Here is a 42,220-nt window from a genome sequence, read left to right on the forward strand (position 1 = left end):
CACCTCTTCCCATCCCGAACAGAGAAGTTAAGCCCTGCAGCGCCGATGGTACTGGGGTTACACCCGGGAGAGTAGGTCGCCGCCTCATTTATACATACCCTTTGGAGCAATCCAAAGGGTTTTTTGCGTTTGGGGGGAAATGTGAGACAAAAGCAAGAACCGAGATGCGAGAGACGAGATGCGAACAAGGAAGGGGTGAATTTACTAAATGTGATTTACGGCCTGCCTGTCCGTCAGGCAGGTTTACTAGGCCTTTCTTGAATTCAACTCAGCAATTCTTTATGAAGAGGAGAGGGTCAAGAAATACAGGAATGACGACATAGCTATTCTGTAGAATGATTCATGAAGAACCATTGCGGGGATTAAACATTGAAAATAAGTTTTAAAGTGCCGCAGGGTTTCCTACCGTAGGTATGGTACAGGAGATATTGAGGGAAATCATCAACCTGAGAACTATATATCTGGATTCTGTCTATTAGCCAATTGCGTAACTTATGAAACGTTGATCTGTGGTACTATGACATGAATTTTGCTTCAATTCCAATCTCCTCAAAATGGGTTGACCTCAACATGATCAACTAGCAACCTTCAACTTTTTTCAACCATTAACCTTTTAACAAATAGGGCTTTTAAATTTTATCAAACTTATCCTTTTGTAAGTCCCAAATGTGCCGCAACCATTTTTAATGTACCGTAGTCATAAGTTCCGGGAAGTTCCTGTCTTATTTTGCCCAAATCAGCATCAAATCTTTTAATTATAGCGGATACTTCTTCTATCAATTCCTGACTCATATGGGCTGAAAGTAAAACTCTTCCGTTTTGGATACCCTTTGCCAAATGGCTTTTTATAGTAGATTCTGCCAATCCTCTTTGAACGGCTATTTCTTCAATTGTTGCGCCTTGGTCACTCATCAAGTAAGTTATTTCATAGGTTTCTCCTTTTTCCAACTTCACATTCGGGCTGCCTTTTTTTCGTTTTCCTGTTTTGTTTTTGAGAAACTTAGGGTTTTCGTTTGCAAGCCTTTCTGCTTCTTTCTCAAGTTTTGACCGGAGGTATGAAACTTCCAAATCTATTTTTTCAAGTTTCCCCAATGGTTTTTTTTCGATGATGGAAATCATCACTCTTGCTGCCTTTTTTATTTGAACTAGCTTTCTTAATAGTGACAGTTGAATCTCGTCAAGTTTTTCTTTATAGGTCTGGGTTTTTGATAACCTGTCTATTTCTGATCTATGTATCAAAAGTTTAAATAGAATATTCTCTAATTTCCCCTCATAGTAGTGCTCAGCTTTCTCCAATCTTTCCTGGAGTAAACCAATTTCTTGTTGATGGATTAATCTACTCAATTGATTTTGGAATTTCCCCAAATAATCAAGTTCTGCTTGAATTAAGGTTTTAAGATTTCCAACAGCAGTTCTCATGTCTTCGTCTTCGAACTCCAAATGGCTGTCAGCGTCCTTTTCAAATACAAGTATTGAATCTAAAATATCTTTAAAATTAAAAGTTTGAAAGACTAATCTTTGAATAAAGCTGACTTGCCTTTCCTCCAGTACAACATTGAGAGGTGGGAGTGATTCAGTGCTTTTTGAAAAAGATACCACACTTGGATCATTGTTGATGGTGTTTGATTGAATTCTTGTTCTCAAGATCAATCCATCCATGGACCTTAATCTACTTAGTGCTACATAAACTTGCCCAGGAGCAAATGCCTGACCGACGTCAATTATCGCTTTGTCAAAAGTTAGCCCCTGACTTTTATGAACTGTTACTGCCCATGCGAGTTTTATAGGGAATTGTTCAAAGGTCCCTATCACTTCTTCTTCTAATTCTTTGGTCTCTTCATGGATGACATATTTCTTATTTTCCCAAACCTCTTTTTTTAATTGATAGCCATCTTCTCTCCCTTCAAAAGTTACTGTAATCTCATCTTTTGACAGGTCTTTTACTTTTGCCATTTTTCCATTAAAAAATTCCGAAAAACCGCTACTGTCATTTTTTACAAACATTATCTGAGCACCTACTTTTAACTCTAATATTTTAGGTAAAGGGAATAGACTCTCTGGGAAATCTTTTGTCACATCAGCTTCATATTGATACAGCTTACCTTCAAGTTCGTTTAGTGCTCTTCTGTTGATTTCTTCAGCTTTGTAATTGTGAGTGGTAATGGTAATGGCATCCTCAATCGTTTTTATTTCATCTTGGGATTTAAAGAAAGAGTTGAGTGTTTTGATGTCGTTCTCTGTTACTTTATTCTCTCTTAGGTTATTGAGGATAGTGATAAAAGTGTCATCCTGTTGCCTGAATATCTTGTCCAATTCTAAGTATACCATTCCTGAGTTTTTCAGGGCATGAGCCTCAAAAAAATGCATGCTTTTATAAAACTGTCCCAATACTCTCCATTCTTGGTCTTTTACTATTGGCGGTAATTGGAAAAGATCCCCGATCATTAGTAATTGTACGCCTCCAAAGGGTTCGTTGAAATTTCTTTTTACTGTTTTTAACCTGAAATCAATAGCGTCTAAGATATCAGCTCTCAACATACTGACTTCATCTATGATAAGGAGGTCGATTGATTTGAGTACGCTTTTTCTTGCAGCATTAATTGGATGCCTCCTAGTCAAGGTGTGTTGTGTGTAAAAATTTGCTCCTGTTCCAAATTTCCCATCAGGGTCCTGGGTCGGTAAGAATGAGCCCAAAGGCAATAAAAACTGAGAGTGTATTGTCACTCCCTTCGCATGTAGTGCAGCAATTCCGGTAGGCGCTACAACCACATATTTTTTATAGGTAAGGTTAGCCAAACTCCTTAAAAATGTTGTTTTTCCAGTACCAGCCTTACCTGTTAAAAAAATCGGGCTGTTTGTGCTATTTACAAATTGCGCAGCTAGTTCTAGCTTGTCAGTAACTTGATCTTCCATAGCTTAAAAATAAGGCAAAATGCTTCCTTAAAAGAGGATTAACCGTTTAAGTTCGTAAATCTTTCAAAAAAATGTAACTTTGCCCAAGTAGGATAGTTGTCATACTAACTATTAAAACAACAAGTAAATGTCCAAGCATATAGTAGTAACAGGTGGAACAAAAGGGATAGGAAGGTCTATCATTGAAAGGTTTGCAAAGGAAGGGTTTGATATATCTACCTGCGCTAGAAGTGAAGAAGATCTTGAAGAGCTTAAAAAATACTTCAGCACCAGTTTTCCAAGTCAAAAAATCTTTGTTTTCAGGGCTGACCTGTCTAAGAAAAATGAGTTAATTTCTTTTGCTGATAAACTGAAATCCGAGATTGGAACGCCTGACGTGTTAGTAAATAACACAGGAGTATTTCTTCCTGGTGCAATTCATTCTGAACCTGAGGGGAATATGGAATTGATGATTGAAACCAACTTGTATTCTGCTTACTATCTGACAAGAGCCTTTACTCAAGAAATGATTGAAAGAAAATCGGGTCACATTTTTTCTATTGGATCTATTGCAGGATTGACGGCATATGCAAATGGTGGTAGTTATGCGATTTCCAAATGGGCAATGTTGGGTTTCACGAAATGCCTGAGACAAGAACTTAAGGATTTTAATATCAAGGTGACTTCAGTTTTACCTGGAGCGACTTTTACTGCCAGTTGGGAAGGGGTTGAAATCCCCGAAGAAAGATTTATGAAAGCGGTAGATGTGGCTGAATCAGTATGGGCTGCGTATAACCTTTCTCCAAGTTCAGTTGTTGAAGAAATAGTAATCAGACCACAATTAGGAGATCTATAATTTTATGGAAACCAAATCTTTATTGGAACAGATCAAGTATTGCAATAGCTTGACTAGCTATTCTAGAAGAAAGACTATACCTGTCAGAGTAGGTGACGTGGTTATTGGCGGTGAGAACCCTATTGTAGTTCAATCGATGACTACGGTAGATACCATGGATACCGCTGGGTCTGTCGAACAGTGTATTCGAATGATAGAAAGTGGTTGTCAGTTGATTCGTATCACTGCACCAAGTATGAAGGAAGCAGAGAACCTCCAAAATATAAAAGATGAGTTGAGGAAGAAAGGATACAATACCCCTCTCGTAGCTGATATTCATTTCACACCCAATGCAGCGGAAATAGCTGCAAAAATTGTTGAGAAAGTCCGGATTAATCCTGGAAATTACGCTGATAAGAAAAAATTTGAAGTCATCGAATATACCGATGAAAGTTACCAAGAAGAGTTAGAGAGAATTCGTGAGCGGTTTCTTCCTTTGGTAAAAATCTGCAAAGAGCATGGTACAGCTATGCGTATTGGGACCAATCATGGGTCTCTTTCAGATCGTATTATGAGCCGTTATGGAGATACTCCAATAGGTATGGTGGAGTCAGCTTTGGAATTCTTGAGGATATGTGAGGATGAAAATTATTTTGACATAGTCATTTCGATGAAATCGTCCAATACACAGGTAATGGTTCAGGCCTATAGGCTATTGGTCCAAAAGCTTGATGAGGGTGGCTTCAAACCATATCCCCTGCACCTTGGAGTAACAGAAGCTGGAGATGGAGAGGATGGTCGTATCAAGTCGGCAGTAGGTATAGGAACACTTCTTGAAGATGGTTTAGGCGATACCGTTAGGGTTTCTTTGACAGAAGATCCTGAATTTGAAGCACCTGTAGCTAAAGCTCTAGTAGATAGGTACGAGGATAGACCTGGTCATGAAATGGTTCAGGAAATCACGGAGTATCCTATCAATCCATTTGAGTATAACCGAAGGGAAAGTGTAGAAGTTTATAATTTCGGAGCTGGAAATGTTCCAAGAGTAATAGCTGATATTTCGATGATTGAAAATATCAGTCCAAAGGAAATGAAACAGGTTGGGCACTTTTACCTCCCAGAACTGGATAAATGGAAAATGAATGACCAAGGGGCTGATTTTGTATATACAGGATCTAATCCAATACCATTTATGCTTCCAAATGGGATGAAGGAAATTCAAAATTATGCTATTTGGGAAAATACTGAAGATAGGGCTAATAAATTCCCAGTCTTCATCCTGTCAGAATTCAAAGAAGCAAAAGACATTCATTTATCTTTAAACTTTTTGTTGCTTACAGATACAGAAATTGAAGATGCCTTGCCCTTTATCAAAAACAGAAAGGATCTTGTTATAATTTTAAGCACTTCAAATCTTCATACCTATCCAGCATTGAGAAGAGCGTTTGTTAAGCTAATGCAAAATGATATACAGCTGCCTGTAGTCCCTAAGGTGAAGTATGGTAAACAGAGCAGTGATAAAACCATGCTTTATACTGCGACTGACGTAGGAGGTTTGTTAATTGATGGACTAGGAGATGGGATAATGATTGGTAGAGACTTTTCTGATCCTTTAGATAGGGATACAGCGTGGGATCAAATAAAACTGCACAATTCTGTCAGCTTTGGCGTTTTGCAAGCCGCTCGAACCAGAATGTCCAAGACCGAATATATTTCATGTCCATCTTGTGGCCGTACTTTATTTGATCTTCAAGAAACAACAGCCATGATCAGAAAAAGGACTGATCACCTCAAAGGCGTCAAAATTGGAATTATGGGTTGCATAGTCAATGGACCGGGAGAAATGGCGGATGCGGATTTTGGTTATGTTGGGTCAGGAAAAGGGAAAATCACACTTTACAGAGGTAAAGAAGTGGTAAAAAGGTCAGTGCCGTCTGAAAAAGCTGTAGATGAGCTTATTGAAATCATAAAAAAAGACGGAGCCTGGACTGAACCAGAGGCCTGATAATTTGTTGTATAAGCAAAACTTACATAAGACGAACGAAACAATGTCAAATAATAAACTCAAAGAATTTTTTAAGCTGGGAGAAGTAGGCAATTACTTCTTTAGAGTATTTCAAAAACCAGATCCTGATAAGCCTTCAAACTTCAATTTGAGGATGATGCACGGTATCAATAAAATTTCGATTTTAATGTTTTTGGCTGCCATTATTTTTTGGACAGTCAAGAGATGTGCTTGATTTAAATTTTATACCTTAGGCTGATATATTGATATTCAAGTGAATATGCGTTGAAATCAAGCTGCATTATGGATATTGTTTTCTTTAGAGAATATTGCCTTTCAAAAAAAGGAGTCGTAGAAGATACTCCTTTTGATGCAAACACACTTTGCTTTAAAGTGGGGGGTAAAATCTTTGCCATCATTGATATTGAACTTTTTGAAAGTGTCAACCTTAAGTGTGATCCGGAGCGGGCTGTTCAATTGAGGGAGCGCTACCAAGGGATAGTTCCTGGTTATCACATGAATAAAAAGTACTGGAATACAGTGGAATTCAATACCTCTGTTCCTGATAAATTGATCTTAGAACTAGTAGACCATTCTTTTGAATTGATTTTTGATAGTCTACCCAAAAAGATGAGGGATCTTATCTCCAAATCATGAGTTTTCTTTTGATAAAAAATGTCGATAAGTCTTATGAAAAAGGAAAACCTGTTTTAAAGGATTTCTCATTGGAACTCACCAAAGGAAAAATCACCTCTTTGATTGGCGAAAGCGGTTCTGGTAAAAGTACATTATTAAGAATAATTGCAGGCACAGAAAATAAGGATTCGGGAGTAGTCTCTTTGGCAGGTGAAAACATATTGGGTCCCAAGGAAAAGTTGGTTCCCGGTTATGACGAGATTCAATTGGTTTATCAGGATTATAAGCTTTTCCCTAACAGTACAGTTTCGGAAAACATCCAAAGACCTCTACTTCAATATGATAAAGAATATAGATTTCAACGGCTTGAAAGTATTCTGACTTTGCTTGGCTTACAGCCATTTAGAGATAAACTTCCCAAGGAATTGTCAGGAGGTCAGCAACAGAAGGTCGCCATCGGGAGAGCGCTAAGCTTAGAACCATCATTGATTTTACTAGATGAACCATTTTCAAGCCTGGATACTATTCAGAGAAGGGAGTTGATCTACGAATTGAAAACAATGTTTCAAAAGCTAAATATTACAGTGCTTTTTGTTACGCATGACTTAGATGATGCATTGCAGATGAGCGATTCACTCATCATTATTCGAAAAGGTAAAATTGTTCAATCAGGTGATGTTGAATCTATTTTTTTGAAACCAAAAAATCTATATTCAGCTAAATTGTTCAGCCATCTGAATGCTATTCCTGAGACCAAAAATTCATATATCAGACCATCTGATGTGTCACTTTACAAATCCTCTGGCCTGAAGACCAAAGTAGTCGATAAACAATACCTGATTCACTATAATCAACTTACAGTCGAATTAGCCAATGGTCATCTCTGGCAAATTGAAGACAAAAAAAGATTTTTTGAAGTAGGAGATCAGGTTTTTCTAAAATGGGAAAAAGGGAATGAAATTTCCTTTTAAAAAAAATCCTCCCAGAATTTCCAGGAGGAAAATTTTTTAATCTTCGGACTCGTCCTCATCTTGGACATGACCGTTTTCCAGTTCTTCTTCAGTAGCCTCTCTTACTTCGAAAACTTCTCCATCAAAGTGAAGGTCAAAGCCAACCAAAGGATGGTTGAAGTCCAAAAGAATATTTTCTCCCAAATCTTTTAAAACCTTTGCTTGCATGGGATAACCATTTTCATCAATAAGCGGAAGAAAATTGCCCTCTTCCAACATACCTGGTTCAAAACCCTGAGCTTCGGAAAATTGAGATTTTGGAAACTCCATGATCAATTCATCTGAGGCCTGCCCGTAAGCTTCTTCTTGAGTCAAAACAAAATTGAAACTTTCACCCTCACCTTTTCTCGCAAGTAATTCTTCAAATTTTTCAGGGAGACCACTATTGCCAAAAAGGAAATAAAACGGATCTTCTTGGTCTCTTACCTCTACACTGAAGGGGACTGATTCGATTTCATCTTCTTCTTTACTTACTTTCAATTCATAGGTAAGCCCTACGATCATTTTTTCTGCTATTTTCATAATATTTATATCCAATTACAAAATTACAATTATTTTATTGCCCCATTTACCATAACCACAAAAATGCTCAACATGCTCACAACAAAGCAAAGCATGACCATTTTCTCCTTTTTTTTGACAGTGAAATATACTGATGCCGCGAAAATAACAGTGAACAGAAGTCCGAAAATTAAAATCACATTAAGATAAAGCTCTTCAGAATTATGAAAATAGGGAGTTTCATCTTTGTTTGGTAAAAGTACTATTTCTTCTCCCAACCATTTTGCACCCAGCCATTCTCTCATATAGGAATAGGCAAAAATCCCTGATGAAACTAAAGCTGCAAATTTGATGAAAAAGCTATTCATAAAGCCAAGAGGTAAGGAAAGGGTTGTTGGTCAAGATGATAGTTTCTTGAACAAGCCCTTTCTCTAATTGATTAGTAGCATGATTGGGGATAATCATATTGATGATTATTTAAACAACGATGTTTACGATTTTACCGGGGATCACAATCACTTTTTTAGGCGCTTTGCCTTCCACCCATTTTTGAACAGTACTGTCTTCCATTGCGGCTTTTTCGATTTCCTCTTTGGTCAAAGAAAGCGGTAAGGTGAGCTTGGCACGCATTTTACCATTGATAGAAACTGGATATTCATGACTGCTTTCTACAAGATATTCTTCTTTGAAAGCCGGGAAAGTTGCCTGTATGATGGATTCTTTTTGGCCCAGGATTGTCCAAAGCTCTTCTGCAATATGCGGTGCATAGGGAGACACGATTATGGCCAATTGTTCCAAGACTTCTCTTTTATTGCACTTCAAAGCAGTCAGTTCATTCACACAAATCATAAAAGAAGCAACAGAGGTATTGAAGGAATAATTCTCCAAATCTTCCTGAGTCTTTTTGATGGTTTTATGCAAGGTTTTCAATTCCTCAGGACTGGCTTTTTCTTCAGAAATAGAAATATTGCCATTGTTGTCATGATAAAGTTTCCAGAGTTTTTTGAGAAACTTGGATACGCCGTCGATACCATTGGTGTTCCACGGTTTGAACTGTTCTAGTGGGCCTAAAAACATTTCGTACAACCTTAATGTATCTGCACCATAGCGCTCGATAATGTCATCTGGATTGACTACGTTGTACTTGGACTTGGACATTTTCTCTACTTCAGCTCCGCAGATGTATTTGCCATCTTCCAGGATAAACTCAGCGTCAGTCAAATCCGGCCTCCAAGATTTGAATTTGTCCAAATTCAATTGATCGTTGTGAACGATATTGACATCTACGTGCATGGCTGAAGTTTCATACTGATCTTTTAGCCCGAGGCTAACAAACTTATTGCTGCCTTTTACCCTATACACAAAATTAGACCTTCCTTGGATCATGCCTTGGTTGATCATTTTCTGGAAAGGTTCTTTAATGCTCACTGCTCCGATATCATACAAGAACTTGGTCCAGAACCTTGAATAAAGCAAGTGTCCTGTAGCATGTTCTGCGCCACCGATATATAAGTCTACCGCGCCCCAGTATTTGGCGATTTCTTCATCTACAAACTTCTCTGTGTTCTGTGGGTCCATATAGCGGAAGAAGTACCAGCTGGAACCTGCCCAACCTGGCATCGTGCTTCTCTCCAATGGGTATGTCCCTTCCTCGGTGGTGTAATTCCAGTCCTTGGCTCTTGCCAAAGGCGGTTCTCCGTCTTCAGTTGGCAAATATTTATCAACCTCAGGCAATACCAAAGGCAAGTCTTTTTCATCAATCAAGTATGGAAGTCCATCTTTGAAATAAACAGGAAGAGGTTCTCCCCAATAGCGCTGACGGGTGAAAATTGCATCACGCATCCTGAATTGGATTTTACCTTTTCCTATTTTCTTTTCTTCCAAAAAGACGATTGCCTTGTCCATGGCGGGTTTCATCTCCAAACCTGAAAGGAAGTCTGAATTCATGATAGTACCTCCTTTTCCCGGAAAAGAACCTTCCTCCATGCTGCCTTCAATCACCTGTCTGATCTCAAGTCCAAAATGCTTGGCAAAATTATAATCCCTTTCATCATGCGCCGGAACAGCCATCACAGCTCCCGTTCCATATCCAGCCAATACATAGTCCGCTACCCAAATCTGGATTTCCTCTCCATTGAATGGATTGATGGCATAGGAACCTGTAAATGCTCCTGAGATGGTCTTGACATCGGACATCCTTTCACGCTCTGACCTGTTTTTGGCAACTTCTACATAAGCTTCAGCAGTTGCTCTTTGGTCTTCAGTGATCAAGTCCTCAACATAGTCATGCTCAGGTGCCAAAGCCAAATATGTAACACCATAAATGGTGTCAATTCTTGTGGTGAAAACCTTGATTTTCTTATCTTGACCTTTGACTTGGAATACCATCTCTGCACCTGTGGATTTACCTATCCAGTTGCGTTGCATTTCTTTGATAGGTTCGTTCCATTCGACAGTTTCTAGGCCTTTCAATAACCTGTCAGCATAGGCAGTGATTCGCATAGACCATTGCATCATTTTTTTGCGTTCCACAGGATGGCCTCCTCTTTCGGAAAAACCGTCTTTTACTTCATCGTTGGAAAGTACAGTGCCTAGAGCAGCACACCAGTTGACGGTTGTTTCTGCCAAATAGGTCAAGCGATATTTTAAAAGGATTTCTTGCTTTTCCTTTTCGGAAAAAGCATTCCAATCATCTGCCGAAAACTCAGGTGTATCTTCATCGCATACGGCATTGATTCCAGAGTTGCCCTTGGCCTGGAATTTTTCGATTAAGCTGGCGATGCTTTTGGCTTTGTCTTCAGTCTTGTCATAATAACTGTTGAAAAGCTGCATGAATATCCATTGTGTCCACCTGTAATAAGATGGATCGGAAGTTCTCACCTCTTTTTTCCAGTCAAAAGCAAAACCAATATTCTTGAGTTGCTCCGTATATCTTTTGATATTCTCCTCAGTAGTAATGGCAGGGTGTTGGCCTGTCTGAATGGCGTATTGTTCAGCGGGAAGCCCAAATGAGTCATAACCCATGGGATGCAGGACATTGAATCCTTGCAGCCTTTTGTAACGTGTGATGATATCAGAGGCAATATAGCCCAGTGGGTGTCCTACATGTAGTCCTGCCCCTGAAGGGTAAGGAAACATGTCCAAAGAATAAAATTTAGGTTTGCTAGGATCTACTTTGGCATTGAAAATCTGGTTTTGCTCCCAGTACTGCTGCCATTTCTTTTCTATTACTTGAGGGTTGTAATCTGCCATTATTAGCGAATTCTTTAAAATATTGTCTAACAGCTTGCAAAAATAGAAAAAATAGCGGGATTAGGCTGGAAAATCGTGATTCATGTCATTGCAAAAAGTTATGTGAGGAAAAAGGTAAAAACATTTAGTTTTAAAAACCCGATAAGAATGTGACCAAGTGTATGATTTTTTTAAATTAGTGTCAAATTCTTCATTTTGGAAAAAGTCGCACCCCCGAAAATTGACCTGGAAAAAAAGCTGATCACAGATGCTCAAGCCCAATCAAAGGTAGAGCGTCAGGTTATCGTGCATGTAAGTATCAGTACAGGGCACTCTTGGTGGCAAATACGTATTTGGCCAAGTACTTTTTTAATACCTAGAGAAGGTGGAGAAAAATCAAAACTGCTCAACGCCGATAAGATTCCCTTTTTTCCACAGTGGTTACATGTCTTTGGCCCCAAACATCACTTTACTTTGATATTTGAAGGATTGCCAAAAGACTGCGAGGAGTTTGATTTGGTAGAAGAAATTCCCCAAGAAGGTGGGTTTGAAGTTTTGGGGATATGCCGAAATCAGACGGATGTGTATCATGTAGAAATTTTCGATTGAACATGCTGCTATTTTTTGATTCTTTCAAAAAAAAGCTAGTGTTTGTAAGCAGGTCCTTCCAATACCCTGAAAACATGAAGTACTGCAGGGAAAATAGCATCTATAGATTCTTCAGCGCCTTTAGTGGAGCCTGGAACAGCCAATACCAAGGTGTTTCCGATCAATCCTGCTACAGAGCGGGATAGCATTGCATAAGGCATCCGCGCTTGTCCGTAGCTTCTAATAGCTTCTTCGATACCTGGAACTTCTCTTTCAATTAGTGGTCTGATCGCTTCAGGGGTATTGTCTCTAGGCGAAAGCCCAGTACCTCCAGTAAAAATCACAATATCTGTTTTTTGAGCTACGTATTGTTTTAAGCTGTTTTGTATATCTTCTTTATTATCAGGGATTACCAAGTAATCTGCGATTTCTACAGCTAGCTTTTCAAGTTTACTGACAATGACTTTCCCTGCTTTGTCTTCTTTTTCTCCTGCGGAAATGCTGTCCGAACAGACAATCACAGAAGCTTTTAGAGGCCTGTTGAACCCTTTTGCAAAATCAGTTTTACCTCCTTTTTTCTCTACCAATTTGATCTGCTCAATGCTGATGTTTTTATCTATTGGTTTGAGCATGTCATACATAGTCAAAGCTACCACAGACGCTGCATGCATGGCTTCCACCTCAACTCCTGTTTTGTATATGGTATGGATTTCTGCGAAAACATAAACTTCCATACCCTTGATTTCATAACTGATAGAGGTGTACTCTATCGGTAGAGGATGGCAGTCTGGAATCATATCAGCTGTGCGCTTTGCCGCAAAAAGTCCAGCAACTTTGGCCATTTCAAATACATCCCCTTTTGGTACAGTCTTGTTCACGATCGCGCTGATAGTTTCTGTAGAACTAACTTTGACGATAGCTTGGGCTATTGCTTTTCTAAGTGTAGAGGATTTGTGGGTTATGTCGACCATTTTATAGACTTTTAGTTACGAGAAGCGAGAATCAAGAAGGGTAAAGGACAGGTATAAGGTTGGTATATAGTAGAAATATGGTAGAAATACTATTGAAATAATGTTGAAATAATAAAGAAAGAGTGGAAATATCATTGAAATACAATAGAAATAGGAGCAAGTCTTTCTGTTATTTTTGTTGCTCTAGCTTTTTTTAATTTCAATAATTGCTTAGTTGTGGAATTGTGTTTTTTGCGCGTTGAAAATATTTCGCCGGAGGCATATTTCAATTATATTTCTATCTATTTCACAGGATATATTTCATTTCAAGTATTCTCTTTCCAAACCGATGAATCATTATCTACCAGTTCTTTCCCCCAGATAGGAAGGTCTTTTTTGATGCGCTCTACGAGTTCTTCACAGGCATCTATGGCAGCTTTACGGTGTTTGGAGGAAGTGAAGACAAAAAGGCAAATTTCTCCTGTTTTGACTTCTCCCAAACTATGGTAAATGTGCATGCAGGTCAAAGGGTATTTGGAAAAGACATCTTCCCTGATCTCAAAAGCCTTTTGCAAGGCCATATCTTCATAAGCGGTATATTCTATGGCCTTCACCGTTCCACCTTCTTTTTCATCAGCCCTCACTTGGCCCAAAAATATACTGTGACCACCGATATCAGTCTTGGTAGCGTGATTGGCTATAGACTTTGAGATTTTTTCAGGAGCTATTGGGCCATTTACGAATATGTTTTTTGGTGTTCTTTTTTTCTCTTGATTTTCCATGTTTTTCAATTTTTGACTAATTATAATCATGAAGCTTTATCAAAGTTAAAAACTTCAGTAAAGCTAATTTCTTATAGTTAAACTTAATATCCCCCCAGCAATAGACTTTATATTCTTATCCGGGAATTTTTCCTGCAAGGCTTTTGCAGCCTGCTGACTTCTTATTCCTGACTGGCAGAAAATGAGGATATTGGTGAATTTGTACAGAGATTCGTGAGCATTATCTAATTGGCTCAGTTCAATTCTGGTATACGGATATTCTTCCAGTTTCGGCTCTTCGTATTCTTCCCGCACATCTATCAATACTGTTTCCAGATTTTGCTCTAGCAACTCTGGTATAGTATCCCAATCTAATTGTGCTGAAATGCCGCAGAAATCATGATAATCCATTTTGTGTAAATCAGCTACTGATTGAGGTCTTTGAAGGTCACTTTCAGGGTTTTTGGAGAGCTCAATTTTGTATGTTGAATGGTCTATTAGATTGTAAAAAAGCATCTTCCCTGATAATGTTTCGCCATAACCGCTGATGAGTTTGATGGTTTCAGTTGCCATCAAAGTACCTATCAGGCCAGGCAATACACCCAAAACTCCTGTTTCATTGCAGTTTGGGACTTCTTGGGCAGTTGGTGGAGTGGGGTAAATGTCTCGGTAATTGACAGACTTTTGTCCCTCTTTATTGAAAATAGCGACCTGACCTTCAGTTTGATAAATAGCACCAAAGATCAAAGGCTTGCCCAAAATCAGGCAGGCATCATTGATCAGATAGCGGGTGGGGAAATTATCGGATCCATCCAGTACAAGGTCATAATCTTTTATAATGTCAATGATATTGTCTGTTCGGAGAAAAATGGGAAATGGAATGACTTTAATGTCGTCATACTTTTGAAGAATGATCTTGGAGGCGGTCTCGGCTTTGTTTTTCCCGATATCCCGCTGGCCAAAAAGCACTTGTCTGTTAAGGTTAGATAAGGATACTTTATCTCCATCTACAATTCCTATTGTGCCGATTCCAGCAGCAGCTAGGTAGAGAAGTGAAGGGCAACCCAAGCCACCTGCGCCCACCACTAGAACTTTAGCCTCACAGAGCTTTTTTTGGGCAGCATGGCCAAACCCGGGTAAGATATATTGTCTTTCGAACCTGTCCATTCTTTTATCCTCCGGAAAAAGGTGGCAATAGCGCCACTTCTGCACCTCTTGGGATTTCGGTATTTCCCGAAACCTGTTTTTTATTCACCGCTAGGGTGAATTTCATGTTTTGGAGTTGGGGGTATTGCTGTCTAAGGTAGCCTAAAAGCACCTCTGTGTTGGGCAGGTTGTCTATTTCAATTTCCTGATTCCCTACTATTTCAGCAATTTTTCCGAAGGCTAGGACTTTCATTTTTTAAGATTCGTCTGTTTTATCTACAATTCTGAATTTACTGATTTTTATGCTTTTCTTAAAGGATTTTCACCATCCATAAACTCCAACTTTTTCTCCTGCTTCTAAATGATCTAATCCTTCTGGTGCTTCTGCAAAACCGTCAGCTTCTGAAAATGAAATTAGATTGAAGGATTCTTGACCTGGAAGGATTTTAACGATGTCTTTCTCAATTTTTACTTTAAGAAATGTGGTAAGGTTTGGGTTCTTTTTCACCGGACTATCCAAGGCAAGCCATTGCCTCGGTTCCCATGAGTCTTTATCACCCATCCATTGCTTGATGGTGGGTTTCACATATTGGTTGAAACAAGTGATCACCGAAGCTGGGTTTCCTGGTAAAGCAAATATCATTTGTTCCCCTTTGATGCCAACGTAGAGAGGCTTGCCTGGTTTTTGTTTGATTTTATAAAACAATTCTCTGACACCAGCACTTTCCAAACCTTCTTTGACGTAGTCATAATCTCCTACTGAAATACCTCCAGACAAAATGATGAGCTCATAGCTAGCCAAGGCCTTGTTGATGGCTTGGCGGAGAATATCAGGATTGTCCTTCACTGTAATGATTTCAATTTTGCCTATTCCTACTTGTTGTAGATAGGCATTCAGAATTGGCCCATTGGCATTATATATTTCCCCAAATTCCAATTTTTGACCTACTTCTTTTATTTCGTTTCCTGTGAGGATTACACCTACCGTTGGCGGTACCATTACAGGTACTCGGTGAACTCCTACAGAGGCCAATAAGCCGATACCTCCAGGGCTAAGAAGTGTTCCAGCTTCCATGATTTTATCACCACTCTTAGTCTGGGCTCCTTTAAGCCTTACATTATCACCTTTTTGAAATCTATCATGATCAAAACTTATTTCTCCATCCTTTATCGTGATCCATTCTTGGGGAATGACAGTATCAGCGCCTTGGGGAACTGGCGCACCAGTAAAAATCCTAGTAGCTTTCCCCTCCTGCAAAGGTGAATCAGTTGTTGCACCGGCAGCGATTTCTCCTTCCAGTTGCCAGCTTCCTTGAGAATTATTCCATTGGATGGCATATCCATCCATGGCGGAATTATCAAATGAAGGAACATCCATCGGGGAAAAAACAGGTTCAGCTACACGGAGTCCGGCTACTTCTTCTAAAGGCAGCACCTGAATCCTGGACGATGGAGTGTTTTTCTGAAGTATGGATTTAGCTTCCTTTACTGAAATCATCGATAATAAGAATTTAGAGGGTTTTACTTTTTGGGATAGGTTGGACACCTATTGTATTTTAAATGGAGTTGAAGCCTGGAATTCTAATTTAATTTTAGGCTTTAGGACACTTAATGGAATTAACCTCCAATTTTAATCATGCTTCGATTTTCTATTTTATCAGCCTCTGCTTTGGTATAATCTGGAGAAAATTGACCTCCAAGTGCGGCATGTTTTTTTCTCACAGAAAGCCTGATATACGGTTCAATATCCTCGCCAGCACGCAATTTACCTAAAAGGTCAATCTCATCTTTTCCAAATAGACAGTTTTTCATCTTCCCGTCAGCTGTAATACGCATCCTATTGCAAGTGCCACAAAAATGTTCACTCATTGTGGTGATAAATGCAAAAGTTCCTTGATGGCCTATAGCTTGAAATGCCTTTGCAGTATCGTTGGGAGCATCCTGAAGTTTAATTACCTCAAAATCATTTTTGACCATTTCCAACATTTTTGCAGCCGTCAGCACTTTGTCTTTGTTCCAGAGATTCCCCGCAAATGGCATGAATTCTATAAAACGGACATGTAAGGGGAGGTCTTTGGTCAATCGAACAAAACCTAACAGTTCTTTCTCAATTATTCCATTGAGGGCAACGACATTGATTTTTACACGAAAATCGTGGTTCAATAGGAGTTGGATATTTTCCCAGACTTTTGTGAATTGGTCTCTTTTTGTGAGTTTGAAGAAGGTTTCTTGGTTTAGTGTATCTAGACTGATGTTGACTTTTCTGATTCCGGCAGCTTTTAGCGATTCCAGATGTTTGTCTACGAGGACGCCATTGCTTGTCATGGTGAGTTCAACAGGAAGTTTAGAAAGCGATTGGATAATTTGAGGAAACTCCTTTCTAACCAAGGGCTCTCCACCTGTCAATCGAATCTTTTTCACGCCAAGTGCAACGAATTTTCTAGCGATGATTTCAATTTCATCCGGTTGCATCAAATGGGTATTGGGCATACTTTGGATATCCTCTTCAGGCATACAGTAGCTGCAGCGAAAATTACAGCTATCCGTTAGAGAAATTCTCAAGTAGTCATGCACACGATCAAACCGGTCTATCAATTGGTTTTTCATAGATTTTAAATATCGCCAAACCCTTTGGTTTATCCCAAAGGAATTATGGAAAAGGATTTAATACCATTCAAACTGTACTGGTAGCAGTAGTTTTTTCTGGAAAAAGAGGTGATTTTATCCTTTTAGATTTTGGCAAAAGGATTTACGAACCAATTGTAGAAAAATAGCTGTGTTTTCGGGAAGAGGAATTGGCATTTTTTTAAAATTATTAACGTTGGCCCCAATCGCCCATAGGTAATGAAAAAGTTCCTCTTGAGTAAAAGTAGATTTGAACTCATCTCTCACTTCTTCAGCGTCTTTCAGGCATAAATTTGGGTTGAATGGAGTGTTCCCCTCAAATGTCAAGTCTAATCGAGACTCGATTTTACTTATCAGATCTCCAAGGCTTCCATTTTTAAGTTTTTGCTGCATCAGCATAAAAAAATCTTTTTTGGGAGCATCCATATTCATCATTCTATAAACTTAACCATTTTAAGATAAACAACCTTTATTGAAATAGAGACTATAATTGAATATTTACAATCCCAATTTCTTGAGAAAGGAGGAGCTTATTTTCTAGCTATCGTTACGATTTTTTTGATGATTTCATCGTTTACCAATCCTAAACCCTCTTTTTGATACTGCATTACGCCATTTCTATCAAAAACAGAAATGATGTTGGAGTGCGAAAAGTCAATTGGATTGATCTGTTTGTATTTCACAGCCATTATGTTGGCAAAATCCCGAACACTGTCTTCAGTTCCTTGTAAAAAAAGCCATTGGGGACCGTTCAAGCCGTTTTCAATGGCAAACTGACTCATTTTTTCCGGAGTATCTGTGACTGGATCAATACTCACCAATACGTATTGCACATCTTTCATTTTTTTGGAAGAGACACGTTCTTCAATGATCCGCATATCAGCGACTAATCTTGGACAAGCAGTTCGACAAGCGGTATAAATCATGACTACTACTAATGGCTTTCCTTGAAGTTCCTTGAACTCAATGGTTTCACCTTCTTGGGTGTTCCATACAGACGGGAGTTGGTAAATGGATAATTCGTCCCATGATTCCTCTTCAAAGTCAAGCTGCGCCTGTTGAGGCTTTTCCTGACAGGAAATAAGGAAAAGTGCTGCAATAAAAATACCGAGATACTTCATGTTTATATTATTTAGAGGTGATATGTTTTTGTGGGAGGGCGTCTTTGGCACATCTAAAACCTATTGTAGTGATGGCATAGTTAGCTTTGATACTAGACCGCATGGCGTAGCGCATAAATGCTGCATAATTCATCATGTCTTTTGCGCCAATTGCTCCCGCTGCACAAAAAAGCCCTGCGTCAGTATTGCCGTTATTTCTAGATTCTCCTGTGAGAATTATGGAATTGAAGTCCTGAGTCCATTCCCAAACCATCCCGTGAAGGTCTTTTATGCCCCAATAATTGGCTGGGGATAGGCCCACTGTTTTTAGGTAAGTTTTTGGTTGTTCATAACTTCTCAAAATCGATACATTATACAGGCTGTCTTCTCGAGCGTCTTTTTTTGAGGCAGAAGCCATAGCGGCAAATTCCCATTCGTCTACGGTTGGCAGTCTCTTGCCTTGGCATTCGCAGTACGCTTTGGCCGCAAACCATGAAATCATAGTTACAGGTTTGTCAAGTAGGTCAGTGGGAGCTTGGGTGTCATTTTCCCAGTTACTCAGGTATCTTGAGTCAGCAAAAATCTTTTTGACTTTAGATTTTTGCCATTCAGGATTTTGTTGGACAAACAGCTGAAAATCGGAGTAAGAGACAGGGTTGATGTCTAAATAAAACTCCAATACTTCTGCGTCGGCTTGCTCACCCACTCCATAGAGGGGGGTGTAATTCCCCCCATCTACAAGAGCCATACTTTTTTCTTGGGCAGTAGTATTAGTGACTACTAGGAAAGCTAAAACTGCCATCATGAATGTTTTCATTTTTTCCTGCGTTTATTCACCATTTCAGGTGTGACTTCTGCACCGTTATTTCCCCAGCTATTATATACATAGGTCAATACAGCGGCGACTTCTTCGTCTTTGAGTTGTTGTGAAGGCATGATACTGTTGTATTTTTTGCCGTTTACAGTGATTTCTCCCGACAGACCATGAAGCAATACATCTATAGAACGGTTGACATCTGCATTCAAGTAGTCAGCGTTGGCGAGAGGAGGAAATGCGTTTGCAACACCTTCACCGTTTGCTTGGTGACAAGCAAAGCAAGCCTGCATGTATATTTTCTTTCCGGTATCTATGAGTTCACTCTTGGTCATAGTGACTGGTGCAGATATGGTGTTGCCATCTTTAGGCATTTTCTGAATTGTACTTCCTTCAGGCAAGTAAATTCCTTCCATGATTTCACCTGCAAATATTTTTTCATTTTCCTCGCCAGTCACGCTGAGTATGCCTAAGGCGCCTTTGTTGAATGCCCTGAATATAGAATGGTCTACAAGTACAAGGTTAGATGGGACATCAGCTTTGAATTCGAGGATAGCAGCTCCACCTGCAGGGACCAGGATAGTGCCTACATTGGAGTTTATTTGATCGCCTCCATCTACGTACACTTTGTCAAAAATCTCACCGATCACGTGGAAGGAAGAAACCAAGTTAGGCCCTCCGTTTCCGAAGAATATTCTTATAGTTTCACCTGCCGTTGCCTGAAGTGCATTTTCTCCACTAAGTGCTGTGGTGCTACCGTTAAATACTACATAATCTGGTCTTTCGTCATAGGCCTTCTGCATATCAAAAGGCTGTAATCCAGGTTCTCCAAATCTGCCTTCTGTGTAGAAGTCACCTTGCATGACATAGAATTCTTTGTCAACAGGAGGAAGTCCACCTTCTGGTTCCACCAAGATCAATCCATACATCCCATTGGCTATATGCATTCCCACAGGTGCAGTAGCGCAGTGATAGACAAAAAGTCCAGGATTGATGAGTTTAAAAGAGAAAGTTTTTTCATGTCCGGGAGCCACGAAAGAGGCTTCAGCGCCGCCACCTTGACCCGTGACGGCGTGAAGGTCTATGTTGTGGGGGAGTTTGTTGTCTGGATGGTTTTTAATTTTGAATTCAACTTCATCACCAACTCTAGCTCGGATAAATGAGCCTGGCACAGTGCCACCAAATGTCCAAAAAAGATAAGAAACACCATCTGCCATGTCCATTTCTTCTTCTGTGATCTCCATTTCCATATAAAGTTTCATGGCTGGCCTGTTGCCTATAGGAGGGGGTACATGTGGAGGAGAGGTAAGTTCAGCTACCATTTCACCAAATACCTTTGTTTTACTGTAGTCTTTTGAATGATTGCTGTTGTTTGATTTTCCTTGTGTACAGGCAGTGAATAAAATTCCTGATAAAAGGATAAAAAGATATAAATATCTTTTATTATAGTATCGGTTTTTGCTACTCATGACTATGTTTTTTTAAGTTTTCGGTTTGTTTTATCTGAAGGGCTGGGTGAAATCCCTTAATTATTACACAAAGAAACATGATATACACTAGACTCCTCATGATGAGCGTCAATCCGGAAAGTATTTTTTAGCATGAAAATGCCTGCGTTTTCGCAAACAATTAGATCAGCATTCTAATGCAAAACAATATTGACTGATCAGTTCTTTGAGTGCCGTTATGTCTTTTACGATTATGGCACGTTCTTTTAAGTCTATCAGCCTGTCTTTTTTAAGGGAAGTCAAGACTCTACTTACCTGTTCAGGATTCGTTCCTATGATTTGGGCAATTTCCTGTCTATTGAGGTTGATGGTCACAAAATTGGCTTCTACTTCCTTCATATAAGTATCAGCGATGTATAATAATCCAAGTATTACCTTTTCCTCATTGTTCATCATGGCAAAACATTTTGTTCGGATTTCACTTTTTCTCAGCTCTTTGGAATAAAACTGCATTACTTCAAAAGTAAATTTCGGGTTCTCTAAAAAAGCTTCTTGAAGGGTTTGATTGTCTACAAAACAAATTTCGGAATCCTCGAGTGTGACGGCACCTACACAGTATTTTTCCGGTCCAATTGCAGTATGACCTAATATATGTCCTTCTTTTGCTAACCTAACGGTTTGTGCTTTGCCATTAAGATTGGAACTTATGATTTTCACTTTTCCTTTCAACACAAAATAAGCGCCCATTACCAAACTGCCTTCCATGAATATATTTTGCCCTTTGGGGTAAACAGGCATTCTACCTGAACCGATTATTTTTTGCTGCCACTCGGGGGTACAATGGTTGATGAGACATTTTGGATTTTGACAAAGAATACACATCAGGAGCTGGGATTTTTAATGTGGGATCTTAAAGGTCAGCAATTTTGTATACAGAACTTATGATAAAAATCATCTTTTTTTGATGAGGCCTTTTGATTGATTGCATCTAGGGCTGGGTAACTTTGCAAAAGCTAATAAAAGTAAATAAACCCGCGTTTCTTATGTCTTCAATTCATTCTTTTCATATTCCTGTAATGGGCCTTGGTTATACCGTGGATTCTCCTTTAAAAGTGGCCAAATTCGGAATCAGTTCCGTGGTCTCTATAATGGATGACCATCTACTGGAAGAAATGCGCAGGATATATTTCCGTAAATATTCTCTGCCGTATATTCCTATCGAAGAACACACTGAAGATTATCGGGCGAGAAGGGTACAGGCATACCTTGATATGCTAGACCAGCAAACAAAGTTGCAGGTGGAAGAAATAAAAAACCAAAGTTTGACTCCAGGCACTTCTTTGTTTCAATATTTTGAGATGTTGAATGCCAAGCATCCTTTGTATGTAGACTTTGAGAAGTTTTTAGCAATGAAAGATTGCCATGAAAAGACCATTCTGGGGCAATCATTGATTGAGAGGGTCACGACAGGCAGCATTGATGTCAATATCATGACTAAAGTTGACAAGACTAATTTCGATAAAGAAGGAAATGAACTACCTAGGAATTATTCAGACGCATTGTCGGCTTTGAGGGGGTTTGCAAAGTCAACTCTCCAGAGTGCTGTGATTTTTTCTGCAGGAATGAATCCGGCGCTTTACAGTTATATTGAAGACTTTGAGGATTTCTTCCCAGATACAGAAGGACATTTGAGGAAAAAAGTTGTCTTAAAGGTGTCAGACTATAGATCAGCGATGATCCAAGGAAGATTTTTGGCCAAAAAAGGAATTTGGGTATCTGAATTCAGGGTCGAATCAGGTCTGAATTGCGGTGGCCATGCATTCGCGACAGACGGATTGCTCATAGGCCCGATTTTAGAAGAATTCAAAAAAGAAAAAAACAACCTAAAAGAACTCCTGTTGCAGACTTGTCAACAGGCATTGCTTCTCAAAGAGAAAAATCCTTTGTCTGACGAGGCAAACTTAAAGATAACCTACCAAGGAGGTATTGGCAATGCAAAAGAAGATGAGTTTTTGATGGCTCATTATGAACTTGACGGTACTGGTTGGGGGAGTCCATTTTTGCTGGTTCCAGAAGCTACCTCTGTTGATCAAGATACTTTAGATAGAATCCTTGAAGCTAGGAAGTCTGACTATTACCTTAGCCACGCATCTCCATTGGGTGTTCCATTTAATAACCTTCGAACAAGCAGTGGAGAGGAGCAGAGAAAATCCAGAATTGAAAAAAATAGACCTGGGAGTCCTTGCTACAAAAAATTCCTGACATTCAGTACTGAATTTTCGGACAAACCTATCTGCACGGCTTCGCGTCAGTACCAAAATCTCAAAATTAAACAATTTCAATCCGGAGGTACGACCCAAAGTGATTTGGATGATGTATTGGAAAAAGATTGTTTGTGTGAAGGGTTAAGTGCTCCAGCGATTCTGAATGCAGGTGCTTTTCCCAAAAGAAACCTGAATGCTGTCACGATCTGCCCTGGACCAAATCTGGCCTATTTCAAAGGCACCTTCAGTCTCAAAGAGATGGTGGACCATATATATGGGAAGCTCCAGATCCAGTTGGACGCAGAAAGGCCACATGTTTTTGTGAAAGAGCTGCAGCTTTATGTTGATTACTTGAAAAAGGATATTCAGAAAAAGCTTGTGGAACCAAATGCTAAGTACGAAGCCTATGTGGAAAAATTCAGCTCTAATCTTTTGAATGGAATCAAGTATTACCAAGATCTGGGCAAACAGCTATTGAATGAAGCAGAAGACTTGAAGGCTAAATTTCAGTTTCAATTGGAGCAAGTGGAAAATGAGTTAAGTGGATTGAGGCAGTCTGTCAAAACCGAATTACAAAAGGGGTAATTCCACCCTGTATTTTTATTAGAAACGGTTAGCATTTGATTCAAAGTAGACGGTAAGGAGACTGTAACCTGACCGGAGACATTGTCAAGTGCTAACTTTTTTTTATTGACCACGATGTCCCTCATTATTGAGCGGATTATGTTGCTTTTTTTGTCTTTATTTTTATCCTATTAAAGAAAAAGTCTGAGCCCTTTAATTCAAGACTAAATTCTCCTTATTTTGTACCAAAATAGTTTAGTATGTTTTCAAAAGCCTGTCAATACGGTATCAAGGCGGTCATTTATATTTGGCAACAAAGTCTGAAAGGAAATAAAGTAGGAGCAAAGGAAGTCGCGGAACATGTTGATGTGCCCGAACCATTTACTGCTAAAATTCTTCAGGATTTGGTAAGAAAAAAACTCATAGGCTCACAAAAAGGTCCAAATGGAGGGTTTTATGTGGGGAAAGAACACGAAAGTTTTACTTTAAAAGATTTGGTTGTTGCCATAGATGGAGACGAATTGTTCAGTGGTTGTAGTCTTGGACTCAAGGAATGTTCTGAGATCAATCCCTGCCCATTGCACAATGAAGTAAAGAAAGTCCGTACTCATATAATAGGGATGCTTACTAAAAAAACACTTAGAGAACTTGCTACTGAAGTAGAAAGTGGGGAGACAGTCCTTGCCAGATTTGAACAGTGAGTATAATTAAGAATAATAGCTGCGAGTCTGTTCTTTTCATATATTTTCCAATCACAAGGCATATTTTCCGACTTACACAAAATTCATGGTGGTTAGGATAATGTTTGCTATCCTTGAGGTTCAAAGTCGATCTAAATCTCCTTTGAATACCAAAAACAAGAAGTGTTTTTACCATCTCCAAATTAAGTACTGAGATTTCTAGTTTTCGTAAGGACTTATCTGCTTATTTCTCAATTGTATGGATTTGTTTACACATTTCTGTAAAAAATATAAGCAGTTCATAATCCATAATTTAGCCTGCAAAAAGAATCTACAAAAGAGTGATATTCACTCACAATAAAAAAAATATGAATATTTCCTTTGCAATTTGAATTGAAAAAATGATAACTTTAAAATCTCAATATTAATTTAGAAACCGTTTAACCTTTATTTAATTTCTCTTTAAAAACTACATTATGAAAAAGTTAATCGCTTTGTTCATGCTTGCCGGATTCCTATTCTCACCGGTGATTACAAAAGCTCAGGACGCAGACGAATCTGCAGAAGAAACCACTGAAGAAGTTGTTGAACAAGAAGAAGAGCAAGTTGTTGAAACTGCTCCCGCTGCTCCGGCAGTAGTTGATGATGAAATCATCGACGAAGACAAAGGCTTCCATCAGATTATCAAAGAAAAGTTTATTGAAGGTGATCCTACTTTCATGTCTCCAGTATTGATCTGTTTGATCTTAGGTCTTGCTGTAGCATTGGAAAGAATCATCACTTTGAACCTTTCTACAACCAACACCAAAAAACTTTTGGCTAGAGTTGAAGAAGCACTTGAACAAGGTGGTATTGAAGCAGCTAAAGATGTTACCAAAAGCACAAAAGGTCCAGTTGCCTCTATCTTTACCCAAGGGTTGATGAGATACACTGAAGGCATTGAAATGGTAGAAAAATCAATCATTGCTTACGGTTCTGTGGAAATGGGACGTCTTGAAAAAGGATTGGTATGGATCTCTCTATTCATTTCACTAGCTCCAATGCTTGGTTTCATGGGTACAGTAATCGGTATGATTGGTGCCTTCGATGCTATTGAAGCAGCAGGTGATATTTCTCCATCTCTCGTGGCTGGTGGTATCAAAATCGCTCTTTTGACTACGGTAGCTGGTTTGATCGTAGCGATTATCCTACAGTTGTTTTACAACTATTGTGTTGCTAAAATTGACTCTTTGGTTAATGACATGGAAGATGCTTCCATTACTTTGGTAGATATGCTTGTTAAGCACAAATTGACCAAGTAATCTTTATGGAGGTATGCTCCATTTAGAATAAATCAATTAACTAAAGAAAAAATCAATTATGGATTCAATAGACATCTTTTTATACGTAGCAGAGATAATGATCATTATCGGTGCTATACTAGCGATCGTGATGCCTTTAATCAAGTCGATAGGTGATCCTGGTAGCCTGATAAAAACCGGTGCGGCGGTCGTAGCTCTTGCAGTTGTCTTCTTTGTCATGTATTCTATTGCTGACAATGAAGTTACAGCAAGATTTGCTGCAGACCCCTTTAATTTGACTCCAGGACTTTCACAGTTCGTAGGAGGTGCCCTTCTGACGACATACGTGCTATTCTTCGTAGCGTTGTTAGGAATCGTATTTACAGAAATCAATAAAGCAATCAAGTAATGGCAAGGAAAAAAGGCAGAATGGCCCAGGAAGTAAATGCAGGATCCATGGCGGATATCGCGTTCCTGTTGCTTATATTCTTCTTGGTTACCACTACAATTGCCTCAGACAAGGGTGTTCTTAACTTCCTGCCTCCAAAGCAGGATCCTAACCAACCTCCACCGGAAATTTTGTTGAACGAAAGAAATATCTTCAACATTTTGGTCAACGCAAATGACCAGCTTTTGGTAGAAGGCGAGTATATGGATGACGCCAGTACTCTTGCTGAGGAAGTAAAATCTTTCCTCTTAAACTTTGGAGCTCCTGATGAAGAAGCTGTAGCTTTATTCAACAGTCTTCCTTCTTCACTTCGTGAAAAGGCTTCCAGAGACCCAGCTTCTTCTGATCACCCAATGTCGGGTGGTGCAGTAGTATCGATCAAGACCAACAGAGGTACTTCTTACGAGATGTATTTGGAAGTTTTGGATCAGGTAAAAAGAGCTTACTTTGAAATCTACGCTGAGCGTGTTGGTCTTACAGCTGATCAGTATAGAGCCTTGACAGGTAGAAATCCTGCCGAAAAGGAGTTACAAGACAGAGGTAAAGAAGGTATACCAATGGCAATTTCAATTGCAGAACCAGATAAAATAGGAGGAAATTAATATGTCAAAGTTCAAGAAAAAAACAGGCACTTCCGAAAATATCCCTACTTCTGCACTCCCGGATATTATCTTCATGCTTTTGTTCTTCTTTATGGTGACTACCGTATTGAGGGAACAAGAAATCATGGTAGAGCAAAAAATCCCTCAAGCTACACAGCTACAAAAATTGGAAAAGAAGTCCTTGATTTCTTATCTATATGTAGGGAAGCCTAAGAATACAGCCCTGTATGGTACAGAGCCGAGAATTCAGGCTAATGATGTTCTAATTACTACCAATGACATCGTTCTTTGGGTAAACCAGGAGAAAGATCAATTATCTGAAGTGGAAAGGGATCAAATCACCATTTCCATGAAAGCTGACCGTGATGTGAAAATGGGTCCTATCTCAGATGTTCAGTTTGAATTAAGAGAGGCAGACGCAAGAAAACTACTCTACGCGGCAGTTGGAAAAGTTCAAAACTAAAAATTATTTCTTATAACAAATAAAAGCTATTCCTTATGGAATAGCTTTTTTATTTTGGTCAATATGGGGAAAGCGATAGCCTCTAATAGAAAGGTCCAAAGTGCCTGGGCCATGTATGATTGGGCAAATTCCGTTTATAGTTTAGTCATTACCTCAACCATTTTTCCAGTTTATTTCAACAGTGTCACCAAATCTGAAGATAGGGGTGATATAGTTTCTTTTTTTGGTTACGAAATAGTCAATACTGTTTTGTACTCTTATTCCATCTCATTTTCATTTTTGGTGATTGCCATCATATCTCCATTGCTGTCAGGAATTGCTGATACAGGAGGTAAAAAATTAACCTTCATGAAATTTTTCGCCTACTTGGGTTCTATTTCCTGTCTTGGCTTATTCTTCTTTGACGGTGATAATCTTGAATATGGGATTTTATGTGCTGTTTTGGCCAGTATTGGATACGCCGGAAGTATTGTTTTCTATAATGCTTTTCTGCCCGAAATTGCCAAAGAAGAAGAATTTGATTTTCTAAGTGCGAGGGGCTTCGCTTTAGGCTACATTGGCAGTGTGATTTTGTTGGTGCTTAATCTTATGATGATTGAATTTCCAGCTACATTTGGACTAAGTGATGGCGGGCAGGCAGCTAGGTGGTCTTTTTTAATTACAGGTGTTTGGTGGGCAGGTTTTTCACAAATTTCCTTCAAATATTTGCCCGATAACCCGTACAATAAAAAAGTTGAACGAGCACTTTTATTTAAGGGCTATCAAGAAATTAAAAAGGTTTTCTATGTGGTGAAAGGAAATTCAGTAATGAACAGGTTTCTCGCGGCTTTTCTATTTTACAGCATGGGTGTACAGACAGTGATGTATTTGGCCGCCACTTTTGGAGATAAGGAACTTGGGCTCCCCGGAGACAAATTGATCATTACTATACTGATTATCCAGTTGGTAGCAATAGTTGGTAGTTTTCTCTTTGCTTTTGTATCCAAAAAGTTTGGGAATAAGTATTCATTGGTTATTATGGTTTTCATTTGGGTTTTAATATGTGGATCGGCATATTTTGTGATCAATGAATATCAATTCTATGCACTGGCCTTTGTAGTTGGGATGGTGATGGGAGGGATCCAATCCCTTTCAAGGTCTACTTATTCCAAATTGATTCCAGTCGAGACTACTGATCATGCTTCCTACTTTAGTTTTTTTGATGTTACGGAAAAGATTGCCATTGTAATAGGGACATTCTCATATGGGTTTATCGAGCAGATTACTGGTAATATGAGAAATTCATCTTTGGCCTTAGGTTTGTTTTTTATTGTAGGATTGGGTTTCTTATTACTTGTAAAGATTCCTAAACAGGATTTTCAAAAAGACAAATTTCTAAAAAATGCTTAGTATACTCCCCGGTAAAAAAATCGCTGAATTGGACAAGAGTTATGCCCGAGAGGTAGGGATCAGTTCATGGGAATTGATGGAAAGGGCAGCTGAAAGTTTTGTTTCTTGGTTTTTAAAAGGCTTTAGTGGTGTTCAAGAAAAAGTGTTTATTTTTTCAGGGCCTGGTAACAATGGAGGAGACGGTTTAGCTATTGCCCGCTTATTGTCTGAAAAAGGGTTTGCTGTCAGTGTTGTATTGTTTTCATCTAAAGAAAACAGTAGTGTTGATTGGCAGGTGAATTTTGATAAGCTTCCGGAGGGTATTAGTCGTTATCAATATCCTGAAATTGATTTTGAATTAGCCTCTAGCGCTATCATTATCGATGCTTTGTTTGGGGTTGGTATCAACCGGGCATTAGGAGGGGAATATCTGGAAGTGGTAAATACATTGAATCAATTGTCTGGAAAAAAAATATCCATTGATATTCCTTCAGGACTTCCCTCTGATAGTCTGGTTGAGGGAGTGGCATTTTTAGCGGATATGACGGTAAGTTTTCAATTCCCCAAGTTGTCACTTTTGATCCCTGAGCATTCCAAATATGTAGGAGATCTACATATCGCAGATATTGGAATTCCTGATTCCTTTTTGGATCAATTTGGAAGTAATAAGTCATTTGTCCAAGCAAGTGATATTCAAAAAATGCATAAGCGTTTTGATAATTTTAGTCATAAAGGTGATTTTGGAAGGATCTTGTTGATCGGCGGCAGAGGTGGCAAAGTAGGCGCCATAATTCTTAGTACTTGCTCAGCTATGCGGACAGGGAGTGGACTTGTGCATGTGTGGGCAGAAGGGGCTTCCAAAGATGTAATCCATATTTCTTGTTGCGAAGCAATGGTGGAGGGTGAGAAAATCCTAGATGAGCTTGATAAGTTTGATGCTTTAGGAATTGGGCCTGGCTTGGGAGAAGTTCCGCAAGATTTGCTTCGTAATATATTCCAGTCTACTGGCAAACCCATGGTCCTTGATGCTGATGCCTTGAATGTGCTTTCCAAGCATCCTGAATTATGGGACTTAATTCCAAAAGGAAGTATTTTGACCCCTCATCTGAAAGAGTTTGAAAGGTTGACAGGGAAATCCTCCCATCATTTTGAAAGGTTGGATAAAGCCTCTGAATATGCTGTGCAGCATAAAGTGTATTTGGTGCTGAAAGGAGCTTTTACGAGTATTTCTACCCCCGATGGTAAGCAATATTTTAATTCTACCGGCAATAAACATATGGCTACAGCGGGTTCAGGTGATGTCTTAACCGGTATGATTACTTCTTTTTTGGGTCAGGGATACGATCCTCTCAACGCTAGTCTATGCGGTGTCTTTCACCATGGTCTAGCGGGAGAGATAGCTTCTAAGACAAAGGCAAGGGGAATGATAGCCACTGATATCATAGAAAGTATTCCCAGTAGCTTTTTAGAAATGCAGATTGACTAAGCTTTTTGTAACAATCGGTGAATTAAATTTGAGTCCTTAGAACTTTATCAAATTGACCTCAGTTGTAGATGAGGATTTTGAACCTATGAAACAAGAAAGACTACTACTGTGGACACTTGCAGCTATCAATTTTACCCACATAGTGGACTTTATGATTTTGATGCCTCTTGGACCTCAATTGATGAGAATATTCGATATCAGCCCTAGAGAGTTTGGGCTTTTGGTTTCGTCTTATACATTTAGTGCCGGACTTAGCAGTTTTTTAGGGGCATTTGTATTGGATAAGTATGACAGGAAGAAGATCATGCTATGGGTGTTTTTGGGGTTTCTCTTAGGTACATTGGCATGTGCCCTTTCCCCAAATTATCCGATTCTTTTAATTTCCAGAATTGTTTCAGGAGTTTTTGGAGGGCTGACCTCAGCTTTGGTATTAGCGATAATTGGAGATGTGATTCCAGACGCAAGAAGGGGTAGGGCTATGGGTTTGGTAATGGCAGCCTTCTCTGTTGCTTCAGTGTTTGGGGTGCCTTTTGGCTTGTTTATCGCCAGTATTTCAAATTGGCATGCACCGTTCTTCTTTCTTGCGGGATTGTCTCTTGTTATATTTTGGATGATTTATAAATTTATACCAAACATTACGGCACATTTGGTAGAGCAAAGGTTTAAACCAAGTCCGCTTCAGGTGATCAAAAGGGTGACAGGCAATCCGAATCAAATGCGAGCCATCACACTGACGATCATGATGATGTTGGGGCAGTTTACTATTATCCCGTTTCTGAGCCCTTATATGGTAGCTAATGTTGGTTTCACGGATCTGCAGCTGACCTTTATTTATATTTCCGGAGGATTCTTTACCATATTCACTTCTCCTTGGGTAGGTAGGCTAACTGACCGCTATGGGAAAGTTAAGGTGTTTACAGTGTTTATGTCGCTTAATATCATTCCCATTGGAGTGATTACACAGCTAGGTGTTACGCCAATTCCCTATGTCTTATTGATTACGACTATGTTTTTTGTGACCTCTAATGGAAGAATGGTTCCCGCAGCGGCTTTGATTACAGGTACCGCAAAACCAGAGAACAGGGGAAGCTTCTTAAGTTTCAACTCTGCTGTTCAACAATTAGGAGCGGGAGTTGCATCTTTTTTTGCAGGCATGGTATTGACAGAAAATGCAAGTGGTGAATTGGTAAATTTTGAAATCATCGGTTATATAGCCATTGTTTTCAGTTTGCTTTGTATTCCATTGATCAGGAGGATTAAAGTTATAGACACTGAGGCGGTAGTTGCAGTAGCGCAAGTAGAGCAACCCGATTTGCAGAAATAGCTGAGAAAAAAAATCTTGATGCTAAAAAACAAAAAAATGGCTGTCTTCAAATCAAGACAGCCATTTTCATTTAAAATTAATTTTACTTAAAATTCAGCATGTCCAGGCGTCCTTGGGAAGGCAATGACATCTCTGATATTTCCCATACCGGTCACAAATAGGACCATTCTTTCAAATCCCAAACCGAATCCAGCATGAGGTGTGCTGCCAAATCTTCTTGTATCCAGATACCACCACATTTCTTCAGCAGGGATATCCATTTCTTCCATCCTTTTGGTCAGTTTGTCAAGCCTTTCTTCTCTTTGAGAACCACCGACAATTTCGCCTATACCTGGGAATAGGATATCCATAGCGGCTACTGTTTTGCCATCCTCGTTTTGCCTCATGTAAAAGGCTTTTATATCCTTAGGGTAGTCTGTTAAAATAACCGGTTTTTTAAAGTGCTTTTCAACCAGGAACCTTTCGTGTTCTGACTGTAAATCAGCTCCCCATCCTTCGATAAGGTATTGGAATTTTTTCTTTTTGTTAGGGTTGGAGTTACGGAGAATGTCAATGGCCTCTGTGTAGGTCAACCTTTCAAATTTGTTTTCTACTACAAATTTCAACCTTTCAATAAGCCCCATTTCAGATCTTTGATCAGCTTTTTTGGTGCTTTCCTCTTCTTCGGCTCTTTTGTCCAAAAATTCCAAGTCATCCATACAATTTTCCAAAGCATAAGAAATCACATACTTGAGAAAATCTTCCGCCAGATCCTGATTGTCTTCCGCATCGTAAAATGCCATTTCAGGTTCTATCATCCAAAATTCAGCAAGGTGTCTTGTGGTATTTGAATTTTCGGCCCTAAACGTCGGCCCAAAGGTGTAAATATCAGCAAGGCCCATAGCTGCCAACTCACCTTCCAATTGACCTGATACGGTTAGGTTGGTTTCCCTTTCGAAGAAATCTTGTTTGTAATCGATCTTCCCTGCCTCATCTAAAGGTGGGTTTTTCAAATCAAGGGTGGTCACCTTGAAAGTCTCTCCAGCACCTTCTGCATCAGAAGCTGTGATGATAGGAGTATGGATATAAAAGAAGCCCTTGTCATTGAAATACTTGTGGACAGCATAAGCCAATGCATGTCTCACTCTGAAAACTGCGCCAAAAGTGTTGGTTCTCACACGTAAATGTGCGATTTCTCTCAGGAATTCCAGAGAGTGTTTTTTTGGCTGAAGTGGATACTTCTCAGGATCAGCTTCTCCGAGTATTTCGATGGATGCTGCCAATAATTCAGCTTGTTGCCCAGCTCCTTGAGAGGCAACTACTTTTCCAGTAATTTTCAGGCAGGCACCAGTAGTGCATTTTTTCAGGACATCATCGTCAATCTGATTGGGATCTGCGACCACCTGAAAATTCTTGATGGTGGAGCCATCATTCATGGCGATGAAGGAGACATTCTTATTGCTCCTTTTGGTTCTTACCCAACCCATGATGCTCACTTGCGTGTCCAGAAAATCTCCAGACAAGAGATCCTTGATTTTTTCTCTTTTGTTAAAAGCCATATCAAATTGATAATGTTGATGAAATATTAAACTAACCCATGACATGGGTCTTTTTAAAGGAATGCAAAAAAACGATATAATAAGCTTTTTATCAATAAATTGTTCTAATTTCCTAAATTTGATGACTTGGGAGCCTAAATGCTAATCCTGAGTAAATCAGAAACCAAGTCGATTTTTCTAACAGAATATATATATGCAGAAATTAAATTTAAGCCAGGTCTTATCTCAAAAACTATCTCCGCAACAGATACAGTTCATCAAACTGTTGCAGGTGCCTACTGCTGAGTTAGATACAAGAATAGAAGAGGAATTGGAAATCAATCCTGCGCTTGAAGAAGGAAGAGATGAGGAGAAAAAGGAATCTGAAGATGATGATTTTGATGATAACTTTGATGAGGAAGCCTCCTTTGATGAAAAAGATCTAAATATTGACGATTACCTCAATGATGACTACGGTGGGTACAAAATGCAAGGTGACGGCAATTACTCGCCTGACGAAGAAGATCGTGAGATACCGATTTCCAGCGGATCATCTCTTCACGAGCAATTGGTTTCGCAACTAGGTTATTTGAAACTGGACGAGAGGCAAAAAAACATAGGAAAGCAACTTATCGGAAGTATAGAAAATGATGGGTATATCAGAAGGGATTTGGAGGCCATTCTCAATGACCTTGCATTTTCGCAAAATATAGAAACAGACCTGGACGAATTAGAAGAGATCCTGAGAAAGATCCAGGAATTTGACCCAGCTGGAATTGCCGCTAGAAACCTTCAAGAGTGTCTTTTGATCCAATTGGAAAGGAAAGAACACCCGGAAGACCCTGCTGTGATCAATGCCATCAAGATTGTCAATGATTGTTTCGAGGAGTTTACCAAAAAGCATTATACCAAAATTCAGAAAAAGCTTGAGATTGAAGATGAGGCACTCAAAGAAGCCGTAAACCTAATCATTAAGCTAAATCCAAAGCCGGGGGGCGTATCTGACGGGTTGGTTAAAACGCAGTATATCATTCCGGATTTTATACTGACCAATGTCGAAGGAAAAGTTGACATATCTTTAAACTCTAAGAATGCTCCTGAGTTAAGAGTAAGTAGGTCTTATTCCGAGATGTTTGATGCCTATGATAAGAGTGATAAAAAAGACAAGAAACTTAAGGATACGGTTACTTTTGTCAAACAAAAACTAGATGCTGCAAAATGGTTTATTGATGCCATAAAGCAGCGTCAACAGACTTTATTGAAAACAATGCAGGCAATTCTAGATTATCAAACTGAATTCTTTATAGAAGGGGATGAGACCAAACTCAAGCCCATGATATTAAAGGATATTGCCGAAAAAATTGAAATGGACATCTCTACTGTATCAAGAGTCGCCAATAGCAAATCTATTCAAACTGAGTTTGGGATTTTTCCGCTCAAGTATTTTTTCTCAGAAGGAATAGCCACTGATTCCGGTGAAGATGTGAGTAACAAGGAAGTCAAATCTGTATTGAATCAAATGGTAGACAATGAAGACAAAAGAAAGCCTCTTTCTGATGATAAGCTTGTGAAACTGCTCAATGATAAAGGGTACAACATCGCCCGAAGAACAGTAGCCAAGTACAGAGAGCAATTACAGATTCCAGTCGCCAGGTTAAGAAAAGAGCTATAAGTGTACAGAGTTTTAGCATTGTTATTTACCTACTTGTTTCAGCCACTACTTATGCCAACATTCGTAGTGGCCTTGTTGCTTTTCAAAGCAGAACAGCCACCTCAATTCACTTTCACTACAAATTTGTTGCTGGTGTTTATGGTTTTCCTGACCACTTTTATCATCCCTTCACTGAGTATTATTACACTGAAGCTAACTAAAAATATCCCTTCTCTCCATATGAAGGAGAGAAATGAAAGGCTTCTGCCATTCGCCATGATCAGTGCTTTCTTCCTTTTGGCTACATACCTGTTTTCTACCAAGCAGGAACTGGATCCATTGATAGTAATGGCTTTGTTTCTGATTACAGCTTGTATCATTATCCTGACCATTGTTACTTTTTTTGCAAAAATAAGTGCACACATGATGGGGGTATCAGGGTTGTTGGGATTTGTATTGTATGTCTTGATTCAGAATCCACAATCTCAAATGATGCCTTACTTTTTAGGAACTATGGTGCTGACAGGTGCAATAGGCTCATCTAGGCTATACTTGAATGCCCACAAGCCAATTGAAATCCTATGGGGTTTCTTGTTGGGTTTCTCGGTATGCTTTAGCGGAATGTGGTATTGGATGTAGATGCCAAATAAAAATCATTATGCATAAAAAAAACCGGAAGATGAATTTGCTTCTTCCGGTTTTTTTTGGTGCTGATCAGATCAAATCGGATACCTGAGAATGGCAGCTATTTGAGCTTCTTCTGGCATATTTTCCTCCTCAACCATATACACCTTGCCTTTGAATTCCACGACTCTGGCTGCTGCCTCATCAATCAAACAGTGACCTCCATTTTCTTGTTTGTCAGTTAATTCAATTTGATGATTTTCTGGATCATAGGAACCAAATAAGTGGGTGTGGTTTGCATTTACTAGTAGAGTGTCAATTCCACCTGTCAATGCAGCCTTTATGATTTTTAGCTTATCGTTGCTGATAGCCAAACCATCGGCTGCTTTTTGGTCATAAGTTTCTTTTCTTTTTGTTCTTTCCTTTTCGAAAAAAGGAGCCACTACTTCCCATGATTTCTGATGTAGGGTCATCATGTCTTTTTCGCCATATGCACCACTGACATGTCCGTCAAGCAAATGATTGTATTTTGATGCTTCTTTGAAAATTGGTATCAGGTAATCAACACCAGCCAATACCAGTGGCAATGGGTTATTGTAAAGCTTGGGTTCAAGCATATTGGTCATTCTGTGGAAATAATTCAGAATCGTGACCTTTTTCTCTTCATCAGAACCGCCTGCATGACCATGAAACATGGCCCCTGCTTTTCCTACACCACCTTGACCATGTAATTGTTTTTGGTTTTCGTCTTCCTCTTCTTCAGTAGTGAAGGAGACAGCTACCTCTTCAGGATCCAATATGATTTCCTGGACAGTGTTTCTAGTGGCTTCATAAAGCCTGATTTGATCCAAATTAAGCAACAGTATATAGTAATGACCGTCATCAGACAATTCAGGTATCATTGGCAAAAGCATAGGCTTACTTCCAACGAAATTTTGGCCATCTTTTAAGTCAATCGGAACTTTTATCATTTCCATGCCGTCTTCGGAAATAAAACAAGCAAGTAGATCAGAGTTGGTTTGCCAAAATTTGTGGTTTTCTAGTAATGTGGAAGCAGGAGCAAGTAAATTGTTGATCTCTGTATCTTCCATCTTGTACTCTTTTTCCAATTTTACAGTGACATCCTTCAGTTGGTTTTTGAAGTGGATCTGGTCTTTTTTATAACCATCAGAACTTTGTCTTGAGGTGGGACTGTAAATACTTATAAAAGGATTGGCCTTTTTTTTGGATAGATTTATAAAATCATTTCTATTAAAAATTTCCATTGGATTTATTTTTAAGATTAAACATTTAATTTTGAACTGAGCTATATTGGCTCTCGTATAATGGAACAAAAACTCCGCCAAGGAGAGGTATTTTCAACTAAAATAAATTTTATGAACTACACAGAGAATTATAGGGGAATAAAAATCGACGTTCAATCTGTCAATTTGGATATTAGTGAAGCTGTACAGGCAGAAATCAGAAGTTGCATAGACAAGCTTTCCAAGTTTACCAACGTGATTAATGCAGTGGATATATATTTTAAAGAAGAAGGGCAGGGCGGTACTGCTGAAAGTGTAGTAGGTATGCGGGTAGGAATACCAGGTCCAGATGTGTTTGCTGAAGACAAGGGTGAAAATTGGATCCCACTTTTGAAGTCAGTCACTGATAAAAATATCAGACAACTCAAAAAGGGGAAATAATTCCCCAAAAATCTACAAGCAAAAACCATTAAAAACTTCAGGTTAAAATAACCTGAAGTTTTTTATTTGTTCTACAAAATCCATTGCGCTCTGTGGAGAAAGAATCAAAATAAATATTATCCCAAAAAGGGCTCCATATAAGTGTGCGTCATGGTTGATGGCATCGTCTCCTTTTTTACCTTTTACTACCGAGTAAATCAGGAATAGTATTCCCAGAGCAAATCCTGGAAGGCAAAGCAGCCCAAAAAGACAAATGTCTGAGAGTGGCATAAGAATTATGCTCGCAAAAACAGTTGCTGCAACTCCACCGGAAGCACCTAGTGCACGGTAATAACTATTGTCGCTGTGTTTCAGGTAAGTAGGAATGTCAGCGATTACAATTGCAGCAATATAGAATGCCACATAAGTCAATATTCCAAGTCCCATGCCTAGCTTATAGGTCAGGTACATCTCAATTACCCTCCCGAAAAAATAGAAGGTAAACATATTGAACAGCAAGTGCATGCTGTCTTTGTGGATAAAGCCTGAGAGCACAAACCTGTCCCATTGGCCTCGGTGTTTGATGGCATAGGGTGTAAACATCCACCTTTCCATTAAGGCGGGCTTTTTCCACGCTTGATAAGATGTCAGTGCTGTGATGATGATCAAGATCACCGTTGCGGATAATTCCATATATAAGGATTACTTTTCCCTGTTGATCAGGTCTTTGGTCAATTGTTGTAAAATCCTAAAAGCATCTTTATTGGGCGCATGTAAAGATTCAAATTGTGCAAATCCTTTGTCAAAGTACTCCTGCATCTTTTGTTCTGTAAGGGATTTGATGCCGAGCTGATCATAAATGGCAGTTACAGCTCTTACTTTTTCTTCTTTATCAAAGTCTTTTGCGGCAATCCATTTTTCAAGATCATCTTTGACTTTGCCAGTAGCCAATTCTTTGGCTTTGATAAGCAAAAAGGTCTTTTTGTTGGCAATGATATCACCTCCGACTTGTTTCCCGAATTTTGCTTTGTCAGCATATACATCCAAGAGGTCATCTTTCAGTTGAAAACCAATTCCAATGTTCACCCCAAAGTCATAAAGTTTTTTTGCTTCCTGATCGTTTTTCCCTGCCAACAAAGCCCCAAGCTCCAAGGCAAAGCCAAGCAAAACAGCTGTCTTGAGCCGTATCATGTCGATGTATGCTTCTTCTTGGACTATATCGATAGCCTCGAAGTTCATATCATGCTGCTGTCCTTCACATACTTCTGCCGCAGTTTGATTGAATAGCCTTATGCATTTGGGCAATAGTAGTGGATCAATATCCACCAACATGCCATAAGCCCTGACCAACATGACATCTCCGGAAAGAATTGCGGTATTTGGGTTCCACTTTTCGTGCACGGTGGCCTGCCCTCTTCTCAAAGGAGCATCATCCATGATGTCATCATGCATCAGAGTGAAATTGTGAAATACTTCTACTGCGGCAGCTGGTGCAAGTATATTTTCAAAATCACTTTTGTACAGCGAGTAGGAAAGCAGGGTAAGTAGTGGGCGGATTCTTTTTCCACCCAAACTCATGATATAAGAAATCGGTTCGTATAATTCCGAGGGAGATTCTCCGTAGGTCAATCCCTGAATATGGGATTCTAGTTTGTCAAGTAAATTATTTACGCTTACTGTCTGAGTCATTATTTGCAAATTCCAGGTCTATGGTTCTTCTGTCTATATCCGTGGCGATCACACGGACCATCACTTTCTCACCCAAAGTGATCATTTTTTTATTTCTCGTCCCAATGAGACGCATATTTTTTTCATCAAATTCGTAATAATCATCCTTCATTTCTGTCACCCTGACCATACCTTCACATTTGGTTTCGGTGATTTCAATAAATACTCCCCACTCTGTCACCCCGGTGACGATTCCTTCATAATCTTTGTCTTCTGCCAAGGCCATAAATTCCACTTGTTTGTATTTGATGGAAGCCCTTTCAGAATCTGCAGCTCTTTTTTCCCTTTCTGAAGAATGAAGACATTTTTCTTCCCATGTATCTGCCTCAGGTGTTTTGCCTCCGTCCAAGTAGTGCTGAAGAAGTCTGTGTACCATCATATCAGGATACCTCCTGATAGGGGAAGTAAAATGAGTATAGTGTTTAAATGCAAGCCCAAAATGCCCTTTTGGCTCTGTGGTATACTTGGCTTTGGCCATACTCCGGATGGCGAGTTGCTCCAGCACATTTTGCTCTGGTTTCCCCACGATTTCATCCATCAGCTTATTCAATGCTTTGGAAATCCGCACGCCTTCTCCTACCTCTACATCATGGCCGAATTTTTTGGCAAAGTTGGCAAATGTTTCCAACCTTTCTGAATCTGGATAATCATGAGTCCTATATACAAAAGTATCCGCTCCTTTGTTTTGATTGAAGACAAATTCTGCAACAGTTCGGTTGGCCAAAAGCATAAATTCCTCAATCATCTTGTGGATATCTTTACGCTCTTTGATCATCAGGCCGAGTGGTGTGCCTTTTTCATCCAGCTTAAATTTGACCTCTACGGTTTCAAAGTTGACAGCTCCTTTTTCAAACCTGCGCTTCCTGATTTTTTTAGCCAAGTTGTTTAGCAGTGTCAATTCTTCGTAGTAGTCACCCTCTTGCTTGTCGATGTTTTCCTGGGCATCTTCATAGGCAAACCTCTTATCAGAGTGGGTAACTGTACGTCCGATCCAGTGGTTGAGTACATCTGCGTTTTCATCCATTTCGAATACGCATGAAAAGGTGACTTTGTCCTCATTTGGACGCAAAGAACATAATCCATTACTCAAACGCTCTGGAAGCATAGGTATGGTTCTGTCTACCAAGTATACAGAGGTGGCTCGGTTGTATGCTTCTTTTTCAAGTTTGGTTTTGGGCTTTACATAATGCGTGACATCAGCAATGTGTACTCCGATTTCCAAATTCCCGTTCTCCAATCTTCTGTAAGAAATGGCATCATCAAAATCTTTGGCATCTGCCGGGTCAATGGTGAATGTAGGCACATCCCGCATGTCTCTACGGTTTTTGATTTCCTCTTGGCTGATTTCATCCGGAATGGCATTGGCTTCTTCTTCCACTTCTTGTGGGTATTCGAAAGGCAGCCCAAACTCAGCCATAATGGAGTGGATCTCTACTTCGTGTTCACCTGCTTTACCCAATACCCTGATGATTTTTCCGGTTGGATTTTTATCATCTTCCCGCCATTCAGTCATTTTGACTACTACTTTCTGATTGTGTTCGGCACCGCCAAGGTCTCCCTTATGCACAAAGATATCATGGTGCATTTTCTTAAAATCAGGTACTACGAAGGCAAATCTTGGAGAAATTTCCACCCTGCCTACAAATTCATCCCTGTCTCTTTCAAGAATTTCAAGGACTTTCCCTTCCAGTCTACCGCTTCTTCCTTTGGCAGGATTGACCATTATTCTTACCCTGTCGCCATCGAGGGCATTCTTCATGTCTCCTTCTTTGACTTGGATGTCTTCTTCAAGTTTGAACCTGGCATCCGGCACGATATAGGCAAATCTTGGATTGACGTAATCCACTTCACCTTCTATAAATTCAGGTTCTTTGATAGATGAAAAGTAATTTCTGGGGCTTTTGGAGATACTTCCAGCTGCTGCCAACTTATGCAGGACAGGTTCTACACCACCTTTGGTAATGTTGTCTCTGATTTCAAGTTTTTTTATGATTTGCTTTGAATTGAATTCGTGTCCGAAATTATTGTCCAAAAAGTTGAGGACTTTTTTAGCCAGTTGGGCAGCGTCTGTGATTTTTCCGCCTTTCTTATTTCCTGACCGGTCTTTATTGTTTGATTTTCGTCCCATAAAAGGTTTATTTCTAATTGTTAATTTTTAGGCCTTTGATATGTTTAAAATGGGCCTGATTATTTGTAATTAATTCTATGTCTGAGTGAAGGGCTATTCGCTTGAAGTATTATTTCAGGATTTTTTTTGAAAAAGTTAATGAATGTATCAGTATCTAAAATGTGCTCTTTCAAATGTTTTCAATGTATTAAGCTGATTATTATTTCTTATAAAGTTAATAAAATCCTTTTGGAATTGAGAAAAATCTTTAACTCACCCTTTAATTAAAGAATGGATAATTTTTAACCATGAGAAAGATGAATTCAAAAACTTGTATCATTTGGTACTCCAAACCCCCTCCAAGAAACCAAGTTTCCTGCACTCCTCTTTTGAGAGGTGTTTCCTCCATAGACCAGTGATTTGTTTAGGTTTTTGATTTGGGAGATTTCTTCAAATTTGGCCAGCCCATCAAACATTTGGGTTTTGATTGTTTGGGACGCTTTGAATTCAATGATGTCTATTTGGTCGCCTTTGTCGACCAAAAGGTCAATTTCATTTCCTGCAGCGTCCCGCCAAAACCATAGATCTTGAGTATTGTTTTGATGGTGCATCTGTTTGACATATTCAGCAATCATCATGTTTTCAAACAATGCACCCTTAATCGGATTTGTCAGTAAACTTTCCGTTTTGCTGATTTTGAGCAAGTGACATAATAAACCTGTGTCATAGAAATAAAGCTTAGGTGTTTTGACGATCCTTTTATTATAGTTTTTATGGTATGGGTATAATTGAAACGTAATGAAGCTTTGTTCCAATGCCGATAGCCATGCTTTTGCCGTAGGTTGACTGATACCGCATTCATTGGCCAAGGCATTCAGGTTGAGTAATTGCCCTGCCCTGGCAGCGCAAATGGAAAGGAAATTTTGGAAAATCCTCAGGTCTCTGATTGCAACAAGTTCACTAATGTCCCTATTGATGTATGTCTCAATGTAATTAGAATAAAAGATCCTTGATGGGATTTCCCTGTCATAAATAGCAGGGTAAAACCCCTTGATAAGGGATTGTAAATATCCCTCACCCAATAATTCAGCTTTTCCCAATTCCTTGAAATCAAAGGGGAATAATTTGAATATTGCAACTCTTCCGGCAAGGCTTTGTGTGATGCTGTGCATCAAGTGGAAATTCTGCGAACCTGAAAGGACATAAATACCCATTTCCCCACTTCTATCATCTACGATATTTTGGATGTATGAAAACAATTCGGGAACACGCTGAACTTCATCGAAAATTACATGTGAGTGAAATTCTTTCAAAAATCCATTTGGGTCCGATTCAGCGAAGTTTCTGTTGTCAGGATTTTCTAAGCTGACATACCTGTATTCCGGAAATAAATTTTTGACTAACGTAGTCTTTCCTGATTGTCTTGGTCCGGTCAAAGCAATGATCGGATACATAGGTGCTATCTTCTTGATTGCAGACACTATTTCCCTAGAAACCAACATGTTTTTATTTCAAATTTAAGCTGAATTTTGAAAGTTTACAACATAAACTTTGAAATAACAAGATCTGAACTTTGAAATTACATGGACTGAATTTTGAAAAAACATGAGTTGAATTTTGAATTTACATGTGTGTTTTTAGTTGAAAAATTGAAAAAGTGAATAAAATAATCCATTTCAATGCTATGGTTGGAAGGGTAATATTTTCTATTAGTATCCGTTTGCCAAAAAACCATAGTTTGGTTGCTAAGTGGCATGATTGCGGATAATCATATATCTTAATATCAATCAGTATCCATCAATATCAACAACCCTCCTGTTTTGTGCGATGGGACACCCAAGCTAAAACTTCATGATAGCTGAGGTAAGTTCTTGCTGTTCTTCTGTTAGTTTTAAAGGTATTGTAGCG

Annotated in this window: 39 protein-coding genes and 1 rRNA gene; 19 read left to right on the forward strand and 21 right to left on the reverse strand. The window is 39.2% G+C overall.

Annotated elements, in window-relative coordinates:
- Window positions 1-88, forward strand: a 5S ribosomal RNA gene (rrf, locus tag CLW00_RS19990); the annotation flags it as partial.
- A 557-nt stretch (window positions 89-645) separates the two neighbouring features.
- Here the strand turns inward: rrf and CLW00_RS19995 are convergent.
- On the reverse strand, window positions 646-2,913 hold the full coding sequence (locus CLW00_RS19995) for a helix-turn-helix domain-containing protein (RefSeq protein ID WP_106135492.1): 2,268 nt from the start codon (window positions 2,911-2,913) through the stop codon (window positions 646-648).
- A gap of 127 nt (window positions 2,914-3,040) precedes the next feature.
- Between CLW00_RS19995 and CLW00_RS20000 the strand changes: the two genes are divergently transcribed.
- From CLW00_RS20000 to CLW00_RS20020, 5 genes are all read left to right on the forward strand, one after another.
- On the forward strand, window positions 3,041-3,748 hold the full coding sequence (locus tag CLW00_RS20000) for an SDR family oxidoreductase (protein ID WP_106135493.1): 708 nt from the start codon (window positions 3,041-3,043) through the stop codon (window positions 3,746-3,748).
- Between the two features lie 4 nt (window positions 3,749-3,752).
- Window positions 3,753-5,732: a (E)-4-hydroxy-3-methylbut-2-enyl-diphosphate synthase gene (gene ispG, locus CLW00_RS20005; protein ID WP_106135494.1), complete on the forward strand. Its 1,980-nt coding sequence runs from the start codon at window positions 3,753-3,755 to the stop codon at window positions 5,730-5,732.
- Window positions 5,733-5,775: 43 nt separating this feature from the next.
- Entirely contained in the window at window positions 5,776-5,967 is a 192-nt protein-coding gene (locus tag CLW00_RS20010) for a DUF6728 family protein (RefSeq protein ID WP_106135495.1), read from the forward strand.
- Between the two features lie 68 nt (window positions 5,968-6,035).
- Window positions 6,036-6,389, forward strand: coding sequence for an MmcQ/YjbR family DNA-binding protein (locus CLW00_RS20015; protein WP_106135496.1), 354 nt, complete (start codon window positions 6,036-6,038; stop codon window positions 6,387-6,389).
- A complete protein-coding gene (locus tag CLW00_RS20020; protein WP_106135497.1) occupies window positions 6,386-7,339 on the forward strand; it encodes an ABC transporter ATP-binding protein in 954 nt (317 codons plus the stop codon). The genes CLW00_RS20015 and CLW00_RS20020 overlap by 4 nt, the downstream gene beginning before the upstream one ends.
- Before the next feature lie 36 nt (window positions 7,340-7,375).
- Here CLW00_RS20020 and CLW00_RS20025 read toward each other — a convergent pair whose 3' ends face one another.
- From CLW00_RS20025 to leuS, 3 genes are all read right to left on the reverse strand, one after another.
- The gene (locus CLW00_RS20025) at window positions 7,376-7,900 is read right to left on the reverse strand and encodes an FKBP-type peptidyl-prolyl cis-trans isomerase (protein WP_106135498.1); all 525 of its coding nucleotides are present in this window, start codon (window positions 7,898-7,900) and stop codon (window positions 7,376-7,378) included.
- Between the two features lie 29 nt (window positions 7,901-7,929).
- Window positions 7,930-8,247 carry a hypothetical protein gene (locus tag CLW00_RS20030; RefSeq protein ID WP_106135499.1) on the reverse strand — a complete coding sequence of 106 codons (318 nt, stop codon included), beginning with the start codon at window positions 8,245-8,247 and terminating at the stop codon, window positions 7,930-7,932.
- A 109-nt stretch (window positions 8,248-8,356) separates the two neighbouring features.
- Window positions 8,357-11,131, reverse strand: coding sequence for a leucine--tRNA ligase (gene leuS / locus CLW00_RS20035; RefSeq protein ID WP_106135500.1), 2,775 nt, complete (start codon window positions 11,129-11,131; stop codon window positions 8,357-8,359).
- A 195-nt stretch (window positions 11,132-11,326) separates the two neighbouring features.
- Here leuS and CLW00_RS20040 point away from each other — a divergent pair, with 195 nt between their 5' ends.
- Window positions 11,327-11,719, forward strand: coding sequence for a hypothetical protein (locus tag CLW00_RS20040; RefSeq protein ID WP_245917418.1), 393 nt, complete (start codon window positions 11,327-11,329; stop codon window positions 11,717-11,719).
- A 35-nt stretch (window positions 11,720-11,754) separates the two neighbouring features.
- Here CLW00_RS20040 and moaCB read toward each other — a convergent pair whose 3' ends face one another.
- The 11 genes from moaCB to CLW00_RS20095 all read right to left on the reverse strand — a co-directional run bounded on the left by moaCB (window position 11,755) and on the right by CLW00_RS20095 (window position 21,424).
- Window positions 11,755-12,669 (reverse strand): bifunctional molybdenum cofactor biosynthesis protein MoaC/MoaB, encoded by a 915-nt coding sequence (moaCB, locus tag CLW00_RS20045; RefSeq protein WP_106135502.1) that lies wholly within the window; start codon window positions 12,667-12,669, stop codon window positions 11,755-11,757.
- A 305-nt stretch (window positions 12,670-12,974) separates the two neighbouring features.
- The gene (locus tag CLW00_RS20050) at window positions 12,975-13,430 is read right to left on the reverse strand and encodes a molybdenum cofactor biosynthesis protein MoaE (RefSeq protein WP_106135526.1); all 456 of its coding nucleotides are present in this window, start codon (window positions 13,428-13,430) and stop codon (window positions 12,975-12,977) included.
- A 63-nt stretch (window positions 13,431-13,493) separates the two neighbouring features.
- Window positions 13,494-14,576, reverse strand: coding sequence for a ThiF family adenylyltransferase (locus tag CLW00_RS20055; protein WP_106135503.1), 1,083 nt, complete (start codon window positions 14,574-14,576; stop codon window positions 13,494-13,496).
- Between the two features lie 4 nt (window positions 14,577-14,580).
- Complete coding sequence (locus CLW00_RS20060) at window positions 14,581-14,808, reverse strand: MoaD/ThiS family protein (protein ID WP_106135504.1); 228 nt, start codon at window positions 14,806-14,808, stop codon at window positions 14,581-14,583.
- 69 nt (window positions 14,809-14,877) lie between these two features.
- Window positions 14,878-16,053, reverse strand: coding sequence for a molybdopterin molybdotransferase MoeA (locus CLW00_RS20065; protein WP_106135505.1), 1,176 nt, complete (start codon window positions 16,051-16,053; stop codon window positions 14,878-14,880).
- Window positions 16,054-16,172: 119 nt separating this feature from the next.
- Complete coding sequence (gene moaA / locus CLW00_RS20070) at window positions 16,173-17,162, reverse strand: GTP 3',8-cyclase MoaA (RefSeq protein WP_106135506.1); 990 nt, start codon at window positions 17,160-17,162, stop codon at window positions 16,173-16,175.
- 114 nt (window positions 17,163-17,276) lie between these two features.
- Window positions 17,277-17,615, reverse strand: a complete 339-nt coding sequence (locus CLW00_RS20075; protein WP_106135507.1) for a hypothetical protein — start codon at window positions 17,613-17,615, stop codon at window positions 17,277-17,279.
- Between the two features lie 95 nt (window positions 17,616-17,710).
- Entirely contained in the window at window positions 17,711-18,301 is a 591-nt protein-coding gene (locus CLW00_RS20080; protein WP_106135508.1) for an SCO family protein, read from the reverse strand.
- A 7-nt stretch (window positions 18,302-18,308) separates the two neighbouring features.
- Window positions 18,309-19,097: a formylglycine-generating enzyme family protein gene (locus tag CLW00_RS20085; RefSeq protein ID WP_106135509.1), complete on the reverse strand. Its 789-nt coding sequence runs from the start codon at window positions 19,095-19,097 to the stop codon at window positions 18,309-18,311.
- The gene (nirK, locus tag CLW00_RS20090) at window positions 19,094-20,563 is read right to left on the reverse strand and encodes a copper-containing nitrite reductase (protein WP_106135510.1); all 1,470 of its coding nucleotides are present in this window, start codon (window positions 20,561-20,563) and stop codon (window positions 19,094-19,096) included. Before nirK ends, CLW00_RS20085 begins: the two co-directional genes overlap by 4 nt.
- Before the next feature lie 165 nt (window positions 20,564-20,728).
- Complete coding sequence (locus tag CLW00_RS20095) at window positions 20,729-21,424, reverse strand: Crp/Fnr family transcriptional regulator (RefSeq protein WP_211300235.1); 696 nt, start codon at window positions 21,422-21,424, stop codon at window positions 20,729-20,731.
- Window positions 21,425-21,585: 161 nt separating this feature from the next.
- On the opposite strand from CLW00_RS20095, the gene CLW00_RS20100 reads away from it, so the two are divergent.
- The 9 genes from CLW00_RS20100 (at window position 21,586) to CLW00_RS20140 (ending at window position 31,021) form a co-directional block, all read left to right on the forward strand.
- Window positions 21,586-23,391 (forward strand): hypothetical protein, encoded by a 1,806-nt coding sequence (locus CLW00_RS20100; protein ID WP_106135511.1) that lies wholly within the window; start codon window positions 21,586-21,588, stop codon window positions 23,389-23,391.
- A 239-nt stretch (window positions 23,392-23,630) separates the two neighbouring features.
- Complete coding sequence (locus tag CLW00_RS20105) at window positions 23,631-24,071, forward strand: RrF2 family transcriptional regulator (protein WP_106135512.1); 441 nt, start codon at window positions 23,631-23,633, stop codon at window positions 24,069-24,071.
- Between the two features lie 455 nt (window positions 24,072-24,526).
- Complete coding sequence (locus CLW00_RS20110) at window positions 24,527-25,351, forward strand: MotA/TolQ/ExbB proton channel family protein (RefSeq protein ID WP_106135513.1); 825 nt, start codon at window positions 24,527-24,529, stop codon at window positions 25,349-25,351.
- Between the two features lie 130 nt (window positions 25,352-25,481).
- A complete protein-coding gene (locus tag CLW00_RS20115; RefSeq protein ID WP_342747921.1) occupies window positions 25,482-25,739 on the forward strand; it encodes a hypothetical protein in 258 nt (85 codons plus the stop codon).
- Window positions 25,739-26,380: an ExbD/TolR family protein gene (locus tag CLW00_RS20120; RefSeq protein ID WP_106135515.1), complete on the forward strand. Its 642-nt coding sequence runs from the start codon at window positions 25,739-25,741 to the stop codon at window positions 26,378-26,380. The genes CLW00_RS20115 and CLW00_RS20120 overlap by 1 nt, the downstream gene beginning before the upstream one ends.
- A 1-nt stretch (window position 26,381) precedes the next feature.
- Entirely contained in the window at window positions 26,382-26,843 is a 462-nt protein-coding gene (locus CLW00_RS20125; protein ID WP_106135516.1) for an ExbD/TolR family protein, read from the forward strand.
- A gap of 63 nt (window positions 26,844-26,906) precedes the next feature.
- Window positions 26,907-28,232, forward strand: coding sequence for an MFS transporter (locus CLW00_RS20130; protein ID WP_106135517.1), 1,326 nt, complete (start codon window positions 26,907-26,909; stop codon window positions 28,230-28,232).
- Entirely contained in the window at window positions 28,225-29,697 is a 1,473-nt protein-coding gene (locus CLW00_RS20135) for an NAD(P)H-hydrate dehydratase (protein WP_106135518.1), read from the forward strand. The genes CLW00_RS20130 and CLW00_RS20135 overlap by 8 nt, the downstream gene beginning before the upstream one ends.
- An 85-nt stretch (window positions 29,698-29,782) precedes the next feature.
- Complete coding sequence (locus CLW00_RS20140; RefSeq protein ID WP_106135528.1) at window positions 29,783-31,021, forward strand: MFS transporter; 1,239 nt, start codon at window positions 29,783-29,785, stop codon at window positions 31,019-31,021.
- Between the two features lie 86 nt (window positions 31,022-31,107).
- On the opposite strand, the gene asnS is transcribed toward CLW00_RS20140, so the two are convergent.
- On the reverse strand, window positions 31,108-32,559 hold the full coding sequence (gene asnS, locus CLW00_RS20145; protein ID WP_106135519.1) for an asparagine--tRNA ligase: 1,452 nt from the start codon (window positions 32,557-32,559) through the stop codon (window positions 31,108-31,110).
- A gap of 193 nt (window positions 32,560-32,752) precedes the next feature.
- Here asnS and rpoN point away from each other — a divergent pair, with 193 nt between their 5' ends.
- Both rpoN and CLW00_RS20155 read left to right on the forward strand, forming a co-directional pair.
- Window positions 32,753-34,210, forward strand: a complete 1,458-nt coding sequence (gene rpoN, locus CLW00_RS20150) for an RNA polymerase factor sigma-54 (protein WP_106135520.1) — start codon at window positions 32,753-32,755, stop codon at window positions 34,208-34,210.
- On the forward strand, window positions 34,211-34,828 hold the full coding sequence (locus CLW00_RS20155) for a phosphatase PAP2 family protein (protein ID WP_245917420.1): 618 nt from the start codon (window positions 34,211-34,213) through the stop codon (window positions 34,826-34,828).
- 80 nt (window positions 34,829-34,908) lie between these two features.
- On the opposite strand, the gene CLW00_RS20160 is transcribed toward CLW00_RS20155, so the two are convergent.
- The gene (locus CLW00_RS20160) at window positions 34,909-36,078 is read right to left on the reverse strand and encodes a baeRF7 domain-containing protein (RefSeq protein ID WP_106135521.1); all 1,170 of its coding nucleotides are present in this window, start codon (window positions 36,076-36,078) and stop codon (window positions 34,909-34,911) included.
- A gap of 111 nt (window positions 36,079-36,189) precedes the next feature.
- Between CLW00_RS20160 and CLW00_RS20165 the strand changes: the two genes are divergently transcribed.
- The gene (locus tag CLW00_RS20165; RefSeq protein WP_106135530.1) at window positions 36,190-36,498 is read left to right on the forward strand and encodes an HPF/RaiA family ribosome-associated protein; all 309 of its coding nucleotides are present in this window, start codon (window positions 36,190-36,192) and stop codon (window positions 36,496-36,498) included.
- A gap of 42 nt (window positions 36,499-36,540) precedes the next feature.
- On the opposite strand, the gene CLW00_RS20170 is transcribed toward CLW00_RS20165, so the two are convergent.
- The 4 genes from CLW00_RS20170 to CLW00_RS20185 form a co-directional block, all read right to left on the reverse strand.
- Window positions 36,541-37,170 carry a rhomboid family intramembrane serine protease gene (locus CLW00_RS20170; protein ID WP_106135522.1) on the reverse strand — a complete coding sequence of 210 codons (630 nt, stop codon included), beginning with the start codon at window positions 37,168-37,170 and terminating at the stop codon, window positions 36,541-36,543.
- Between the two features lie 9 nt (window positions 37,171-37,179).
- The gene (locus CLW00_RS20175; RefSeq protein WP_106135523.1) at window positions 37,180-38,166 is read right to left on the reverse strand and encodes a polyprenyl synthetase family protein; all 987 of its coding nucleotides are present in this window, start codon (window positions 38,164-38,166) and stop codon (window positions 37,180-37,182) included.
- Window positions 38,141-40,333 carry a ribonuclease R gene (rnr, locus tag CLW00_RS20180; protein ID WP_106135524.1) on the reverse strand — a complete coding sequence of 731 codons (2,193 nt, stop codon included), beginning with the start codon at window positions 40,331-40,333 and terminating at the stop codon, window positions 38,141-38,143. The genes CLW00_RS20175 and rnr overlap by 26 nt, the downstream gene beginning before the upstream one ends.
- A gap of 302 nt (window positions 40,334-40,635) precedes the next feature.
- Window positions 40,636-41,814: an ATP-binding protein gene (locus tag CLW00_RS20185; protein WP_106135525.1), complete on the reverse strand. Its 1,179-nt coding sequence runs from the start codon at window positions 41,812-41,814 to the stop codon at window positions 40,636-40,638.
- Between the last annotated feature and the right edge of the window lie 406 nt (window positions 41,815-42,220).

The sequence above is a fragment of the Mongoliibacter ruber genome, from assembly GCF_003003005.1.
Taxonomy (GTDB): domain Bacteria; phylum Bacteroidota; class Bacteroidia; order Cytophagales; family Cyclobacteriaceae; genus Mongoliibacter; species Mongoliibacter ruber.

Excerpts from the sequence above, each read along its gene's own strand:
- CLW00_RS20115 (WP_342747921.1), top strand. The coding sequence starts at position 25,482 with ATGCCTTTAATCAAGTCGATAGGTGATCCTGGTAGCCTGATAAAAACC.
- rpoN (WP_106135520.1), top strand. The coding sequence starts at position 32,753 with ATGCAGAAATTAAATTTAAGCCAGGTCTTATCTCAAAAACTATCTCCG.
- CLW00_RS20125 (WP_106135516.1), top strand. The coding sequence starts at position 26,382 with ATGTCAAAGTTCAAGAAAAAAACAGGCACTTCCGAAAATATCCCTACT.
- CLW00_RS20060 (WP_106135504.1), bottom strand. The coding sequence starts at position 14,808 with ATGAAAGTCCTAGCCTTCGGAAAAATTGCTGAAATAGTAGGGAATCAG.
- CLW00_RS20015 (WP_106135496.1), top strand. The coding sequence starts at position 6,036 with ATGGATATTGTTTTCTTTAGAGAATATTGCCTTTCAAAAAAAGGAGTC.
- CLW00_RS19995 (WP_106135492.1), bottom strand. The coding sequence starts at position 2,913 with ATGGAAGATCAAGTTACTGACAAGCTAGAACTAGCTGCGCAATTTGTA.
- CLW00_RS20010 (WP_106135495.1), top strand. The coding sequence starts at position 5,776 with ATGTCAAATAATAAACTCAAAGAATTTTTTAAGCTGGGAGAAGTAGGC.
- CLW00_RS20110 (WP_106135513.1), top strand. The coding sequence starts at position 24,527 with ATGAAAAAGTTAATCGCTTTGTTCATGCTTGCCGGATTCCTATTCTCA.
- CLW00_RS20095 (WP_211300235.1), bottom strand. The coding sequence starts at position 21,424 with ATGTGTATTCTTTGTCAAAATCCAAAATGTCTCATCAACCATTGTACC.
- CLW00_RS20120 (WP_106135515.1), top strand. The coding sequence starts at position 25,739 with ATGGCAAGGAAAAAAGGCAGAATGGCCCAGGAAGTAAATGCAGGATCC.
- CLW00_RS20105 (WP_106135512.1), top strand. The coding sequence starts at position 23,631 with ATGTTTTCAAAAGCCTGTCAATACGGTATCAAGGCGGTCATTTATATT.
- CLW00_RS20170 (WP_106135522.1), bottom strand. The coding sequence starts at position 37,170 with ATGGAATTATCCGCAACGGTGATCTTGATCATCATCACAGCACTGACA.
- moaCB (WP_106135502.1), bottom strand. The coding sequence starts at position 12,669 with ATGGTCGACATAACCCACAAATCCTCTACACTTAGAAAAGCAATAGCC.
- CLW00_RS20135 (WP_106135518.1), top strand. The coding sequence starts at position 28,225 with ATGCTTAGTATACTCCCCGGTAAAAAAATCGCTGAATTGGACAAGAGT.
- leuS (WP_106135500.1), bottom strand. The coding sequence starts at position 11,131 with ATGGCAGATTACAACCCTCAAGTAATAGAAAAGAAATGGCAGCAGTAC.
- rnr (WP_106135524.1), bottom strand. The coding sequence starts at position 40,333 with ATGGGACGAAAATCAAACAATAAAGACCGGTCAGGAAATAAGAAAGGC.
- CLW00_RS20050 (WP_106135526.1), bottom strand. The coding sequence starts at position 13,430 with ATGGAAAATCAAGAGAAAAAAAGAACACCAAAAAACATATTCGTAAAT.
- nirK (WP_106135510.1), bottom strand. The coding sequence starts at position 20,563 with ATGAGTAGCAAAAACCGATACTATAATAAAAGATATTTATATCTTTTT.
- moaA (WP_106135506.1), bottom strand. The coding sequence starts at position 17,162 with ATGAAAAACCAATTGATAGACCGGTTTGATCGTGTGCATGACTACTTG.
- CLW00_RS20100 (WP_106135511.1), top strand. The coding sequence starts at position 21,586 with ATGTCTTCAATTCATTCTTTTCATATTCCTGTAATGGGCCTTGGTTAT.
- CLW00_RS20080 (WP_106135508.1), bottom strand. The coding sequence starts at position 18,301 with ATGAAGTATCTCGGTATTTTTATTGCAGCACTTTTCCTTATTTCCTGT.
- CLW00_RS20055 (WP_106135503.1), bottom strand. The coding sequence starts at position 14,576 with ATGGACAGGTTCGAAAGACAATATATCTTACCCGGGTTTGGCCATGCT.
- CLW00_RS20030 (WP_106135499.1), bottom strand. The coding sequence starts at position 8,247 with ATGAATAGCTTTTTCATCAAATTTGCAGCTTTAGTTTCATCAGGGATT.
- CLW00_RS20140 (WP_106135528.1), top strand. The coding sequence starts at position 29,783 with ATGAAACAAGAAAGACTACTACTGTGGACACTTGCAGCTATCAATTTT.
- asnS (WP_106135519.1), bottom strand. The coding sequence starts at position 32,559 with ATGGCTTTTAACAAAAGAGAAAAAATCAAGGATCTCTTGTCTGGAGAT.
- CLW00_RS20160 (WP_106135521.1), bottom strand. The coding sequence starts at position 36,078 with ATGGAAATTTTTAATAGAAATGATTTTATAAATCTATCCAAAAAAAAG.
- ispG (WP_106135494.1), top strand. The coding sequence starts at position 3,753 with ATGGAAACCAAATCTTTATTGGAACAGATCAAGTATTGCAATAGCTTG.
- CLW00_RS20075 (WP_106135507.1), bottom strand. The coding sequence starts at position 17,615 with ATGATGAATATGGATGCTCCCAAAAAAGATTTTTTTATGCTGATGCAG.
- CLW00_RS20175 (WP_106135523.1), bottom strand. The coding sequence starts at position 38,166 with ATGACTCAGACAGTAAGCGTAAATAATTTACTTGACAAACTAGAATCC.
- CLW00_RS20025 (WP_106135498.1), bottom strand. The coding sequence starts at position 7,900 with ATGAAAATAGCAGAAAAAATGATCGTAGGGCTTACCTATGAATTGAAA.
- CLW00_RS20185 (WP_106135525.1), bottom strand. The coding sequence starts at position 41,814 with ATGTTGGTTTCTAGGGAAATAGTGTCTGCAATCAAGAAGATAGCACCT.
- CLW00_RS20085 (WP_106135509.1), bottom strand. The coding sequence starts at position 19,097 with ATGAAAACATTCATGATGGCAGTTTTAGCTTTCCTAGTAGTCACTAAT.
- CLW00_RS20130 (WP_106135517.1), top strand. The coding sequence starts at position 26,907 with ATGGGGAAAGCGATAGCCTCTAATAGAAAGGTCCAAAGTGCCTGGGCC.
- CLW00_RS20020 (WP_106135497.1), top strand. The coding sequence starts at position 6,386 with ATGAGTTTTCTTTTGATAAAAAATGTCGATAAGTCTTATGAAAAAGGA.
- CLW00_RS20000 (WP_106135493.1), top strand. The coding sequence starts at position 3,041 with ATGTCCAAGCATATAGTAGTAACAGGTGGAACAAAAGGGATAGGAAGG.
- CLW00_RS20165 (WP_106135530.1), top strand. The coding sequence starts at position 36,190 with ATGAACTACACAGAGAATTATAGGGGAATAAAAATCGACGTTCAATCT.
- CLW00_RS20065 (WP_106135505.1), bottom strand. The coding sequence starts at position 16,053 with ATGATTTCAGTAAAGGAAGCTAAATCCATACTTCAGAAAAACACTCCA.